Origin of the sequence: Trichocoleus desertorum ATA4-8-CV12 (genome assembly GCA_019358975.1) — a bacterium.
GTDB lineage: Bacteria > Cyanobacteriota > Cyanobacteriia > FACHB-46 > FACHB-46 > Trichocoleus > Trichocoleus desertorum_A.
This window is the reverse complement of record JAHHIL010000013.1, coordinates 57,672-110,636: the sequence shown is the minus strand read 5'-3', so window position 1 is coordinate 110,636 and position 52,965 is coordinate 57,672. Positions and strand designations below refer to the sequence as shown.

The window sequence follows — 52,965 nt, the reverse complement described above, 5'->3', positions numbered from 1 at the left end:
CGCAAAGTAAGCATAACGCTAGGGCTTGACCTTAGCGGAGTGTCTAGAGGCGCTTTGACTTCGCCTTTAAGAGTTCGATTGTGGACTACTTAAGAATCCCCGTCTCTTTAGAGCGGGGAGTGTCAAAGGTTACGAAAGCACTAGCTTTGGCATCTACGAGTACAAAGATAACCAACTCAAACAGGTGTTTTCAGGCGCGGGCTATGGTTGTTAACTTAATCGGGTGGTAGTTCCAAAGCAATGGAGCCGAGGATACCTTTGCGGAAGTCATTTAAGATTTGCCGAGCCGTTCGCTCCACATCATTTTGGTACTTTTGCTCTGCTAGAGCATGGAGATAAGATTCGCCTGTAAATTCCGCTGGGTCTAGCTCGTAGCGCGATCGCAACGGGTTGCCTGAAATGGCTTCGGGGGCAGTGGCTTGCATACCTTTGATCAAATCAATTAGAGCAGAGGTAACCCGCTGGTTATCATAGGCCGCTTCCCCAATATCATCACAGATGGCGAGCTTGAAGGCCGCTTCTTGGTCGTTGAGTTTGGAGGGCAAAACTCCAGGTGCATCCAGTAGTTCAATCTGATCTGAAATTCGCACCCACCGGAGTTGCCGTGTTACCCCAGCCCGACGTGCACTATCCACCACTCGCCGTTTTAGCAGCCGATTAATCAAGGCTGACTTGCCCACATTAGGAAAGCCCAATACCACGGCTCGCACCGGACGAGGTAACATGCCGCGATCGCGCCGTCGTTGGTTCATTTGGACACCTGCATTCTGAGCCGCCTGAGCGATCGCCTCAATCCCTTTGCCATGTTGGGCATCGGTAAATAGGGCTTCTTCCCCTTGCTCACGGAACCATTCAATCCAGCGATCGCGCATTTGCGCTGGAATCATATCCATCCGATTCAAAACCAACACTTTCGCTTTGTTGCCAATCCAGTGCGGCACCTGCGGGTGATGGGTGCTGAGCGGAATCCGGGCATCACGCACTTCTAGCACTACATCGACCAGTTTGAGTTGGCTCAGCAGCGCTCTCTCGGCCTTAGCGATGTGACCGGGATACCACTGGATGGCAGGAGTTGTCATAATTCAGCGAGCCAGATTTATTAACGCAGATTCATTATTATCCTAGCGATCGCCGCTATTACAACCAAATCAATGACTTCAGTAATCCGCCTTCTAGCTCACTCTAGCCAATCATGTCTTTGACTGTCTAAGCTGTAATGAGCAATCGGTCTTCCGTCAACATCAGTATTCATAACTTTTAATTGAGAGCCAGAAGGTACTTTATGAGTCAAATATTGCAAGCAACCTTCGATGGTCAGGTTTTATATCCAGATGAACCCATTCAACTAGTCCCGAACACTCGTGTCCGCATCACGATTGAAACCATTGAAACTCCACAACCTGCGCGCCCTTCATTTTTACAAACGGCTCGGACGTTAAATCTAGAAGGCACCGGTGATTGGTCAGAAAAAATAGACCAGTATCTTTATGAGGAAGGCCATCGGGCAGATGAATAAAGTCTTTCTTGATACAGCTTACGCAATCGCACTCGCAGCTTCCAGCGATCAACATCATCAAAAAGCTGTTTAAGTCGCTATAGAGTTAGAGGCCAATCAGACGAATTTAGTCACAACTAGAGCGATTGTTCTAGAAATTGGTAATGCACTTGCTAAGCGACGTTATCGTCAAGCTGCAACACAGTTGTTGAATGCTCTTGAAATTGATCCGCTAGTTGAAGTTATTCCAGTTTCAGAAGCTTTGTATCAACGGGGTTTCCAACTTTATGCACAAAGAATTGATAAAGATTGGGGAATCATAGATTGCATTTCATTCGTGGTGATGCAAGAGCAAGGCTTAACTGATGCATTGACAACGGATATTCATTTTCAACAAGCAGGTTTTCGGGCACTGCTACGGGAAGAGTAGTCATGATTGAGAGCGATCGCGCCTAGTTAGCGAACTTGCTCAATTACGGTACGAACAGCGGCATAGGGTTGGGCACCACTCAGCCTGATTGATGCTTCTAGCGGCTCACTCGCTTGGTGTATTAACAAAGCTGGAACCCCTGAAATGCCGAGTTTGTGGGCTAGCGCTTGATCGTTAATGACTCGTTCGGTGTACTGTCCAGTTTCTAAAGCAGTGGATAGAGCTTCACGATCTAAACCAATAGAAGTGGCGATCGCGAGCAAAATATCGAGATGATTCAAATCCAACCCATCTTCAAAGAAAGCGCGAAACAGGGCATGATGCATCGCCTCAAAACAGCCGCGATCGCGAGCAAACTCTGCTGCTTCTAGAGCTTTGCGGCTACGAGGTTGCACGGGTGGTAAGTGCAAAGTAACTCCCCGCTCTTTCGCCATTGGATAAACGGCACGCTCCCAAGTGGTGCGGAGATATTCGCCTTGGGGGTCAAGCGTGGGAATTGGGTCAGGCCGTAGTTCAAAGGCACGCCATACCACCTGGACGCTCTCACCATATTCCTGCCGCAGTTGCTCAAGAACTGGTTCTTCCAGATAGCAAAACGGGCAAACGTAATCGCTCCAGACATCAATTTGAACTTGGGCTTCTTCGGGCATGATCGTTCTTAGCGGCAGTTTCTTTTAGGTTAGAGCCCGACGATAAAGGCAGCAGCAGTCTGAGGAGATAGGGCGATCGCTCTTGCAATGCCTTAATTCTTGTGTTCAATAGTTAATAGCAACGAATAATTTCAACTCGTGACCCTCATGGCTTTCAAGGAGCCTTGATATGACACTAGAGCTATATCAGGAGGTTGCTGTAACTCGTGACCTACCAGAATATGAACTTAAGGCAGGAGATGTTGCCACGTTGGTTGATTTCGTGTCTCATCCTGCTAACAGCGAAGAGGGATGTGTCTTGGAAGTTTTTAACGCAGTGGGCGAGTCTTCGGCTGTAATTGCGGTTCCTATCTCTGCTGTAGAAGCTTTGCGTGGTGATGGTTGAGCGGGTGAAGGAGAAAGAGTTCAACGTCGGTTGAGTGCATTGTGGTTGACAAGCCTGAACCCAAGCAAGCTACCGCACCCGCAGGCGCAGGTATGGGCGGTGACTTCGACTACTAATCGCTAGTCATTAATTAATCTCAACCCTCATCTCCTCGGAGGTGGGGGTTTTTGTTAGTTGCGCTGAACTTATTTGACTTTGAGCCATCCCATCACTTGGCCCACTGTTAATTGCAACTCTGCTGCAAATGCGGGTACTGGAAGGTGATTGCTCTCGGCATCAAAAACTTGTGGCTGCTGTTGCGGGGTGTAGACGAGTACCAGTTGTTCGGCAGGGTCAATCAGCCATCCGATCTGGGTTCCGTGATTGAGGCAATGCAGGATGTTGGTGATAACGCGAGTTGCAGATTGGTCGGGGCTGAGAATTTCAATGGTCCAATCAGGATGTGCAGCAAATGTGTTCGCGATCGCGCCGTCTTCATTGGTTGGGATGCGTTCCCAGGCGAATACGGCGATGTCAGGAACGATGGAGCGGCCTGAGAATGTACAGCGTAATTCAGGTAAAGCCAGAGCAATTTGAGCGTCTTCAACAACAGCGTTAATCGTAGCGGTGAGCTTTTGTTGAATGCGGCTATGCTGTCCCTGCGGCATGGGCTTCTGAAAGACTTTTCCCTCAATAAATTCACTCGCTGGCTCGGTTTCTGGCAGTTTCAGAAACTCGTCTAGCGTGATGGGTTTGGGCGGTGTTTGTACCATCAGCAGCCATCCTTCTACAGCCCGATTGCCTTACATTGTAGCGATCGCTTTCACTATTAAATGAGCATCAGATTCTCTTTAATCAACTTGTAAGGAATTTGTTAGCAGCTCAAGCGTTTTCTGATCGCGATCGCCATTAAAAAACTTGTTGAGTAGTTGCTGAAAAACTGATCCTTCAGGTGACACATAAGCAAATAACGTCGCGCAGGATTGCAGCTTCATGTCATCAGGGGAACCGAAAATTTCATGCGCCGATCGCCCCTCTACACTCAAAGCCGCTTCAGCGGACTCTATTAGCCGTGGCCCCAAAATCGGATGATTTAGGTATGCCTTAGTTTCTGCAACGCTCTTGATCGCGTATCGCTTAGAGGTCGCGCTGAACCCTAGCCCGTCGAACTGCGGGAAGATATACCACATCCAATGCGATCGCTTCCGACCCTGCTTGACCTCGGAGAGTGCCCGTTCGTAATCGTGCTCCTGCGCTTTCACAAAGCGGTTCAGGTCATGCGGCTCACCCACGCCACCGAATTTCAGGTCTGTCATCAATTTTCTCCTACGGGATGCAATCAGGATCGGGCTTTATTCGTTCAGCGTTTGAGCGTTCTACTTTCTTATTGTGCTCCGAACGACTGCGCTCCGAACGACTGCGCCCCTCGCGATCGCTCACTTCTCCGAGTCAATTATTACGATCTGTAGCGAGTTCGCGAAAATTACTGCTTAAAGCGATCGCCCTCACAACTACCAATCTCCGAACTGGGTACAATCAACGAGAATCCAGTATTGAGGCAAACTTTTCGGTTCTCTCAAGACTGGTATACAAACTATAAGTAGTCGTACGTGTTCACTGGTGGAATCAGGGGAAGTAGGGAGGGTCACATGGATGTAGATCGCGATCAAGAGCGGTGTTTAGAAAGTTTGACTTGGGCTATAGAACAACTCCAAGGCAAGGTAGACACGGCCAAGCTCAATAAGATCGCGGAACTGATCATTCAAGCCATGACAGGCCCCTGGCGCTACTTCCACACCCCAGAGCATATTTTCGAAGTCGGGGATTCTGGCGACGCGACCGAAGTTTTGGCCGCCCTCTTTCACGATTTGGTTTATGTGCAAGTAGACCAAGGCATCAGCGTCAACATCAGTCGCTTCATTGCTCCCTTCATTAAAGAAACCCCAGGCCACCTCGCCATTCTGGATGCAGAAGACTTACCCAGCGATCGCAGCTTCACCTTGGTCTTAACGGTTTTTGGTTTTGCTCCCAGTCAACGACTTTCCCCAATGGCAGGCCAAAACGAATTTCTCAGCGCCGTGATCGCCGCCAAAAGTTTAGAACCCCTCCTTTCCTACAGCCAGCTAGCTCAGATTGCCGCTTGTATCGAAGCCACCGTTCCCTTTCGACCCAAATCGGCTGAAGGTATCAGTAGCGACGAATCTCTATACCGAAGACTCTTAAGCATCAGTCAGCAGTTCGATTTAGGCTGGACAGAAGCGGAAACTCTAGAAATTACGAAACGGGCCGTACGCCTTGCCAACCGAGATGTAGAGAATTTTGCCTTTCCTAGCTCCGCCCATTTCCTCGACAACACCTGGAACCTCATCCCCGAAACCAACCACGACCTGAAAAACACCAACGCCTACAAGGTGCAAGGCTACCGCTTGTCGATTCAAAAGATGGAAGGCTTCATGAACTTCCTCAAACCAGAAGTTGTGTTTCGGCAGTTCCACAGTGAACCCAATGATGAAACCTATCAACGGCTGATCAACAACACCGCCAAAAACTTAGAAGTGGCCCGATTATATCTGGGGGCAAAATTGGTTTCGATCGCCATTATTGAAGCGTTGGCGTTTCGAATTGGCCGCGATGTTCCGATCTCTACCATGATGGGCGAATTGCCATCTTCGGGCTTTTCAACGGTGCAATTAGAACATTTCTTACCAAAAATTTCTAGCTACATTCCACCAGCCACCCCAATCGAACATGATGCCTTAGAACTCTTAGAAAAAGGCCGTAGCATTGATTCTTTCTACGATGTAAAAAACTCGCCCACTGCAACTTTTGTGGTGAAGTCGATCGGTTTCGCAGCTTTGCGGCAGTTGTTGAAACATGCGAAAGCTTTCTTCCAAGATGAAATTTCTGCCGAAGAGTTTCTTTCCTACTGCGATCCCACCGTGGTAGAGACGGTGACGAAGGGTGTCATCCAACTCTTCGAGAGCCGTAAACTGGCGATGCAACAAGAATCTCTCAATCGTCATTCTGCGATCGCATCTTAAAGAACCTAACCCCCAGCCCCTTCCCTACTAGGGAAGGGGAGCCAGATTCAAAGCCCCTCGCCGCGTAGGAGAGGGGTTTGGGGAGAGGTCTGCTTTAGTCCAGATAAGTGAAAAACTATCTGACTCTCACACTTAGCGTTGCACTCTGTCAGAGTAACCTTGACGGCGCAGCTCATTCTTGTCTAGGTCGCTAGCGCTTCTGTCAGCGGTATCGGGATAGAGGCCACCAAAGTCCTTGACTGCTTCTGTGGACTCCTTGGCAATTCTTTCAATCCGACCCTCGCCATCGGAAGAATTGATCTCACGGGCTTCGCGATTCCACTCACCTGTGGTTTTGGGTCGGTCGGAATCGTTCTGGTGAGCGACGGTGTTGATTCGGTCACTAATCGCTTTGCTGCTACCGCTGTTAGGCTGAGCGTTGGTGGTCAACAAAATAAAACCAACGAGCGCAACAGCCAAAAAACGCTTGACTTGTAGTTGATTAAACAAAGAACTAACTTGAGCGATCGCTCCAGAAATCAAATTTTTCATCAAAGTACTCCACTAATCCATTTTCAAGGCTTTTCATAATTTCGAGAGACCATTGCACTTGTTTCGCGTTGTCTCAGGCAATTAATTCTCTCGACAAAATTAAGACTAACTAGTAAAACAAGATTCTTCCTCTAACAGAAGTCATAAGTCGCGATCGCTGATCGGCTGCTAAAGACTGACGAACACATCTATCAATGGTAGGGGTTGCTTACTAGCCACAGCGATCGCCCTTCGTTGTACCAATAGCTCTGCAACCAGCTCTAGAAGCGGCAGCTCTACAATAGAGGTCATTGAGGTTGGGCGATCGCAATGCACGTGCCAGAAACAAACCCCAAGGCTGTTATTTCTGAACCAAGTCTTTATGAAAGCGACTTCTATGCCTGGACGCAGAAACAAGCTGCTTTACTCCGCCAGCAGCAATGGAGCCAGCTTGACCTGCCAAATTTGATTGAGGAAATGGAATCTTTGGGCAAGCAGCAACGCCAAGAACTCCGCAACCGCTTGAGTTTGCTGATTGGACATTTGCTGAAATGGCAATACCAACCCGAACGTCGTAGTCGCAGCTGGCTAGCCACCATTCGGATTCAACGTCTTGACACTTCAGATTTGCTGGAAGATAACCCTAGCCTCAAGCTTTATGTAGAAGAAGTATTGCAGAAAGCTTATCTAAAAGGTGTGGAATTGGCTGTGAGTGAAACCGATTTACCCAGTCGTACTTTTCCCGCAGTATGTCCTTACGAGTTGGACAAAATTTTGAGCGATCGCTTTTATCCAGGAGAACCGAGTGAGTTAGTTGATGAGTTGGGGGTGAGCAACGCTACAAAACCTTGATTTTCACATGACCGTTTCGAGCGCTCTTGTCGGAAAGTTAGCCCAGCGATCGCAAACAGTTCCCTAAAGTCTGTTTACTTTCTCCATGAACTTTTGCAACTGGCTTCTGCTTCACTTCAACTTTGGCTTGAGAGGAAGCCACCATCAGGGTCACAAAAGCTAAGGCTTGAGCTGTTTCATAGCCGCAGGTTGCTGCTGGGTGCAAGAAATTTCAAAGGGATATCGCGATCGCCCCCTGAGTCAGCTAGTGTTCCTACAGTTATTGTTGCAGCTGCGATGAATTGAGATCTGATCTACGGGCTGGTGCGACTCATGCTTGATGCAATTTCTCCCTGCGGCTTTGGCTGCATACAACGCTTGATCGGCTAACTGCAACAGGCCAGCAGTTGTTTTGCCATGTTGGGGAAATACACTAACGCCCCCGGACACAGTGGACTGGATTTGTTGGCCATTGAACTCCACCCAGGTCTCTTGCCAGGACAGTCGAATTTGCTCCACCCGTCGATAGGCAAAGTCTAATGGCATCTTTGGCATCACTAGCACAAATTCCTCACCGCCATAACGACAGGCAATATCGCTAGAGCGGCTGTGGTAACTCAACAGCTCGCCAAAAGCTTGCAACACGCGATCGCCCCCTAGGTGCCCAAACGTATCGTTAATCTGCTTAAAATGATCAATATCTAGGAGAGCAACTGTAATGGGATAACCTTCACGGGTGGCTCGTGCCAAGTCTCTAGGAAACGTTTCTTCCAGATAACGGCGATTGAACAAGCCTGTGAGTACATCTCGTATCGCTCGCTCTCGCAACTGAGTTTGCAACGTCTTAATCTCTAGTAACTGGCCTTGTAAACAGTGATTGGCCTTTTGCAGTTCTAGCTCTGCTTGGTGGCGTTCGGTCACATCTCTTAAGATAATCAAGCACCCTGTAAGGTGCTGGGCGCGATCGCGGAGTGGGGTTGTGCGTAGCTCTATACAGCGCAGCGGCTTGCCCTCTCTAGCAATTGTTAGCCTATGGTCGCCGCTATCGTAGCAACGCCGAGCTATATCTTGCCATTGCAATAAGCTTTTCGCTACGGGCTGTCCAATACAGGCAACGGTTGCGCCTAGCAGCTCTCGTGCTGCTGGGTTAATATCCACAATGCGATTTTGCCGATCTAAAACCAGCACTCCATCACTCATGCTCTCAACCAACGTATCGCGGGCTACTGGTACTAGATCAAACATCTGAAAGCGAAAGAGACTCGCACAACAAATTAATCCAGTGAACATAAAGCTCATCGGTGTAATGTTCAAACCGGGAGGGGTGAGATCGAACACGTATAGGCTAACCCCGACGAAGGGAATCAAGGCTCCCGCTAGTGCCAACATGGACTGCCGCCGATAAAGCAGGGAGGGACGGAGCGCTGCTTTCAGTAAGAAAATTGCTCCAGCCAAGGTATAAGCATAAACACAAGCTATGATCCAAAAGAATCCGGGGCCATGCTCGTAAATGAGTAGGTTGTTTCTGTCAGAACTCCATAAAAATCCAGTCCAAACCCAATGATGCCAACTGTTTGTCATGACGAGAATGACATTCAAAATTGGCAAAGCCCAGAGCGATGCTAGATTTTTGGGGGTCAGCCACTGTTTTTGTTGGGTGAAGTGGGTTGCGAAAATCAGAAACAGTGTAATCACGCTGCCAGAGCCGACATACTCCAGCTTCGACCACAATATTTTGCTGGATAACGTCGTTGCGGTTGCCTCTAATGCTGCAACAGCGGCATACCCTGCGATCGCCAGCATCATTAAGATAAAGGGCTTGCTAGCCGGAGCTGCGGCTCGTCGCCGCCAAGCTGCATAGGCAACCCCTACAGAGATTAGGGCAGTGAGTCCTAGAAGATAACAGTAAGGATGAAGGTAAGAAATACCAGCATTGTGATGTAGCGTGTTAAGGCCCATCTCTAGCACTATAGCAGTAGGGATAATTCAGTACGTACAATTCAGCATGTACCACTCAGTATGCACAACCCATCGCAGTCCCGCTTCTGCTGAGTTGCTGAAGATTGCTTGTATTCTGCACAAAACTGTAGGTAACGTAAACTGGCTAAAACCAAGCCGCCAAAATAGAACCTAATCGGAATGCGATCGCGCCCACCGATTCAAGAGAGCGATCGCAAACACTTCAATAAATCCTGTTTGCCTACCACATAAACTTTTGCCACTGGGTTCTCTCTAACCTGTACCTTCGCTTGAGAGAAGGCCACAATCGCAGTCACAAAGGTTAAGCCCTTTAACTTTTTCATCGCGACGGCTTGCCTTGTGGCTTGCTGCAGAAAGTCTTTCTCGAAGGGGTATTGCGATCGCCCGTATTGGCGGTACAACTGCTTGCCGTCACTCCGCACCTCACCCCGATGGGATTTGACATCAATTGTGTAGGCTCGGCCTTGCGGGGACAGCAGAAATACGTCTACATCTCCGACCGAGCGATCGCGCACCCCATATTCAATCTGCCAGCCTTCGCTTTGCAGAGGTGTGAGGACTGCCGCGATCGCTTCTTCTCCCGCTGCACCTTGGTCGGCGCGATTGGCTTTGCTCCATAACTTTTGAGCTCGGAAGTAGCTGAAACCTGCTGGCACTAAGCAGCCCAAATAGAGCCAACTGGGTAACGACACAACTGTTGGGAAGAGAAACTGGAGGAGCCACGGTAGCACCCAGGGCAACAACACCCACAACGCGGCGATCGCAAACCCCAACACTGCTTTTGTGCGGCGCTGTCTAGCCATCACCCGCACATTTTGTCCTGCCCGTGGCACTGGTGCTTCTCTAGTTGGTTAGTTTTGCTAGTAATTCAGGCTCTTAGCCTTAGGGCACGATTAACACGGGACAGGGGGAAAGATTGATCACCCGATTGGTGACACTGTCGGCGGCTCCCTCCTCAGTCAGCCCTAGACCTCGGCAGCCCATAATAATTAAGTCAACTTCAATTTCATCCGCAACATCACAGATGGTGAAAGCAGGCTTGCCTTCGCGTTCGATCAGTTCGGTGTCAATTCCTTGATCCGAAAACAGATTTCTAGCGGTTTTCAGCAATTCCGCGATCGCTTCTGGGGAAGCCATTTCCGCACTGGGAGCCTCTTCCCCAGGCTCTGGTGTTTCCACCACAGACAAAATAATTAAGCGACTGTGATGGAACTTCACCAGCTCTGCCACAGTATCGGCAGCTTGACGGGATTCGCGGCTTTGGTCAATGGGAAACAGAACAGTTTTAAACATGAGCGCAACTCCGGGACACAGACCTAGGTAAAATGTGGACGGCGCATAATACGAACCCAACAACAGATTCAGGTTGATCCGTTCAGGCTTTCTCGTTGATTAGGTAGAAATACCTGAAACAGGTCACGGCTTGTTTTAATCTAATTAATAGGTACAAAGGCTCACTCAGGAGATTTTTCTGTGTCCAAAAAAACTGTAGCAAATTTATCGTCGTCCGATTTAGCTGGCAAGCGGGTTCTAGTCCGGGCTGACTTCAACGTACCCCTCGACGACCAAGGCAATATCACAGACGATACTCGCATCCGGGCCGCTCTGCCAACCATCCAAGAGTTGACCTCGAAGGGAGCCAAGGTAATTTTGTGCAGCCACTTTGGACGGCCCAAGGGCGTAGACGACAGCCTGCGTCTGACTCCTGTGGCTAACCGCCTCTCCGAGTTGCTGGGTAAAACCGTGGTCAAGACCGACGACTGCATCGGTGACGAAGCTGCGGCTAAAGTCGGTGCCTTGCAAAACGGTGATGTGCTGTTGCTAGAAAATGTCCGCTTCTACAAAGAAGAAGAAAAGAATGATCCTGAATTTGCCAAAAAGCTAGCTTCTCTGGCCGACCTATACGTGAATGACGCTTTCGGTACTGCTCACCGGGCGCATGCTTCCACCGAAGGTGTGACTCACTACCTCAAGCCTTCTGTCGCTGGCATTCTGATTGAGAAAGAACTCAAGTACCTACAAAACGCGATCGAAAATCCTCAGCGTCCTTTGGCAGCGATCGTTGGTGGCTCCAAAGTTTCAAGCAAAATCGGCGTCATCGAAACCCTGCTCGACAAAGTAGACAAGCTGTTCATCGGCGGCGGCATGATCTTCACCTTCTACAAAGCGCGGGGTCTGAGCGTGGGTAAGTCTCTGGTAGAAGAAGACAAGCTAGACCTCGCTCGCGCCCTAGAAGCGAAAGCCAAAGAAAAAGGAGTTGAGCTGTTGCTGCCTACCGATGTGGTAGTAGCTGACAACTTCGCGGCTGATGCCAACGCCCAAACCGTCAGCATCGAAAACATTCCCGATGGCTGGATGGGTCTGGATATTGGTCCCGACTCAATCAAAGTGTTCCAAGACGCGTTGGGCCAGTGCAAGAGCGTGATCTGGAACGGACCAATGGGTGTGTTCGAGTTTGATAAATTCGCCCAAGGCACCGAAGCGATCGCTCATACTCTGGCAGATCTAACCAAGCAAGGCGTAACCACCATCATCGGCGGCGGCGACTCTGTGGCTGCGGTGGAAAAAGTCGGCGTGGCAGACCAAATGAGCCACATTTCTACCGGGGGTGGGGCCAGCCTGGAACTGCTCGAAGGTAAAGAGCTACCTGGTATTGCCGCTCTAGATGAAGCGTAAAGCGCAATCACTATGACCTTAATGGCAGCTTAATGGCGTTCTTCGTGCAGGGCAGGCTCAGGTCTGCCCTTTATTTTGGGCGATCGCTTTTGCGCCACTAGCGCCCATAAAAAACTGGCAGCTCCAAGGTTGTAGTCAGGAGTGCCAGCCTAGCGTGCATGGATTGATGTGAACTCTCTTTACAGTGTGGCCCACTCACTCAGCAGCAACATCCTCCAGTCAGGTGGTTTGCACCAGCCATCACTTAGCCTCCTGCAAGATTGGTTGAAGTGGGCTGGACGTTATGGCGCTCTTCTTGAAATAATCTGAGCGCGTAAGCAGTGGCTGGCATAGCTTGTAACTCTGCAACTCGCACTGCCATCCCCGGAGGTAACTCCTCAAATTCAGGTAGCGTAACGCCATACTCTTTGGGCATTAAGACAGGAGCTGCAAGAGCTGCAAAGGTTAAATCAGCAGCCGTGAAAGTATTGCCAACCAGATAACGTCGGCCATCCGATAGTCGCTGGCTGACCATTTCAAAAATATGCTTGGTTTCACTAAAAGCTGTGGCTTCTGACTCAGCGGTGACATTTAGCGCTTTAGCAATTAGCTGACGAGTGAGTGGAAATAAAACTGGGGTTAAGCGCCGCTCTAGGGTTGGAGTACCTTCACACCACACTGGCAGGGTTAGATCGCTCCTGGGCAGCAAGTGGAAGTAGACCCAGCATCGCAAAGCCACTCCCAAGCGAGCATCGAACAATTCTTCTAGCTCCTCAACCTCTCGTCGCAAATCTGGGTCGCTAGGATATAGCTTGTGTTCGAGGGCGAAAACCTGATCTACGTACTGCAAAATTTGGGTTGAGTCAGCCACAACTTCTGTCTGCGTGACTAAGACTGGAACCTTGGCCCCAGCTCCTAACTGCCAGGTAGCAAGGCGACTAAACAAGGGAGCATGACGTTCTTCCACGTAATCTACCTGAAGCCGATCTAGAGCCCACCGAGCTTTCTCGCAATAATGGCTCACTGGAATCGTAATCAGACGGAGGGCAGGGCTTTCAATGGGTGGTTGCATGTGATTGATACCTAATGCCAACGTCAGCCGCCTATAACCTAGCTGGTTTCAGCCATAATTGCCAGACTTAGGTCATGATTTGATCCAGAGGCGATCGCGGCGAAAACAGTACCGCCCCATCTAAAACTATGCGAGTTGTCGTTCAACGGGTTAAATCTTCTCAAGTCACGGTTGATGACCAAGTAATTGGCAAAATTAGCCGAGGCTTGAATCTGCTGGTGGGCATTTCCAGCACCGACACAGAAGCCGAACTCGATTGGATGGCCCGGAAATGTTTGGAGCTGCGACTATTTCCTGACTCAGACAATGGCAGTGGCCGCTTTGACCAATCGGTGCAAGAAATCGGGGGTGAGCTGTTGGTGGTCAGCCAGTTTACCCTCTACGGAGATTGTCGCAAAGGTCGCCGTCCCTCTTTTGATCAAGCCGCTGCTCCTGCGATCGCGGAACAACTCTATGAACAATTTGTGGCTAAACTTCGCCAAAGTGGTCTCAAGGTAGAAACTGGGAAATTCGGAGCCGTGATGGAAGTCGCGATCGAGAATGATGGCCCGGTGACGATGTGGTTGGAGCGCAAGGCTACTTGACGTGAGTGGGTGGTGCGTTTCAACGCACCCTACAGGATTGCACCTGCTACCATTCCTACGAGCAAGATAAAGCCTAACCAGACATTTTGGCGGAACATTTGGCCGTAGGTGGCTGGAGGGAGATGGTTTTGGCGGAGGCGGATCGATTGCCAAGCCCAACCTGCAACTGCGATCGCCCAAGTGAGCCAAAAGCTGAAGTGAAGCTGCATCTCTAAGCCCAGCCAAGCCAACAATAGGGCGGTGCCGATGTAGAACAAACCAATCGCAGAGGCAGTTCTAGGGCCAAAGAATAAAGCACTGGAGTTCACCCCAATTCGGCGATCGTCTTCGCGATCGGGCATGGCGTAAACGGTATCAAAACCTAGCGTCCACAGGACGGTGGCTCCCCACAACAACCAGGTGGGAAATTCTAAGCGTCCTGTGACGGCGCTCCAGCTAATCAGCACTGCAAAACCCCAGGCGATCGAGAGGACCAGTTGGGGGACAGGAAACACTCGCTTGGCTGAGGGATATAACAGGATGACTGGAACGGCTGCAACGCAGAGCCAAAAACTTAATGCGTTGAGATACAAGGCTAAGCCCCAAGCACAGAGCAATGAAACTAGCAGCACCACAAACCCCGTTTTGACGGAAAGGGCACGAGAGGCGAGGGGGCGATCGCGGGTGCGCTGCACTTTGGGGTCAATGTTGCGGTCCCACAAGTCATTCACCACACAGCCAGCGGCACTGGTCGCCAGACTGCCTAAGACGATCACGCCGACTAAAAGAAGTGGTGGTGTGCCTCGTGCCGCCAGAAATACCGCCCAGAGCGCTGGCAACATTAAGATCAAGCGTCCTTCTGGTTTGTCCCACCTCAGAAGCCGAATCACGGTTAGCCAAGTGGGTTCAGGTTGTTGCTCAGGCTGGGTCAGCATGGGTTAGGCGGGAGAAAACTGTTACAATTCCTAATCTTTTAGAATATCGCTGTTCTCGGTGCAGAAATTCGCTTTTGTTAGCGAAAAACTGACGCGATCGCCTGTTCCAGCTCTTCAACCAAGGAAAAGCATCAGAGGACGACACGCCGCGATAAGATCAGGGCGATCGCAGATTCAGCGCAAAAGGCAGAGGCAGTCCGGTGAGCGTTCCCATCTCGGCTGAGCAAGATCGCATTCTTGCCGCCATTGACATTGGCACTAATTCCATTCACATGGTCGTGGTACGGGTTCAGCCCACCTTGCCCGCCTTTAGCATCATGGCCCGCGAGAAAGATACCGCTCGGCTGGGCGATCGCGACCCCGAAACCGGAGATCTCACCCCTGCGGCAATGAAACGGGCGATCGCGGCGTTGAAGCGCTGTAAAGATATTGCGGCCACGCTCAATGCCGAGCAAATTATTGCAGTGGCTACCAGTGCAGTACGGGAAGCGCCCAACGGCAAAGACTTTGTCAAACAAGTGGAAGCGGAAGTTGGCATCATCGTCAACTTAATCTCTGGGCAAGAAGAAGCCCGCCGCATCTACTTAGGCGTACTTTCTGGGATGGAGTTCGATAACCAACCCCACGTGATCATCGACATTGGTGGTGGTTCTACCGAGCTGATTCTAGGCGATGGGCATGAACCGCGTACGCTCAGCAGCACCAAGGTTGGAGCGGTTCGCCTCACTGCTGAATATGTCAGCACAGACCCGATTAGCAACGCGGAATTTCAATATCTGCAAGCTTATATCCGAGGCATGGTCGAGCGTCCAGTCGAGGAGTTACGGGCTCATCTCAAACCCGGAGAAGTGCCGCGTTTAGTCGGAACCTCTGGCACTGCCGAAACGGTTGCCATGCTTCATGCCCGTGAAATGCTAGGCATCATTCCGGACCCCTTGAACGGGTATCGGGTGTCGCTGGCAGACCTCAGAGAAATTGTGGCACGTCTGCGAAAACTCAGCTTTGCTGAGCGGCTGGCTCTACCGGGAATATCAGAGCGTCGTGCCGAAATCATTCTGGCAGGAGCCTTGATTCTGCAAGAGACAATGGCTTTCTTGGAAATTGATGCCTTCACCATCTGCGAGCGGGCTTTGCGCGAAGGCGTGGTGGTGGATTGGATGCTGACCCACGGACTGATCGAAGATAAGTTGCGCTACCAAAGTTCTGTGCGGCAGCGGAGTGTGAAGCGGGTGGTTCGCAAGTATCAGGTGAATCTGGAATATAGCCAACGGGTAGCAGAATTTGCCACCAGCTTATTTGACCAAACTCAGGGTTGGTTACACTTCTGGGGTGAGGAAGAAAAAGAACTGCTGTGGGCTGCTGGCATGCTTCATAACTGCGGGCACCATGTGAACCATGCCTCCCACCATAAGCACTCTTATTACTTAATCCGCAACGGTGATTTACTCGGCTATACCGAAATTGAAATTGAAACTATTGCAAACTTAGCTCGCTACCACCGCAAAAGCAGTCCCAAAAAGAAACACGAAACCTACCGCAATCTCACCAGCAAAAAGCATCGACGTGTGGTCGAACAGTTGAGTGCTTTGTTGCGCTTAGCGGTCGCCCTCGATCGCCGTCAGATTGGAGCGGTACAGCAGGTTCGCTGTGAGTATCGAGCTGAGACGAGGGAATTGTATCTCTGGCTCCAACCGACGCAGCCCAAGGATGATTGTGCTTTAGAGTTGTGGAGTGTGGATTACAAGAAGGGTGCCTTCGAGACGGAATTTAACCTCAAGCTGATCGCCAAGTTGGCAGCAGAAGCAGCTCCAGTCCCAATTCCTTAGCGATCGCGTAGCTTTTTGCGCAACTATACTGAGTCAAAAATTTTACTAAATCTATTTTAATATACTCAGTAATCCTGGTTTGGCTGGGGCATGCTAATAGATAGCCATTCGGACCCAGCAGAATTTGTATGCAAGGCCCCAATCAGCCGCTAGATCAGAGTTGCTGTTGCTCCACCCATTGCTGTAGAAGCGATTCCAGGGGCCAAGGGGACCCGCAAGCGATCGCTGGTACAAAACAAGCTCAACAACAGTCACCGCAGGATCAGCGGGAGCTAGAAGCCAAAGTGGCCGAGCGCACGGCTGAGCTGACTCGCATGAACCAGCAATTACAGCAGGAAATCTTACAACATCAAACGACTGTCACAGCGTTACAGGAAAGCCATTCACTTCTGAGAAATGTGATTGATCACATTCCCGATCATGTGTTTGCCAAAGATGTGGCAGGCCGCTTTGTTTTGGTCAATGCCACACTTGCCAACTCCTTAGCTCAACCACCGGAGGCGCTCCTAGGCAAGCAGAGCGATGAAATTTTTGCTGCTGAAGTTGCCACGCGATTTCGCGCCAAAGATCTACACGTTATCAGCACAGGAGTATCTGAAACCTTTGAAGAATTGTTCAGCTCTCCCACGGGTCTATTAACAACGAGGCTCACTACCAAACTGCCTTGGCGGAATGCAAACGATGAAATTATTGGCATTATTGGCATCGCGCGGGATATCAGCAGTCGCATTCATACAGAAACAGCCTTACGAGAAAGTGAGGAACGGTATCGCCAACTGGTAGAGCTTTGTCCGGACGCTATTTTTATTCAGCGTGACGGCAAGTTTGTGTTTCTCAATCCAGCAGCTGTCGAGTTGTATGGCGGCACCTGCACCGAAGATTTGATCGGCACCTCTGTTTTAGAGCGGGTTCATCCGGACTACCAAGCGTTAGTTCAAGCTCGTATGCAGCAGCTCCAGCAAAGTAAGACTCCTGCGCCTCTGATGGAGCAAAAACTTTGCCGCTTAGATGGCACGATGGTCGATGCAGAGGTGACGGCTATTCCCCTAACCTACCAAGGAGAACCTGCAATTCAAGTGGTACTGCGGGATATCACAGAACGCCAAAGAGTAGAAGCTGTACTCAGAGACAGCGAAGCTCAGCTCAAACTGGACATCATTGAGGGGCAACAGGCAGAAGAGTTGCTGCGCCAGCAAAGCCAACGCGATCGCTTGATTGCAGATGTTGTTCAGCAGATTCGTCAGTCTCTGCATCTCGATACCATTCTCAGCACCACAGTCAAAAATATTCGTCAATGTTTAGAGAGCGATCGCGTCACGCTCTACCGTCTAGATGGCAACAGTCGGGGACGATTTATTGCTGAGTCTGTAGCACCGGAGTGGCCTTCATTGCTACGCACTACCATGCGCCAATCGTGGTTGAAACACTATCTAGACCACTATCATCAAGGCTTGGTTTCCGTCTTCGTGGATGTGCAACAGGCATTCTCGCCAGGAATGGAGCGGTTTTTGCAGCGCTACCAAGTGCAAGCGGGTTTAGCAGTGCCTATTCTACAGGGACAAAAGCTATGGGGACTGTTGATGGTTCACCAGTGCTCTACCTCCCGTGACTGGCAAGTTTACGAAATAGATCTGCTCCAGCAATTAGCCGCCCAAGTCGCGATCGCCATTCAACAATCAGAACTGTTTCGGCAGGTGCAACAGTTAAATACCGTTTTGGAAGATCAAGTCCAAGAACGCACCGCTCAACTGGCGCAAGCTCTGGACTTTGAGGCGCGGTTGAAGCGAATTACCGACAAAGTGCGCGACAGCCTAGATGAAGATCACATCCTCACTACAGCAGTACAGGAATTGGCTTTGGGTTTGGAGGTGCGGTGTTGTGATACTGGAATCTACAATGCTGCGCACACGACTTCTACGATTACTCATGAATATAGTGATAGCTTGTCAGCTATTGGTCGAACTATCGCAATGGCCGATAGACCAGAGATCTACCAGCAGCTTTTACAAGGCCAGTACTTACAATTTTGTATTAGTGATAGTTTAACCATCCGTTCTGCCCAAGGGTCATCCACCATGTTGGCTTGCCCAATTCTGGATGACCAAGGAGTGCTAGGAGATCTCTCGCTCTTTCGTCCCGATCACTCAATCTTTAATGAGCTAGAAATTCGTCTAGTGCAGCAAGTTGCTAATCAGTGTGCGATCGCGATTCGGCAAGCTCGTCTGTATCAAGCGGCGCAAGCCCAAGTCGCCGAACTCGAAAAGTTGAATCGGCTCAAAGATGATTTTCTTAGCACCATTTCTCATGAGCTGCGTACGCCGATGGCGAGTATCAAAATGGCAGCTCAAATGCTAGAAATGACTCTGATGCAGGAAGAGAAACTCGCTCCTAGCTCCTCTGATCGCGCTTCGCAGTACTTCCAAGTCTTACATGACGAATGCGATCGCGAGATTAAACTGATTAACGATCTGCTCGACTTAACTCGCCTAGACGCAGAAACAGAGCCACTCCTCTTCACTGCCATCAACCCCTATTGTTGGATTCCGAGCGTAGTTGAACCGTTTTTAGAACAGGCGCGAATGCAAGAGCAAGAGTTGCAAGTGCATTTGCCCCCTGGCTTACCCACGCTGCACACCGATTTGAGCATTTTAGAGCGCATCTTAACCGAATTGCTCCGCAATGCCTGTAAGTACACACCGACCCAAGCCGCGATCGCGGTGACAGCTCAGGCCAACTCAGAATTTTTCCGGCTCACAGTGCATAACTCCGGCGTGGAGATTGCAGCCGTAGAACTAGAGCATGTCTTTGATAAGTTTTACCGCATCCCCAACCATGACCCCTGGAAGCATGGCGGCACAGGCTTGGGGCTCGCCCTAGTGAGAAAATTGGTAGAACACTTAAGCGGCACTATCCAAGCAACGAGTGAGGCGAACCAGGTCAGCTTTACTGTGCAGATCCCGATCGCACCTCCCGCTTTAACTTGAGTGCCGAGCGATTACTCTGTCTTGCCCAAACGCCGTTGCAGTTGCCTGAAAGCTTGATACATTTCTGGTAACCGTTTGTAAATGGCTGAAGCTTTCAAATAGATTTTGTTATCTACGGCTGGGCTACCCGACACGATCGCCCCTGGTGCCACATCGCCGTGAATTCCTGTTTGTGCCGTCGCGATCGCCCCATCTCCAACTATTGCTTGGTTAGCGACCCCTACTTGTCCCGCCAAAATCACCCGATTGCCAATTTTGACTCCGCCTGCCATCCCCACCTGAGCCGCCATTGCACAAGCTTCCCCGATCTGGCAACCATGAGCGATATGCACCATATTGTCGAGTTTGGTGTTGCGGCCAATCCGAGTTTCCCCCACCGCAGGGCGATCGACGGTAGAGTTGCAGCCAATTTCCACCCCATCCTCCAGCACCGTATAACCCGACTGCTCCATCTTGTACCAACCTGCTTGGGTCGGGACAAAGCCAAAACCTTCAGAACCGATCGCCGCTCCAGAGTGAATCACACAATCATTGCCAATGCGGGTGCGCTCATGAATTACACAATTGGCATGGAGGGTGGTGCGATCGCCAATCTGCACCTCTGGGTAAACCACCACATTGGGATGAATGCAAACCTCATCCCCAATCTTCGCGTTTGCCTGAATGACCACATGCGGCCCGATATATACTCTCTGACCCACTTGTGCCGTGGGGTGAATCACTGCGGTTGGGTGAATATCAGGAGTGGGACGGAAGGGTTTGTAGAATAGGGCGATCGCTTGAGCAAATACCAATCGTGGCTGGGAGGTGGCAATCCAGGCAATGCCTCTTTCTGTCGCCTGCGCTTGCAAAGTTTCGTTGGGGGGCAAAATTAAAGCACTCGCCGCTGTTTTGCCCACTTCCGCCGCAAACTTGTCGCCCTCAATGTAACTAAGCTGCCCTGAGACCGCTTCATCGATCGCTGCAACACCTTGTAGATCTGGGTCGCAGCTAGGGTGACTGGTCAAGCTACTACCAGTCGCAACAGTACTGAGGGGTTGAATAATTTGACTAAACTTCATCGCAAACAGGCAACAAGAGGTGGCGTAACGCATGGTAAGCCGTAATTGAGGCGATCGGCAACTTTTGCAACAAGACTCATACAGACCAAAACACCTAAAACCCCTCTAGCTGCAGTCTAGAAGGGGCTTTAGGTGTTTAACCTAGGTTATTCGCGATTTGATTTAAAGCAACCTGATCTTATTTTGATTGTTTCTGAGAAAAGACAACGACATCTCCACCACTCAGCACATCAATCGCCACCACATCGGTGAGGGCGACGTTGTTGTTGTTCAATACGTTCTTGATAATCTCGTTGTCGTTCAAGACGTTCTGTAGATTCAGGATCTCTACGTTATTGCGGTTTAATGCATTATTAAGCGCATTAACATTGTTGCCGTTAAGCACATCTTCAACATTCACAACCCGCACATGTTCAACGGTCAGGTTGTTCAACGCTTTTAAATTGGTAATTTCAACTGCAATATTGTTCAGAGCTGCAATGAGATTACCAGCAGTTGCTTGTTTGACAATCTGAGCGCTTGCAGGCTCTTGCATTAGAGTAACCGCTGGAATGCCGAGCATGAGAATGCCAGCACCCAACATAGAAGCCAATCGTACTTGTTTGTTCTGCATGTGAACCTCCTAAGGTTTTCGGCCTGAACTTCGAATATAAACAGCTATCCGTTATGAAGAATACAAACAGAGTTGAGCTATATTGCTAAACTCTTTTGCAGAGCGTCTTGTCGGAATGAATTGCTGATATCTCCAAAGTACAAATCTGTTGCTCTGGTTGCCCCTGTCAAAAGGGTTACATTTCCCTACTGGTAAGGATCACACTAGAGTTGGAGGGCGGAACTGTTCCCGGAATTTTATAAAGAGTTCATTAAGAAATTCTATCGCTTCCCGAAATTCCATAAAAAATTCATGAAGCAATCATATCGCTGCACCAGCGTTTAACTGCATTGAGCCAGATTTAGCTAACCCCTCCTGGCGATGGCCGTAGTAGCCTTCACACAGATTGGAACGCAGATGGATAAATGACTTTGCTTTGATATCCCTGTAGTTCCGGTTGCAAGAGCTTCACCATAAAAAATCCCGCTGGAACTGGAAAAGGAGACTCAATGCCATAGTTCACAGATGGCTCAAAGCCAAAGCGGTTATAGAACGGAGGATGTCCTAAAATAATGACTATTACATCTCCTCGCTCTTCTGCTTTTGCCAAACCTATTTGAACGAGAGCACTGCCCATTCCCTGGCGTTGATATTGAGGATGTACCGCCAAAGGAGCCAAACCTAGAACAGGCAGCGTTTCTTCGCCCACCAAGTCGATGTAGCTAAAAAGGATATGTCCGACAACTACGCCTGCCTTTTCTGCCACTAAAGTTAGCTCAGGGATATAGCGATCGGACAATCGGATCTGTTCTACTAGATGGGCTTCATCTCCCTGCTTAAATGCTGCAAATAAGAGATCAGCGATCGCCGGATAATCGGCGGGGGTTTCAACTCGGATTTGCATCGGTAGCCATTAAACTTGCCGTTCTAGAAAGGCTACACATTCCACATGAGCAGTTTGCGGAAAGAAATCGACGGGTTGAGCTTTGACCAACCGATAGTTGCCTTCCTGACAGAGAATCTTCAGGTCACGCGCTTGAGTCGCGGGTTTGCAGCTAACATACACAATCCGCTGAGGCTGGATTTGCAGCAACGTCTCCAACACAGCGCGATCGCAACCTTTGCGGGGTGGATCGAGCAGCACAATATCTGGTTGCACAGCTAGTGTGCGTAACACCTGCTCTACTGCTCCTGCCTGAAACGTCACATTCTTAATGCCGTTTAGCTCTGCGTTTAGTTGGGCTTGCGCGATCGCTTCCGGTTGCAGTTCTAGCCCGATCGCCTGCTTCACCCGTTTCGCCAAGGGCAATGTGAACGTTCCCACCCCACAGTAAGCATCGATCAGCGTCTCATGGCCTTGCAGATTTAATTGGCTCATGATTTTCCGCAACAGCGCTTCTGCCTGCTCGGTATAGACCTGAAAGAAAGTAGTGGCATGAATTTGGAACTGCAAGCCACCAAACTTTTCATTCAAATAAGACTGGCCCGCAATACAGCGAGTTTCATCGCCAAAAATTGCATTAGTTTTGTGTGGGTTGATATTGAGAGAGACACCGACTAGCTCAGGGTAGCGATTCAACCATTCCTGCGCTTGATCTTCTAAGCCCGACAAGTTGGCATCTTTTGCCACCAAAACCAGCAGAATTTCTCCGGTGCGCCGACCAATCCGGAATCCTAAGTGGCGAACCTTGCCCCGATGTTGCTTTTCGTCATAAACGCCCCAACCCCGCTGATAAATATCTTGCTTGACCTCCGCTAGCAAAGGATTCAAGCGAGCATCTTGGATTGGGCATTGATTCAAGTTCACCAGATGATGGCTACCTTTTTGGTAGTAGCCTGCCTGCAATTGACCCGACTGCGATCGCCCCAAGGGATAGGTCGCTTTGTTGCGGTAGGCCAAATCTGCTTCTGCGCCTAAAATCGGCTCTACAGGTGGCTCACTAAACCCACCAATCCGCTCTAAGGCTTGAATTACCTGGTTGCGCTTGGCTTTGAGCTGATAGGCATAGTCAATATGCTGCCACTGGCAACCGCCACATTTATCCGCCACAATGCAGCGAGGCCGAATCCGATTGGGGGATGCTTCGACGATCTGCATCAACTTGCCCTGAGCATATTGCGGCTTCACTTGCACCAACCGCACCGACACGCGATCGCCAGGAACGGTATCGGGTACAAATACCACTCGCTGACTAAAGCGACCCACGCCTTCCCCACCATCGGTCAGGTCATGAATTTCAATTTCTACCAACTCCCCTTGCCGCCATTGTTCGGTCGTAGGATCAGTGGACTGGTTTGCAGGCGTGGTTCGGGGAGTAGACACAATACTTTCCTTAATGAATCAAATCACTGCGATCGCAGTAACCTTTCTATTTTGACTTGTAGAAACCCCGTTGCGTGCAACCCACTTGAATTGTAAAAATGCAGGATCGCGATCGCGACTATTTTTGCACTTCCGCCAGAAACCAAGCTCCCACCTGGCTATTATCCATCTGACGACTCCGCTGTAGGGCTTCGTCTAGGAGGGCGATCGCAAGTCCTGGCAATACTTGAGATTGAGCAATCCGTTGGCTTCCCTGATCAGGCAGAATTCTAAAAGCCGTGATGTGCGCTTGCTGAACATCCACTACCCAATATTCCGCTACCCCTACGTCTTCGTATAGCAGCCGTTTAACCCCTAAATCATCCGCCAAAGATGTATCAGCAATCTCGATCGCTAAGTCTGGAGCGGGTGTGCTGTCCAAATCCACTACTGAGCTTCCTTGCGGCGATAGTGAGACGCGATCGCCAACGTAGTAAGACAAATCAGGCTGACACTCTCGCACGTCTCTCTTCCGGTAGGAACAGTTAGAGAGCGATCGCATCGGTACGCCTTTGGCAATCCCAAACAAGTTAACTAAAAGTGCGGCAACGCCACTGCAACCTGCATGATTTGGCCCTACAGGTGCCATTTCTATCCTCATTTGTCCATTGTGATAGTAGCCCTTGGCATTGGTATAAACAGGACTCGCGATCGCCTGCTCATACTCCTCCCAAGTAGCTGACACCCAAACATCTGTTGGTAATGTTGTCTGCATGCTAATCATCAGCTTGGCTCACAACAATTTGTAATTGGTCGCGATCGCTATCTAACCACCCTGGGAAAACTCATATCAATTCTTTAGGGCAAATGTATTCCCACCGATGCCGCAGCTCCCTTTAAAACTTCTTTGACCACCTCAGCTACAACTGCTTTTCCAGCAGCCTCTTGTACCCACTTTGTTAGTTTTTCTCTAATAGTCGGATTACTTTTTGCTTGTGTCGCAAGATCATCAGCTACTTGCTGTTTAGCTACATCGACAGTAACTCCTGATTTTTGCCGTTGCTCCACAAGGTCTTGAATTTGAGCCTCTACCTGAGTTAAGTCCTGGCTCATGTTGACGTAGTCGCCTTGAATGTAATCACCACCTCCAGTATTAATAGATTCGTAGTAGCTTCCACCGCCAGTGTAAATATTGCGATCGCCGCTCATCAAGTTAGTTTCTCCTATCTGAAAGTTGAGTGTAGTAATGTGACCGACTTGAACTTTTGGTGCTTCTAAAACTCGCACGAGCTTTTCGAATGCAAAATCTTTAGCTTTTACTTCCCCTTCAAGAGTCGCTACTTTAAGCTCAAGTTCGTAAGTTCTTTGCTCAAGAAAAGTTCTGATTTCAACTCCGTCTGCATTTGGTGGATAACCCACTTTGAGAGTTACTAATCCATCTCCTAAAACTTTGTACTCTTGTAAGAAAAGCTCACCACCATATTCATCAAGCACTTGTATATTTGATTCATTAAAAGCATAGGCAAAAGCTTTCCAGGGTACACCATCACGGAAAGCTAGTTCAATAACATTTTGAGCAACTTGAAACCGTTTAGTAAACTCTCCTGGAGCAAAGTTTTCACTGCTTGGATAGCGTTCTTCTAACTGATCTGCTACACCAAGCCTACGGTAAACATAGTCGCAGAGCACACTACTTAAGTTTGTACTTTCGTTAATTGACCAATCTTGAATACAAACACCAGTAAGTATTGCTCTCTCAAAATTTGTATAGACTGCCCTAGCCAATAGCAAAATTGATTCGCTTAGATCAGCCTTTGTAAAATTAGCCTTAGTGAGATCTGCCTTAGTGAGATTAGCTGTATGTAATCTAGCTCCATAGAGACAAGCGTCACTTAAATTGGCTTGTAAGAGATCAGCACCACTCAAATCCGCTTCATATAAATTGGCTGGTCCCAATATAGCTTCGCTGAGAAAAGCCCCACGCAGATCAGCTCTAGTTAAATCAACCCCAAAAAGGTAAGCTCTTTGAAGAAAAGCTCTAGTAAGTATGGCTTCCCTAAGTGAGGAACCACTAAAATTAGAATTCCAAAGAATTGTATTGTGGAAATCAAAACCATCAAGATTAATTCCACTAAAGCTCACGCCACCAAGATCGGGATTCACATTAGGATTTTCTTCTCTCCACCTATTCCAAACTTCTACACCTTGCCTTAGCAGAGATAAATACTTCTCCTTCTCACTCCAGGGATTTTCTTTTGATTGAAAATGCTGAGGCTGATTAATCTGAAAAAATAAGTTTTTAAGTTCTTCAGCAATTGCTTGAGGCGGTTCTCCTGTTAGAGCAGTCATGATTAAACGCTCTGCAACTTGGAATTCTCCACAATCGATCGCGAGAGCAGCCGCACTACGATGTAAAACCGAACGAGTTGGTTCAGCATTTAGATCATTTGCAATCAGTGCAGCTGCTTGAGCCTCTTTTTCAAACGCTTGTCGTAGCAGTTGATTCGATTGCGCCAGATCACCCCTCAGCTTTGCAGTCAAGGCACTCTCAGCTAAGTCCATTGCTTCTTGGTGTAACGCTTGGATTTGGCTCATTTTTGTACCATCACCGATCGCGGCTGACTAAACTCGACCACAACGCTACGGCGGGGTAATAGCAGGTAATCCTTCCCCCAGTTTAGTCAATACAATTGCTTGAGTCTCGCTCATACTTTACTCAGTAGACCGAAGCCCATATTATCGGCCCTTGCAACTTCAGGATAGCGATCGCAATTCCTTGTGAGTACTATAGGCATTACTCATTCGGCAAAAACTTATCGTTTAGAGCCTGCTCCAATGGATAAGGACAGTCTTCAGGAAAGGTTTCGTAGGGTAAATTAGTTTCTCGAACTGCCAAGTCTAAGCCATCTTCAAAACCTTCTTGCAGAGCTTCTTCTAGATAGGAAGACAGACTGGGATTTTGCTCAATTAACCTCTTAATCTTGCGGCGTTGTTCTCGAATCGTAGCCTGCCAGCTACTTCCTTGAAGTTCGGGCTGGTACTGCCACTTCAGTAGATGTCCTAGCAGAACAGCTAGACGATTAACCAGCTCTCGCCGTTCTTGCCTCCCCAAAGACTCGATCTCCTCAATCAAATTCGCTACATCAACCAAATTCCACTGCTGCGCTCTTAGCAATTTGGCTTGCTCTTGTGTCCAGGCGTAGAAATCGGCATCATAGAGGGCTTTCATAGATTGATTTAGGGTTGTGATCTCTTTCATATAGGAAAAAATTTAGAATTTAAGACTTGCTCTAGAGCATAAGGACAAGCTTCTGGAAAGGTTTCGTAGGGGAAATTGGTTTCTCGAACTGCTAGATCTACCCCTGATTGGTAGGCTAACTGCACAGCTTCATCTAGATAAGACTTGAGGCTGGGATTTTCTTCAAGTAGGGTTTCGACTTCGCGACGCTGTTCTCGAATGGTGGCTAGCCAACTATTGCTTCGCTTTTCAGGCTGGAACTGCCATTTCAATAGATGTCCTAGTAACACTGTTAAACGGTTTCTGAGTTCGCGTCGCTCCTGCCTGCCCAACGTTTCAATTTCCTCAATCACATTCGCCACATCAACCAGATCCCACTGTTTCGCCCTGAGCAGTTTGGCTTGCTCCTGAGTCCAAGCATAGAAGTCGGCTTCGTAGAGACTGTTCATATTTTTTGGGTTGGCCTCTAACACTCGTTTGTTACTCCTACACCAACGCTCGTACTACAGGTGGCATATTTATTCAGTGTAGCGATCGCCCCTCTACCAGTCTGATTACAGATATAACTGACTTGGCGCTGAGCCACTTTTAGGTATAGCGAAGGGTTAAATTTTACAAAACTTTTTACTTTCTCATAAAGCTACAAGTTAGGCTCTTCAATGGCAGAGGCATCCTGAACATTGGGAGACTCCTTGCTTTATTTGCGTCCCCAATAGTCGCTAAACTACGAAGTGATACCTAAGTACCGCAATAATTATGAGTGTAGTTAGCCAAGTCATTCTCCAAGCAGACGACGAACTCCGCTACCCCAGTTCTGGTGAACTCAGAGACATCAGCGAATTTCTAAAGACTGGCGCCCAGCGGATGCGGATTGCTACCGCTCTAGCTGAGAATGAGAAAAAAATTGTGCAAGAAGCCAGCAAGCAACTGTGGCAGAAGCGCCCCGACTTTATCTCTCCAGGTGGTAATGCTTACGGCGATCGCCAGCGGGCGTTGTGCCTGCGTGACTTTGGGTGGTACCTGCGCCTCATCACCTATGGTGTGCTAAACGGCGACAAAGAACCCATCGAAAAAATTGGCTTGATCGGCGTCCGGGAAATGTACAACTCCCTAGGTGTTCCCGTTCCTGGCATGGTGGAATCCATCCGGTGCTTAAAGCGGGCAGCTCTCGCGCTGCTCAGTGAAGAAGACGCTGTAGAAGCGACTCCTTACTTCGACTATCTGATTCAAGCCATGTCCTGAGCATTGAACTCAGTTTTCAATATCAGCACAGTTGTGAATCTGACGTTTTTTGTGAATTTTAGTACGCGCTTAGTTTGATTCTCAGTTGGCAAATTGCTTCCCCGCAGTTGGTGAAGGTTTCTGGCTCATGAAGTCAGAGATTTCCACGGATTGTGGGGAAATTTTCATTTTCATAACGGTCTCGCAGAAGGGGAGAGTCTAGATGCAACTCGGCAAAGTGGTCAAATCCAATTCCCATTGCGACTATGTGGTGCAGCTCAACGACGAAATGGGCGTCCAAGCACCACCGAGGCCTGAAGATTATGGCTTTGGTTGCTTTGTCAAACTCGAAACTGAGAAACGGCACTGGGCTGTAGGGCTAATCTATAACTCGCAACTCTTTAACCCCAACTTCCTTAACTCAGGGCCACGGCTTTCGAGCGAACCCGACCCTATTTTTACCCCTGATCTAATCAATGAAACGCGCGTTCTCCTAGGCACTGTCTTGATCGGCACGATGGAGCGGCAAGACGACGGGCTTTATGGACAGCATGGTATCCCTAGCATTGTGGTTCCGGTCAATACTCCTGTCTATAAAATGACTGAGAGTGAAATTCACTGCTTTCACCTCAGACAAGATGGCCGTCCCCAATTTTGCTACTACAGCCATCTGTTGCGAGCAGGAGGTGCCTTCGCTTCGCAACTGACTCATCAAGTTTTAGAAGCTTTAATCAAAAGCGATTTCTTTCCAGGACCAGATCAACGGGCGCTGCAAATCCTGTGTAAGGAGCTGTCGTGGAAAAACACGATGGGTGCCATTCGCTGACTCTGCATCAGCCCTAAAGCAACAAAAAACCGACAGCTTCCAATGGATTCTGTCGGCCAGTCGTGTGTTCCCTGTTGATGACTCGGCTAGAGTTGAGTCACTCATAAGTATGGGTGTTGTTGGTTCAATCAAGCGCGATCGCGATCATCTAAACTTGTGATCTTCCTCACAGATTAATTGCCCTCAAGTAGGCTTGACAATTTTTTTACTGAGTTGAATTCAAAACTTTCTGCTTTTAGGTCGGGATTGGGCGCAAACGCAGTCCTAAATCTTCTGGAATGCTTGCTCCAATTACCTTAGCTACACCTATTTGTACTTGTAGAGGTAGGACTGATTGCTTTGGCTTGACCAAATTTGGTTTACCTGAGGACCGTAGTTAGTATTTATTATTAATGTGTTAATTGCTACATTTATTTGTTGAATTGAGCACGCATAGATAATAAAGCCACATATCAGAGTTAGTATGCAACTCCTCTACAGTGGTTAGTTTTAAGCCAGTTTTCCAGGAATAAACTTTAACGTCGCTAAAGTTGGTTTCTAGTTGCTTAAGCTGTGCTTCGGGTCTAATGTAATAGGTCTTTAATCGAAAATTATGGGACTCATCCCTCACAATTGCATGGGTAGTAATCTTTAGCTGAGCAAGCGTAAACGAACGATTGATGAAGCGCAGGATGCCGAACATGACCAGATTGACATAGGTCGTAATCGGGTTAAGACTCAGGTGTTTTCTGAAATCAAATTCTCGCTCTAGTCCCTGAAGATTATGGCTGGAGAAAAAGAAATATCCTCCAGGTTTCCCCACTCTACGAATCTCTTGGAAAACCTTTAAGCGATCGCTATGGGAAACAAAGTCAATCCCATTGAAACTAAACAGAATGAAGTCGAAGGAGTTGTCTGGAAATCGGCTCAGATCTCTGGCATCACCCACTTCAACTCTGGGCGCTGGAGAAGTAGTTGCAAATCGTTTTTGGCAAGCGGCGACCATTTCAGCCGAATAATCAATGCCGACATAGTCTGCGACTCGTGGAGCAAAGTGCTGAGTGGTGCGCCCGCCACCCACGCCAATATCTAGCATTTTCATATTCGACCAGCGATCGCGGAACAGCTCCAGAATCGCCTCTTCAGCAGGTTGTAGCAGCTTTAACTGGGCATAATGTTGCACCACACTAAAGGCTGCGTAGGTCTTCTGATTAATGCCGTCCATCTTGTCTAATTTGCAATACCGTGCGATCGCGGCATTTAAGGTAAAAAAGCCTTCACTAGAATATCGGGATTTGTGTTGAATTTGGAGACAGTAACGAAGTGCTAGCCCTCATCCACTGTCAGCCAGTACTCATGGCACAATCAGCATTTGCATCCTTGCTTGCTCGTCTGCGTCGTTGAAGTGAAACACAAGGATCTGATCAGCAACGTAACTCCATAATTCTCGCTATGCCGACCAACCGCCGTAGCGACCTAGCAAGTACATGGCTTCCGTGAAACATGACCACGTTGTAACCAAAGGTGCGGCAAGAGCGGATAAAGCATTAACGCAACGAGTATGATTGATGTCACTCTGGTTGATCAAAGCAATCAAGGGAGACGCATCGCAAAGAGTCACTGCTCCGATCCTGGTAGCCTGTACTTCTCAACCAAAAGTTCCGTGAATGCTTCTTTGGTGCGTGTGGAAAGATTTGCAGGCTGAAATTGAACTCGACCTACCCTACCTTTCAAGACTTGATCCAGGGTAGTGCCGTTCTGGGGTTTTGAACTCTCATTGGATAGCACTGTCAACCTGACACGCTGCCCAACCAGTTCGGGTGCGTAACGAAGAATTTCTTCCCAGGTTCCTTCAAAAGAACGCTGCTCCATGAGACAACCTCTAAGCCATATTTTGAATTATGGCAGGATTTCTACTTCCAGATCACTTATATCAGACAGACTAAAGTGAAGATGCCAAAAGTAAGCCTGTAAGTACCGTTGGCCCAAGAGAATAGAGGGCTAACATCATCAACACAAGCGATCGCCCTACTTTACCCGTCAAGTAATCGGAGTGGAGGTAGATAATAAGCTGCCCATTCTGGCGTAGAGCGGTTGGGTTGGGGCAATCCACACCTTGCCAGTGCCTCGAAAAGTTTGGAGGAGACCTTCACCACTGGTGATAGCACCCAAAAAAGAAGTAGAAGCTTTCTCCACACTGAAATGCACCTCAGCAGTGCGGAGCAGCGCAAAGGAACCGTCTACCTGGAGCGTTTCGTTATTCAAGGTCATCTCTAAGATTTCGCTGCGAGGCACCGGAATCCGAAAAACCACAACTCCTGTACCGCTGACCTTGGTTTGGTAGCGTCCTTCGCCACCCGCTACCCGCGCCGAAAAGCTCTCAACCTTGTGGGCATCGACTTTGACCGCATCTTCGCAGCAACAGAATAAACCTTGGTCGGCAAACAGAGTTTGGCCCTTCAACTGCATCAGCCAGTAGTGTCCAAAACTCGGCTCTAAGTAAAGTTCGCCCGTTCCTCGATACAGCGGCTTAAAGATGGTTTCTCCGGTGCGGGCGGCGGCGATCGCTCCTTTCATAAACCCACCCACACCCGATCCTGCTCCAGTGGAGCTTTCCATCTCAATGTTGCCCTTGAGAAACTGCAACACCCCTGGCTCGGTTCGCACCGCATCATTCTGGAGACGCACCCGGAGTTGACGGAGATGCACTCCCGCTCGATTCAGCGAATAAACTTGTTCCGCGATCGCCAGAGAATCACTGCCAGCAAGGGGTTTATACTCCAGGAGTTCAAAGACAGTACCACCACGAGTCACGCTCTCCGTTACCTGAAAAGGGAGATGGTTTTCGGGAGTGTTCATAACCTTTCAAACCCCTAAAGAGCTACTGCTGGCAGCTTAACACGCAGTTTTGGAGAGGCATTTAACTATGAACAAACGTGTCACTCCGGGTCTACTTTGGCAAAGAGTTCTAGCAAGCCCACCGTGCCAACAAAAAAAGTATAGGTGCCGTATTGCAGCGGCAATTTGTTTCTAGAAGGTGCAAGGACAGCCGCGATCGCTCCCTCGATCAGATGTGCGGTAACGGCAAAGCGCTCTACCCAAAACACCGGGGTTAGACTGCTAGGGATAGAGAGATGAGTCAAGCTTGCATAGAGATTCCAAAATTCTAGAGCGATCGCCCCCGTAATCAGAACGGTCGAGATAACCTTGATCCAGGCAAAAAGATATTTCTTGGCATCCTGTAAAGTCATGCAATTCGCTCAGAGTTTGGGGCAGTTTTTATTAAAACCGATTCTTAGCACCTTTATCGGAGCCGAGAAACTGCAATGGTTTGAGAGTGTTGATTGGCAACAGGAGAGCGATCGCTTTCGGCAAGCCCACCTCACCTATCCTCACTACTACAGCAGCCAAGACTTTCATGGCATTACAGATGGTTATCTCAACGCGATCGCCGCTATTACTTACGATGCCGTTACCGCCTTTGCCTCTCCACCTAGCGAAGTTTGGATTCGACAGCAATTGATCCAGGCGATCGCAGGTCAACCTACCATAATTCTAGATTTAGGCTGCGGTACAGGCTCAACCACGGTAATGCTCAAACAAGCATTTCCCCAAGCAGAGGTAATTGGGTTAGATCTATCTCCCTACATGCTGGTGATGGCAGACTCTAAAGCGAAACAGGCAAAGTTAGACATTACCTGGCAGCATGGCTTGGCAGAAGAGACGGGTTTGGCGACAAACACTTTTGACTTAATCACCGCTGCCTTTCTATTCCATGAAATGCCACCCCAGGTTTCGCAACTGGTTCTGCAAGAATGCTGGCGTTTGCTGCAACCAGGCGGACAACTGCTGTTTCTCGACGGTGATCAACCCAAGCTGCGTCGCGCTAACTGGCTGATCACCCTCTTTCAAGAACCTTACTCCAAAGTTTATGCGGCAGAAAGTGTGGATGATTGGCTGTATGCAGTTCAGTTTGAGGCGATCGCTACCCAATCTGTGGGATGGATTAGCCAATTGACCAGCGCTAGAAAACCAACGGCATAATAGCAGGGGCATGAAAGCGATCGCCCAACTCACCTCAAAGAACTAGGCCAAAGGTACTAGTGGTAAGGCGTAACTCATGGTAGTGACTACGGCTTGATAGAATAGGTTGATGCAATCAGACGATCCTTTTTTGGGGAGTAAACACCCTTTCAGGAAGAACACATCATGGCGCAGTTGACCGAGCAGACCCCGACTGAACTAAATATTCCTAGCCTCGACACAGAGCTTTCGACTCAAAGCCCACAAAAAATTCTTGAACGCGCCTTGAGCTTATACGACAACATTGCCATTTCTTTTAGTGGCGCAGAAGATGTTGTCCTGATCGACATGGCGCACAGAATCAAGAAAGACATCAAAGTTTTTAGCCTGGATACAGGTCGTCTGCACTCTGAAACCTACCAGTTTATCGATCGCGTCAGAAAGCATTACGGCATCACCATTGAGATGATGTATCCCGACACTGCCAAAGTAGAAGCTTTAGTCACAGAAAAAGGTCTCTTCAGCTTCTATGAAGATGGTCACAAAGAATGCTGTGGTATTCGCAAGGTTGAGCCTCTGCGTCGGAAACTGGGTACCTTGGATGCCTGGATCACCGGACAGCGTAAAGACCAAAACCCCTCCACTCGCGCCACTGTGCCCGTGATTCAAGTGGATACCGCTTTCTCCAGCCCAGAGCGCCAGTTGATTAAATTCAACCCCTTGGCAAACTGGTCATCGGCAGAGGTCTGGATGTACATCCGGGCCTTTGAGATCCCCTACAATCCTCTGCATGAGCGCGGCTTTATCAGCATCGGTTGTGAGCCTTGCACTCGCGCCGTTCTACCTAACCAGCATGAGCGGGAAGGCCGTTGGTGGTGGGAAGATGCAACGAAGAAAGAGTGCGGACTACATGCCGTCAACCCCACCCAAGGTTGATCGCTCTCTAGTGAAAAACTAACGCATCCGGAGCAACCAGCTTAGAGCAGTATTCATTGGTATAGGGTGCCTCTATTGTCAGGGCAAAGAACTATCCCCTCTATATTTGCCACTCATTCAATAAAGAGGCACCCTATGAGCTGGTTGCTACCATTTAGAAGCACATTTCAAACAACAGAATGAGGATCGAAGATTCGTTAGTACTCTAAAGAATCAGGGTGTAAAACCCAAATTGATCTCTTAGATAATCCTAATTAAAATACCTATTTTTGAGCTATTTTCTGTTTATCTTTTATTGGCAATAACCAACAAAGGAGTTGTTTTAATGAAAAATGAAAGCACTTTTTGTTTTTGCACTCTAGCATTAGGCGAAAAATATCATAAATTTGTCTCACTGCTTATCCAGGATTTAAATCAAAATGCGCCTAAAATTCCTATAGTCATCCTGACAGATAATCCCAAAAAATTTGAATCCCATAGCAACGTTATTTCCTGTTTTCATACTCAAAAAAGCGTGGGAGCCTACCACGACAAGCGATGGGCGATCGCAAAGGCATTAGAATTTTTTGATTCGTGCATATTTTTAGATTCAGACGTGAGAATTCTTCAGCCGATTCCAGACCATCTTGATTGGATTGACGCTCCAGGAATACAAGCAAAATCTTGTTTCAAAATGCCGAATCATTACTCAAAAATTTTTTCTGGAAAGGCGAATCAAGGAATTATCAAAGAGTTTGATACTGTCGTACGAGCCTCAAGAAAAATTAGTTTAGATTTTCTCAACGAAGATATTTACTTCGTCAAAGAATGGCTTTTCTCAGTCACGAAGGATTCTGGTAAAGAGCAAGAATTCTTGCTGTGGTGGGAGAAACTTGAAAAATATTTTGAACTTCGAGGAATTTGCGGTAGTGAAGGTGCCGCCATAGGTTTAGCCGCTGCGAAAGCAGGGTTCAGAGTCAACTCTTGTCCAATGGATGGTTTATCGTTTTTCAAACATCATGTAACCCAGTGGAGAATCCAAAAGGGGCAAGTGGATTTGAGAGATGTAGCTGATTATTTTGAACAATACAAATCGATCAAATATCCTGAGCGTTCTGTCTTTAACCGGGGAGTCAATAAGATTTTTCAGATTTCCAATTATTCTTATCGACGTATGACTTTACAATTTTCTGCTTTGTCCGATATTGATTTTTATTATCTTTGATCTCCTAAGCGTGAGATTTTTCTAGCCCTTGGCATTTCTCAGGAGCAACTGACAGCCACAAGAAAAAGGGTTTGGGCTTTCAATGCGATCGTCTGCCAAAACCTCGATCGCTAGATTGCTGTGGTAAATCAATTGGTCGTAGTCCATCAAGGCGTTCCACTTAACCTTGCCTGTTGGGAAACCCACTTGAGAACTGGTATCAGCAATTAACTCCTGCCATTTCTGTACTTCTGGATCGCGTGACTTGCAGTAATCCACAATCGCAATCAGAGCCCCAGGCTTCGTGACTCGTAGAATCTCCTGCAATGCTCGGACTGGATCGGCGACAACGCAAAGAGTAAATCCAGAGGCAACCGCATCAAAGTTATCTTCAGGAAATTCCAGGTCTTGCAGGTTCATCACTTTCAAGGTGATGTCCGCCTTGACCGACTTTTGCCGAGCTTGCTCTATCATCTGCTCGGACAAATCTACACCAACCACCTGGATTCCCGCTGGATAAGCTGAGAGATTGAGCCCGGTGCCAACTGCGGCATCGAGTACTTTCTGGCCTGGACTCAACTGCAAGGAAGCAATGAGCGGTTCGCGATCGACATGCCAGTAGCGCTGCATAATCGCATCATAATCAGCCGCGCTTTGGTTGTAGGTTTCGATTACCTGGTCTGTTTGCATACAGTTCCTACCGAGTAGAACTCTCTGTTTGACTGTTGGGCTAAATCTTTAGCCAAGATAATCGCCAACTCTTTTGTTTACTACTAACAGAGAAATAAATTCACATTGTTAGTGGTAGCTGACATTGCTAGAAACTCCAATTCACTTGAGCTGAGATCACATCTACATCACTTTCAATACCACCTCTGAGTGTGCCCGCACCTGGCACTGTTTGGTTAATCTCGCGATCGCCAAAGAACAGATGAGCATAGCTAAGATCCAGCCGTACAGAATCTGAGGCTTGGTAGCTCACTCCTGCTGCAACCCAGGTGCGATCGGCATCGGGAATACGAGCGGTCACTTGATCCTCAGGCACGGGGCTGGGGTCGTAAGCCACACCTGCCCGTAAAGTGAGATCCTCATTTGGTTTATAGTTCACCCCCAAACCCTACGCGCACCGTATCCTTCCACTCTGCGGGTTGAACCGAAGCAGGTTGAACTGGATTAGCAAATTCAATTTGCAGCCCTTCATAGCGGCTCCAATTTGTCCAAGTCACATCACTCATGACCGCCCATTGAGGGCTAAGTTCGTGGTAAACCCCCAGTGATAGAGAATCTGGCAACTTCACCTCAGCCGCCGCCTTTGTATCCGTGAACTGTCCCCGTGCGGTTAGGGCTTGAGCCGCAGTTGGTACCTCAAAATCAGCATCTCCTTCTAGGTCATGAGTCACAGCAGAACGATAAGCTAGGCCCACTCGCGTCTGGGCTGAGGGTTCATACATCGCTCCGATCGTGTAACCCACGCTGATGTCATCCCCAGAGATCTCCACGCGACCATCGAGTTGCTGCGGTACCGTGTTGAGCCCAGCCGATCGCCCAATCAAGCCAAAGTCGATCGCGTTGGACAGCTCAGCGGAGGCATACTGCACATTGACACTTGCCCCAATCGAAACCTGATCTGTGACCTTGGCAGCGATCGTGGGGCTGAAGTTGAGCGTAATCAGTTCCGATCGCAACGCTTGATATCGGCCCACCCAATCTTCGTTGTATTCTGTCGCTAAACCAAAGGGTGGTGCAATGCCCAGTCCTAGCTTCAGGCGATCGCTCAAGCTCCAAGACGTATACAAGTTAGGCAAAAACTTATTCACCCCTGCATCGCCGCCTTCTCCACCGAGCAATGGCGTCCCAAGCACTGAGTTTGAGCCTTGGTTTTGAAATCGCACCGTCGGAAAAACTGCATACCCCGCCCCGACGACAGAGTTACCTGGCAGACGAGTTAACCCAGCGGGGTTGAAGAAAAGCACACTAGCATCTTCAGCTCCTACAGTTCCACTTGCTCCTGCATTGCCTAGATTAGGAACGCTTTGTTCGGTTAAGGCGAATCCCGAAGCTAAAACCGAGCAACAGACTCGACGACCGTTGCCATCAATCCGTAGGGTCACAATGGCTTGTAGCTTGATTTGCCCCCTAAAGCTGAGGTTTTAGCAAAACAAGTTCTTTATCTATGAGTTACGCACCTTGGTTGTGCGTTTCATTGTTTGTATGAACCAAGCCTAAAGGAACCCGCATGAGCGAGAAAAATGTTGAACAACAAGCTGCGGAGATTAACCAAGAGGTGCAAGACTTTCTGGACAAAACTGACGAGTGTGCAACTCAAATGGATATGGATGAAATCTCATAGCAGGAAGGAAAACGGCTCAAGAAGTTACAACAGCCTACTGAGGACTAATGGATTAACTACTTGCCGCTAACTCTATGAATCCTCTTAACGGGAATTAACCTTCTTTGTCTGATTGCTCTGATTGCTCTGGCTCTAGCTGTTCTGATTGCTCCTGCTCTCTTTCGGCTTCTATTTCTTTCAAAGCCTTATAAATCCAAAGCTTAGACAACTCCAGGGTGCTGATGCAATCGGGGATAGCTGACATGCTCAAAGACTCTGTAAGGTTAATACTTTAAGCATAGCGAGAGTGGGGCATTCGTTCCTGAAGATATATACCTAAAGTTGTAGGAAAATTTGAACTTTGATTACAGAGGCGATCGCGTCCCTATAATTGCGTTCCTATCGTGTACCCATGAAAATGATGGAAGCTGGCTTGCCTGCGTCTGGGTGTATAGCAGTACTGATAAAGGTTAAGACGGGGTGCAGGGGTTTCACCCCTGGCTGGGGGCGAAGCCCCCACACCCCCTTTGCCCTAAACTTGATGCGTAGCACTATAGCGGTTCTCGCAACTCTACCAACCTCAAGCCACTGTCTACAAACAGCCGAGTCCAAGACTCAAGGGTGCGGAAATACCACGGTGCAGGGTCTACAAAGTCAGGACTGAAGCCATCCCATGAGCCTGATCGCCACCCATCTTGATACTGCTGCTCTCCACAGCCCACCACAGAATGAATGGTTTGCACGACGTTATGTTTCCCCGCTTTCTGCCCTCTACTGTGCGATTGTTGCAAGACCCCACCGCGATCGCCTTAGCTCAGCAAATCCAACAACAAGCAATTCCTACGCCTTTAACTGTTTCGCCTATTGCAACTGCTTATGTTCAGCAAGGTACTGAGAAGACTCCTATTCTGTTGCTGCACGGCTTTGATAGCTCAGTATTAGAGTTTCGATCGCTCATGCCCTACTTAGCTTGCCAGCAAGAGACATGGGCAGTTGATCTATTGGGTTCAGGCTTTACCGAGCGAGTGGTAAATATCCCGCTTAATCCCAGCACGATTAGAACTCACCTCTACAGTTTTTGGCAGACTCTGATTCAGCGGCCTGTAATTTTAGTTGGGGCTTCTTTAGGTGGAGCAGCGGCGATCGACTTTACTCTGGCCTATCCCCAATGCGTTGAGAAGTTGGTGCTGATCGATAGTGTGGGCTTTAGCGGCTCTTTTCCGCTGGGTCAGTTTTTATTTTCTCCTTTCGATCTGTTTGCAGTCGAGTTTTGGCGACAACGTAAACTCCTACCGCTGAGTTTCGGCACTACCTTTGGCGGTTTCACTGCCGCAGATTTAGAGGCGATCCGTTGTGCAGGGGTGCATTTAGAAATGCCAGGATGGGCGGAAGCGATCGCCAGTTTCACTAAAAGCGGTGGCTACAATTTGTCGGCCCAGCAAATTTCCCAAATCCATCAACCGACACTGATTCTCTGGGGCGATCGTGATGGCATGCTAGGAACGGCTGATGCGGAGAAATTTAGAGGGGCGATCGCGAACAGCGAACTAGTTTGGATACGTGATTGCGGTCATGTGCCTCATCTAGAAAAGCCAGTCATCACTGCTGAAGAGATTTTGAGATTTAGTCAGTAAGAGCGATCGCCTTTAAATGTAATGAACTTCTCGCTGGACTATGAGAGGGAGTCCACTACCATTCAATTGAGAAGACAGATCGAGGTCTTGACATGAGCAGCAGTTCAGTAACGTCTGAGCAACGGGTTGTATTAGACAAAATTAGCTGGCAAAAATTTGAGAATATATTAGCGGAGCTAGGCGCAGACCGTACCACTCGCTTTGCTTACCATCGGGGACGCATGGAAATGATGAACCCGCACGAGGAACATGAGCGCTACCGCAAACTGATTGAATCATTGCTGTTGGTTCTAGCCGATGAGACTTATCTAAAACTCGTGGGATTTAGTTCAGCTTTGTTGCAGCAACCTGAAGTGCAATGCGCGATCGAACCGAATGCTTGTTTCTATATTTCTCATGCGCCTCAGATGCTAGGCAAAACTAATCTGGACTTGTCCCATGATCCTGTTCCCGATTTGGTTTTAGATATTACCTTTACCAGTAGCACACTCGACAAACTACCTATTTATGCGGCTTTAGGCATTCCTGAAGTTTGGTGCTACACCAGCAACAGTGACCCAGTACCAGAGCAGCAACTCACAATTTATCAATTGCAAAATCAACAGTATTTCGTCAGTGAAACCAGCCTAGCTTTTAATTTTTTACCTGCGGCGAGAGTGTTGGAGTTTATCGAGCAAAGTGATTCTCTAGGCTTGGTTCAGTCCTTGCAATTGTTGCGGGCTTGGGTGCAAGAAAGAATTTAAGACCGGCAATTTGGACACGGGAAACGCGAAAAATATCGATAAAATTGAAACCTGTCCAGATTCGCGCAAGGCTTCTATGTCCGCCATTTCCTCGGCTCCGTTTTCTCCGGAAGAAATTGCTTCAGAAGGTATCAAACCAGAAGAATACGAAGAAATTGTCGATCGCTTGGGTCGGCATCCTAACAAAGCCGAGCTGGGCATGTTCGGGGTGATGTGGTCCGAGCACTGCTGTTACAAAAACTCTCGGCCTCTGCTCAAGCAATTTCCCACGGAAGGCGATCGCATCTTGGTGGGCCCTGGAGAAAACGCTGGAGTCGTGGATTTGGGCGATGGCCTCCAGTTGGCCTTCAAGATCGAATCTCACAACCACCCGTCAGCCGTGGAGCCGTTCCAAGGGGCCGCAACTGGGGTCGGCGGGATTCTGCGCGACATCTTTACAATGGGGGCTCGTCCGATCGCAATTCTCAACTCCTTACGCTTCGGCTCCCTCGATGATGCTAAAACTCGGCGCTTGTTTAACGGCGTGGTATCAGGCATTTCCCACTACGGCAATTGTGTCGGTGTACCCACTGTAGGCGGTGAGGTTTACTTTGACCCTGCCTATTCTGGCAATCCTTTGGTCAACGCGATGGCCTTGGGGTTAATGGAAACCTCAGACATCGTTAAATCAGGAGCTAACGGCATTGGCAACCCTGTGTTGTATGTTGGTTCCACCACAGGGCGCGATGGCATGGGTGGAGCCAGCTTTGCCAGTGCCGAACTCAGCGACGAGTCAATGGACGATCGCCCAGCGGTGCAAGTGGGTGATCCGTTCTTAGAGAAATCCTTGATTGAAGCTTGCCTCGAAGCCTTCAAAACTGGGGCGGTGGTCGCGGCTCAGGATATGGGCGCGGCAGGGATTACCTGCTCCACCTCCGAGATGGCGGCTAAGGGTGGTGTAGGGATTGAGCTGAACTTGGATCTGATTCCGGTGCGCGAGACTGGCATGGTGCCCTACGAGTATCTGCTCTCTGAGTCGCAGGAGCGGATGCTGTTTGTGGCCCACAAAGGCCGTGAGCAAGAATTAATTGATATCTTTGAGCGTTGGGGATTGCACGCGGTGGTCGCAGGCACCGTGATTCAAGAGCCGATTGTGCGGATTCTCTTCCAAGGAGAAGTTGCTGCGGAGATTCCTGCCACTGCTCTGGCCGACAACACCCCCATCTATCACCGGGAACTGATGGCCGAGCCACCAGAGTACGCCCGCAAAGCTTGGGAATGGACGAGCGATCGCTTGCCGCCTTGCTCTGCCGCTGGCATTGAACTAGCAGGCAACAACAAAACCTGGAATGAGGTGCTGTTCCAACTGCTAGAAACTCCCACGATCGCCTCGAAGCGTTGGGTGTATCGCCAGTACGACCACCAAGTACAAAACAACACCGTCCTCATGCCCGGCGGCGCAGATGCAGCAGTAGTGCGGGTGCGTCCCATCAACAGTTCTCCCGCTCAAGCCAACACTGGAGTCGCCGCTACTGTAGATTGCAACCCCCGTTACGTGTACTTACATCCCTACGAAGGTGCCAAAGCCGCTGTCGCCGAAGCCGCCCGTAACCTCAGCTGCGTGGGAGCCGAACCCCTTGCTGTGACTGACAACCTCAACTTTGGTAGCCCCGAAAAACCCATCGGTTACTGGCAGCTAGCGGAAGCTTGCCGAGGTCTGGCCGAAGCCTGCGCTGAGTTCAAAACCCCCGTCACAGGCGGCAACGTCTCGCTCTACAATGAAACTCTAGACTCCGAAGGCAAACCCCAACCGATTTATCCTACCCCTGTCGTCGGGATGGTGGGCTTAGTTCCAGATCTCAACCGGATTTGTGGGCAAGGTTGGCAAGCCGCAGGCGATCGCATCTATTTATTAGGACTCCGCCTGGATAACCCTGATTCAGAAGCCATTACTCTCGGCGCATCAGAATATCTCGCCGCCATCCACAACACCGTGGCAGGCAAACCACCTGTAGTTGATTTCAACCTAGAACGTCAAGTCCAAGCCGTATGTCGCGAAGGCATTCGCCAAGGTTGGGTACGCTCCGCTCATGACTGTGCCGAAGGGGGTATCGCGATCGCCCTCGCCGAATCTTGCATCAGCGGCCAGAAAGGAGCCGAAATCACCCTAGATATTTCTGCCTCCGAACCTGCCTCCCTGCGCTGGGATCAGCTCCTATTCGGAGAAGGTGGCGCTAGAATTCTGGTCTCTGTAGCTCCAGACCAAGCCGCAAATTGGGAAACCTATTTACAAGAACACTTAGGAGAACACTGGCAAAATCTCGGTCAGGTGGGTAATCCGAACGCTGGTTTACGGATTTCCACCAGACCCTCTGTTCCGGTTATCGACGTTAGCATTGCAGATATGAGCGATCGCTGGCTCAATGCCATTGAGCGTCGTTTAGCAGTCTAGATAGTGGCGCGGCAACCGTAGTTGTAGCACAAGATACGAATTCCTTGAGTTAAGGCCAGGGAGTTGTTCCGTTTAAGGTTTTTGGTGGGATTATTAAAGAAACGTTAAGTCAATTGCTGGCTGTTTAAAGTTTCAATCTCAATCCCACCCCTCCGATTCAACCTACTAGGAGCTGATCCGCAGCATGATTCCCACCCATTCTGATCTTGCGTTCCCTGACGATTCCTTGCCTCTGACTAGCGATAGCCAGGGAGAAGGCAGCGGCGACGCTCGACCCGACAAGCCAGAGGAAGCCTGTGGAGTTTTTGGCGTTTATGCCCCCGAACAAGCTGTTGCGAAGCTAACCTATTTTGGTCTATATGCTTTACAGCATCGGGGCCAAGAATCGGCTGGGATCGCCACCTTTGAAGGTGACAAAGTCCATCTGCATAAGGGCATGGGGCTGGTTTCCCATGTATTCAACGAGTCGATGCTGGGTACAATGCCTGGACATATAGCAGTCGGCCACACCCGCTACTCCACCACAGGTTCTAGCCGCGTCGTCAATGCTCAACCTGCTGTGGTGGAAACCCGCTTGGGTTCCTTAGCCCTGGCTCACAACGGCAACTTGGTCAACACCGAGACTCTGCGCCAAGAGCTGTTACAAAACAACTTTAACCTCGTCACCACCACTGACTCAGAATTAGCTGCTTTCGCGATCGCCGAAGCCATCAATAGCGGCAAAGATTGGTTAGAAGGCACTATTAGCGCCTTGCACCGCTGCCAAGGAGCCTTCAGTTTCGTCATCGGTACCCCCAACGGCATGATTGGCGTACGCGATCCCAACGGTATCCGTCCCCTCGTGATCGGAGTGATTCCCAGTCCCGACGGCAACACGCCAGAGCGCTATGTGCTCTCCTCCGAAACCTGCGGCCTCGACATTATTGGTGCTGAATTCCTCCGAGACGTAGAACCCGGAGAACTGGTTTGGATTTCTGAAGAAGGTTTAGCTTCATTCCAGTGGGCGCAACAGCCTCAACGAAAGCTCTGCATCTTTGAAATGATCTACTTCGCCCGTCCCGATAGCGTCATGAGCCACGAAAGCTTATACAGCTATCGGATGCGGATTGGTCGCCAACTCGCACAAGAATCCCCGATTGATGCGGATATTGTCATTGCCGTCCCCGACTCTGGAATTCCTGCCGCGATCGGATTCTCCCAAGGTTCTGGCATCCCCTACGCCGAAGGCTTAATCAAAAACCGCTACGTCGGTCGCACCTTCATTCAACCGACCCAGAGCATGCGAGAAGCTGGGATTCGGATGAAACTCAACCCCCTCCGAGACGTGCTAGAAGGCAAGCGCGTGATCATCGTAGATGACTCGATCGTCCGGGGCACCACCAGTCGCAAGATTGTCAAGGCTTTACGAGATGCTGGAGCGACCGAAGTGCACATGCGGATTTCCTCGCCACCTGTCACCCATCCTTGCTTCTACGGCATCGACACCGACAATCAAGATCAACTGATTGCAGCGACCAAATCTGTCGCAGAAATTGCTGAACAGATTGAGGTAGATTCCCTGGCTTATCTCAGCTGGGAAGGCATGCTCACCGCCACCCGCGAAGATCCCAACAGTTTCTGCTCCGCTTGCTTCACAGGCGACTACCCCATCTCCATCCCCGAACCCGTCAAGCGCTCCAAACTGCGCCTAGAAAAAGAGAAAGTCGGCACCGCTTCATAACACATAACAGTCTATTGCTCTCGCTCTAGCCCCCTTGGCCCCCAATCCTGGGGGAACCTGCTATATGTAATCCCCATCCTCCCAATTCTGGGAAAAGGGAGCAGAGCAACCAACGAAACAACCTACTTTTGGAGGGGGTCTGGGGGACGCAACCGTCCCTCAGTGGGGGTTTGGGGGCGAGTGCCCCCAAGCTCTTGGTTTTAGCCGAGTTAATCCAACTTCATAGAACCCAAATACCGCTGCAAATAAGGCGAAAATACCTCATAAATCAGCGTCAGCGGTTGCCCATGATGCCAGAACAGATAGTGCCGCCCCCAAAACGGTCCCGTCTGCTCAAACGCCGCCTCTAGCACCGCCGAATGACCGTAATAAATCCCCTGTACATCCCGATATAGCTCAGTCCGCAAACGCGCGAGACTCGCCCAAATCGGCAGCGATCGATTTTGCAAATATTCATCTACATGACTTGCTTCCCACCAAGACGTGGCGTAGGCAAGCCGTTGTCCAGAAGCAGTGCGCAACCACACCTGCCGCCTTAAACGAGGGCCTGGAATCAATTGGATTTGAGTTGGTGCCCCATCTCCGTCCAAGCCGATCGCAGACATATCAATTACGTCTACTTCAGTCGGCTCACCCGTGAGCAGCTGTAGATGTCGCGTCGGCGAGCCATCTCCCAACAAAAGCATCTGCCAAGCAGGCGCTAACTGAGCGTGAGGCAGTCCTTGTTGAATACTAACCCCTTCATCTTGCCAAAGTGGAGTCAGGGCATACCAGGGAGCTGGTACCGTAATGCTCTTATTAGGTTTAAAGGTGGAAGTCAAAGCTCTTTACAAATCTTTTCATTCTTCCTCTGATCATAAACAGGAAATGCTCAGGAGGCAAAGAATCTAAAGATGGAGAGCCTTAACTCAAGTCTTAGGGTTATAAGTAATGCGGATGGCGAGACTCGAACTCGCAAGGCGTGAGCCACACGCCCCTCAAGCGTGCGTGTCTACCAATTCCACCACATCCGCGTGGTTTTAGAGGCTGTCAGGGGTTGAATGCCCGTGATTTCCTCCGGTTATCTAGAATAGCTCATAAACTTGCTTTTAGATCAGGATTTTCCGGAAAATCTCAAATATTTTCTGAAAAGGCGATCGCAACCCGTCGCAACCCGCCGCAGCCCTAGAAAATGCCCCGCTATCTTTAAGTTCTAGGCGCACTTTCCTCTAGTAAGCCACCTCAGCGTGATACGATCAGTTTCCGATCTGAGGTTTTCGTGTAAGTTCCTGGGTTTGGTTCCGCCGTCAAGGTGTCTTCCAGAGCACCTCAGAAAGCTTTATTTTACTCATTATTGACCTTAAAGCTGGAAGATGCTTTTTTCAAAAATTCTGATTGCAAATCGAGGGGAGATCGCCCTCCGCATTCTCCGAACTTGTGAAGAAATGGGGATTGTGACAGTTGCGGTTCACTCTACGGTCGATCGTCATGCGCTCCATGTGCAGTTGGCAGATGAAGCCGTTTGCATTGGCGAACCACCGAGTGGCAAAAGTTACCTTAACATTCCTAATATTATTGCGGCAGCTTTAACCCGTAATGCCACAGCTATTCACCCAGGCTACGGTTTTTTAGCAGAAAACGCCCGCTTTGCTGAGATCTGCGCCGATCACCAAATCTCCTTCATTGGCCCATCTCCGGAATCGATTCGTTTGATGGGTGACAAATCCACAGCCAAGGAGACCGCGCAACGAGCGGGTGTGCCCACCGTTCCAGGTAGTGATGGCTTGGTGACTGATGAGCAAAATGCCTTAGTGTTAGCCCGCAAAATAGGCTATCCCGTGATGATCAAAGCCACTGCGGGTGGTGGCGGTCGGGGAATGCGCTTAGTTCATGAAGAAGTTGATTTGATCAAGCTATTTCTCGCTGCTCAGGGGGAAGCTGAAGCTGCCTTTGGCAATTCGGGAGTCTATCTAGAAAAATTCATCGAGCGACCCCGCCACATTGAATTCCAAATTTTGGCTGACAGCTACGGCAATGTCGTTCACCTAGGGGAGCGAGACTGCTCCATTCAACGTCGTCACCAAAAGTTGCTGGAGGAAGCTCCTAGTCCTGCCCTGAGTCAGGAACTCCGCGAGAAAATGGGATCGGCAGCAGTGCGCGTGGCTCAATCGATCAACTATGTGGGCGCAGGAACGGTGGAGTTTCTGCTGGATCAGTCGGGCAGTTTCTATTTTATGGAAATGAATACCCGGATTCAGGTCGAGCACCCGGTGACAGAAATGATTACGGGCCTAGACTTGATTGCAGAGCAAATTCGCATTGCTCAAGGCGAAAGACTGCAATTTACTCAAGATCAGATTGTGCTCAAAGGCCATGCGATCGAGTGTCGAGTCAACGCAGAAGACCCAGACTACAACTTCCGTCCTAGCCCGGGTCGGATCAGTGGCTACTTGCCGCCAGGTGGACCTGGGGTGCGGATGGATTCTCACGTCTACACGGATTACGAGATTCCACCCTATTACGACTCCTTGATTGGCAAACTGATTGTTTGGGCTCCCGATCGCGACTCTGCCATCCGGCGTATGAAGCGGGCCTTGCGAGAGTGTGCTGTCACAGGCTTACCCACGACTATTGGCTTTCACCAAAGAATTTTGGAAACGCCTGAGTTTAACCAGGGCGATGTCTACACCAATTTTGTTATGGACGTAATGCAAAACTCGAAGTAATGGACACACCACCGCTCCATACACTTAATCCCTTAAGCCGTTTCTCGGACAGGGCGGTTGACTATGCTAAGTATCGACCGAGCTATCCCGAAGCAGCGATCGCCCTACTTTTACAAGGGCTGGGAGAGCCGTCCCAACTACTAGCAGCCGATATGGGAGCAGGCACAGGGATTTCTGCCCGCTTGTTAGCAGAGCAGGGGGTGCATGTATTCGCCATTGAACCCAATGTTGATATGCAAAAGGCTGCGACTCCGCATGTTTTAGTCGAGTTTCGGACGGCTACGGCTGAACAAACCAACTTACCTAGCGCTACGGTGGATCTCGTCACCTGCTTCCAATCCTTCCATTGGTTGCAACCGGAGCAGAGCTTGGCGGAGTTCCACCGGATTCTCAAATCTTCAGGATGCCTGGCTTTGGTGTGGAATGAGCGCGATCGCTCAGATGAATTTACGGCAGCATACAGCCGTTTGATGCGGGAAGCCTCCAATCACCATCCAGCAGAAGCCAAATTGGGAGCCGTTGAGCCGCTGCTGACCAGTCCATACTTCACCCACATCCAGCAACACACCTTGCCCTATCAACAAATTTTGAACTTAGCAGGATTGCTGGGTCGGGCGCAAAGTGTATCCTATACTCCTAGCTCCGGGGAGGCAAAAGAGCGATTACTTGCTAACTTGCAACAGCTACATGAACGCTGGGCTGATGCTCGTGGGCTGGTCGAATTGGCGTACCAAACCAAGGTTTATCTGGCGAAACCAAAGCTCTAGAAACCTACCTAGTGCAACATCATCGTGACGAGTCCTTGCTGGCCCAGCAGGATTTCGCGCAGTAGGCTGACAATCCCTACCCAAATAATCGGGGTAATGTCTACTCCCCCGATCGGTGGCACAATCTTTCGCAATGGCACCAAGAAAGGTTCAGTGGGCCAAGCCACAACATTGAAGGGAAATTGATTCAGATTCACTTGAGGGTACCAAGTGAGCACAATCCGAAAGATAAACAGAAAAATCATTAACCCCAGCAGAGGGCCAAGCGTCCAGGTGACAATTGCAGCAGAAGTCATAAATGTAGGGTTACGTGAGCGGATGGCGAGTGAGCGCCTTTGCAGACTTTTAAGCTTTGTAACTAAATTCGTTCTTTAATTTTAACTTGAGGATAGGTACTGTTTGAGGCGCGATCGCTGCTATCTGCAAGCCTTGGACCACGAACCTAGAATCCCCTGTGCTTTATGCCGTGGGAGTATGTCAAAATTATGAGAACTGACTCATGGTTGTAATTTAAGGACGAGGACTCTCTATGACTCCTTCACTCGCTAATTTCTTGTGGAGCCTATTTTGGGGTGGTTTGATTGTGGTCGTTCCCGCTACTGTAGGACTGATCTTCATCAGCCAGAAAGATAAAATTCAGCGCTCTTAGTCGCTCTCTTAAGTTTGTAAAGCTAGGGTTTTCAAGCACTTTTTGAAATTTTTCATCACGCTGCGTCAGCAGTTCAAGCTAGCCTACCCCAACCTCAGTTTAGTCAGAGGCAACTTCAAGTTGTCTGATGCTGACAGACTGAGGTTTTTTATGCTCAGGTATAGATTACCTTAGAGATACAAGTTCGCTACCCTACGAGTGTTAGCCCGCAGCGATCGCTGGCAAGCTAAAATCAGTTTACCTAGCATAGGGTAAAGGTTCTTAGCAAGACTCGCTAACATAGGACTGACTTAGGAGTAAAGGCAATGGTAAACGTCGGACTTAGCTGGAGCAGTATGGTGGGCATTGCTCTTGCTATCGCTGGAGCAGCGCTTTATTTTCTGCGCTCAGTGCGTCCAGGTCTAGCCCGCGATCACGATCTCTTCTTTGCGGCAGTGGGGCTCCTCTGCGGCGGTATTCTCTTTTTCCAGGGCTGGCGACAAGACCCAATTTTACAATTTGGTCAGTTTCTGTTGGCTGGAACCACTATTTTCTTTGCAGTAGAAAGCATTCGATTACGGGGCGTCGCTACCGAGCAAGCAAAGCGCAGTACGCCGATTGTGGATGATGAGCGGCCTGTGAGTCGGGTATATCAGGCTGAGTTGGATGATGTGACTCAGTTTGATGAAGAGTGGGCCAGTCGGCGTCGCATTCGCGGTTCTAGGGACAACTATGCCACTCGCGATGATGAATACGAAGATGATGTGCCTCGGCGTCAACCGATTCGGCCTAGTAGAGATGAACGGTTAGGTCCTGGCGATCGCGCTCGTAGACCCCGTCCTCGCTCTGAGGGTTGGCCAGTTGACGATAGCGACATTGCAGATGTATCAGCAGACTTTGACGATCGCCCCGCTAGGAGGCCAGCACGTCCTAGCAGCAACGGCTCCTCCCGTCCCGCGAATCGCGATTCTAGTTCGGGGCCTAAAACTCGCAGACCTCGTCCTCCGCAAAGTCCTGCTTCCTCAAGACGCTCGAATCTAGATGCAGAACCGAGCGATTATGTGGATTATCAGCCGATTAATTTCCCAGAGGATGAGGGAGATAACTCATCTAACTTCGATTAGGCTGTACCTTTTGGCTTGAGGCACTATGAGGCTCTAATTAGCCTAACTACTCAGCGCTGCCACTGCGAACCTAATCTAAATTCAAACTAATTCTAAAGCGGGAGCCGTTGTTATACTGCTCCCGCTTTACGTTGTGTGGGTTGCTCTAGTTTGATTCGCCCATCTAATCGGTTTGTCTCTGGTTCCGCAGGGGCCATAGATGGCTTCACAGCTTCAAACCAATCACTAGGGCTGAGCTAGCTCATCTGGGTGCTGGTGTTAAGTGGGAATCGGAACCAACCAATCGGCTATAGCAGTACTGATAAAGGTTAAGACGGGGTGTAGGGGTGAAACCCCTGGCGGGGCGAAGCCCCCACACCCCCTTTGCCCTAAACTTGATGAGTAGCACTATATCATCGCAGGCCTAGCCAGGTCCAAAAATCTTGACGAGTAAAGAATTCTAATATCAGCAGAGCCACAAAGCCGAGCATGGCAAACCGCCCGTTGATTTGTTCCGCATAGAACGTCCAGCCAAAGGCAGGCTCAAAGCGGCTATCAGCTTCTGGAGTGGGCTGGGGGGAGTTTGCCTGGGGGGGAGTAGAGGTTGTTTCGTTCATAGCAAGAAGTGATGGATCAGCAGATTAGGGCTGAGAATTAGCCTGCTTTGACTCTACCGCTAAATTTTGTACTGACTCAATCAGCGATCGCACTTGGGGAGCCCCAGGAGACGCATGGAACGTAAAGGGGAATTTGCCTCGTTGCACCATCCGTAAACCCAGTTTCCCCATGGTGACTAAGCCTTGGAGATCGCGGAAGGAATTTGTCACCACCCGCAGACCAAATTGGCGCTCATCCACCCAGCCCCCTTGCTTGACCAAATCAACCAAGGTGCGACGGTGCCGAATCGGACGGCTATCCTCAACAGCGGGATTTGCTAAAATTTCTCGCTTGATATTACCAATCTGATCCATAGGAGCCACGTCCATCGGGCAGACCGAGTTGCAGAAAAAGCAGCGAGTACAGCCCCATACCCCTTGCGTGCCTTGATTGTATTGGTCAAGGCGCTGGGCGGTCTGATCGTCGCGAGAATCTGCCAGGGTGCGGTAAGCCTTCGCTAGGGCATGGGGGCCGACAAAATCAGGATTGACGGTGCGGGCATTACATTCCGAATAACAAGCGCCACAGAGAATGCAGTTGCCCGTTTGGTCAAGGCGCGATCGCTCAGCGGGTGTCTGCAAAAACTCTCGCTCTGGGACATGTCGGGCTGCGGTGCTGACGTAGGGATCAACGGCTTTTAGATTGCTCCAAAAGCTTTGCATATCAACTACTAAATCTTTCACCACAGGCATATTGCCCATCGGCGCGATCGTAATTTCTGGCAAGGTTTCAGCAGGCTTTGGAGTTAGTTCTGCTGTTCCTGCAATTTGTTGCAATCGCGCTAATTCATGACCCACATTTTCTTTGCAAGCCAATGCCGAACGACCATTAATTCGCATTGAGCAACTGCCACAAATTGTATTACGACAATTTTTCCGAAAAGCTAAACTACCGTCTTGCTCCCATTTGATGCGATTTAAGCAATCGAGAATGGTCATGCCAGGATCAACATCAAGAGTGTATGTCTGTACCCAAGCGGGAGCATTTTGGCCCTGTCGGGCTACTTTAAAAAGAACTTGCATGCTTAAAACCGATGCCTTGAAACTTGCAGGGTAAAGTGAAGAATTACTGAAATTTAGAGTCTGAGCAAGAAGATTTCCCAACTGCTTCGTCACTCGCAGTTCACTACTTTCTTGCAGTTCACTACTTCGTTGACTGGTCGCTTTCCTGCCCCTGTCTCTAGTTTAATCCCGAACTTCTCTAACCTAGGCGACCCCAACAGTGCTTTGCCAGCATAACAATTCCGTAGAGTACCCTGGTCTGTGCAATTTTCGCTCTGGGCGATGTACATCCGACACTGCAAAGATGAAATTTTTCTAAGCAAAATAGTTTAAAAGTTTGCGACGAACTGTCCTTTACTGCTAATTAGAGCCATCAGTGAGCACTCATCCGGAGATGCGGGAGTCGGGATCATAACTTGCATAAACACTCGTCAGGTTGACAGCCCATTGAAATCGTGCATCCACTTATGGAATCTTCTAAAATACTCGCCATCAGAAATTTTGGCTGAGCAAAGGTTAAGCATTGACACAAAAATCCGTAAAGTGAACCTACAAATATTAGTGATAAAACTAATTAGTAAAAGTCTTGTCAAAACATATAGATTAAAGGATATATTTTTTATAAAGCCACACACTGGCATTTCTTGTTTACCCTCCTAGAGAGCAAAGGATATTTTGCAAAGTGATGACTGAAACTGAAACGCCAACAGCCCCATTGACGGGCAAAGCGCTACTGCAAAAAGTAAAAGAACTTTCTCACTTACCTCGGAGAGAAACTGCGAAGCGCTGCGGTTACTACACGGTCACAAAAAATGACCAAACTCGTGTCAATTTAACTGATTTTTATGATGCACTGCTTGCGGCTAGAGGCATTCCTTTAAGCCCTGAGGGTTCTAAGGATGGACGTGGTAGAGAACCGACCTACCGCGTTAGTGTTCATAAAAACGGCCAAATTGTCATTGGTGCAACTTACACTCAGGCAATGGGATTAAAGCCTGGTGATGAGTTTGAAATCAAACTTGGTTACAAGCATATTCATCTGATTCAGGTAGATGCTGACAGGAGTGGTGCTAGGGCAACCGATGATGATGACCTGGATGAGGAATAGTTACTTCTTCCAGCTTGCTTCATTTACGCAGAGAATCAATAGAGCGATCGCGGGAGTTGACAGGTAAATTTCTGCTTAACCCTGTCTGAGGTGTCAATCAATCGATGACATGAAGCCACTCAGACTTAGGGTTGCGGATAAAGGAAACGTAAAGATTGGGAGTAAATAAGCAATCAAATTCGGAATTGCTGCCAATCTGTATAGCTTCATGAACTTAAGAAATGCATCTTTTTGATGATGGATTGAAACATTTACCTGTTACAGTCTTGCTCCTCACTGACGCTGAACTCCCAAGTTCTATTGTTTCTCTTCGTTATGCCTCCTGCGTATGTTCAATCAAGCAACTCACCTGATGATTTCGTCTTTTACAGAAGCATCAGCAATCGTTAAGGTAGTTGCTTTTTTGGGCATTTGGGTTTTTGTTTGGTTGCCCTTGGGAATCCCACTTGCGATCGCGCTCAAGTGGCAACCGACTCAACCCATTACACCCTCACAAAAATTACCTTTAGTTGCTTCCCTCTATTTGCTTGCTCCTCTGATTCTTTGGGGGTTGGCGCGTATTCAGGAAGCCCCTTTTTCAGCGTATGGGTTAGCCGCGACGATGCCCTTTTTCAGTGCTTTAGCATTAGGGCTGATTTTGGGCGTTTTGGGCTTGGCTGTGTTGTTTGGGCTGCAAGTGTCCCTGGGCTGGATTCAGTGGCCTCCTGGGCCTCAAATTTCGCCTCAGAACCCTGTTTCCGCCACTCATAAAACCAGTTGGCTCAGTTGGCGCATCTTGCTGCCTACCCTCCTATTAGGGCTTTGGGTCAGTGTGACGGAAGAGTTGATTTTTCGGGGATTTCTGCTCAATCAATTGCAGCAGGAGTACTCGCTTTGGCTGGCAGGGGCGATCGCGAGCGTCATCTTTGCAGTGCTACACCTAGTCTGGGAAGGGCGGCAGAATCTGCCTCAACTCCCCGGACTTTGGCTGATGGGGATGGTGCTCGTGCTAGCGCGCCAAGTAGATGGCGGTAGTTTGGGGTTGGCTTGTGGGTTGCATGCAGGCTGGATTTGGGGCATTGCGAGCTTAGATACGGCTCAGGCGATCGCCTATACGGGCAAAGGGCCATCCTGGATGACGGGGTTAGGTGAGCAACCTTTAGCAGGTGGGATGGGTTTATTGTTTCTGCTGGGCACTGGGGCAGGAATTTGGTGGCTCGGTTCTGGTAGGCTACTGCTGCCTTAAACCTCGGCCACCCTTGCCCTCCGAAGCGTGCCTAAAGCGTGCCTAAACCTAAAGCGTATAAGTAAAGCCTTCTGTCAACATTCCTGGCACCCAGCAACCTCCTAGCTGGCGACCTCCATAGGTGCCAACCTCAGGAATAAACTCCTGAAAATTAGTGAAGTCAATCAGACTTTTGCCCCAAAAGCGATACAAACTCTCGTCAAAGCGCAAATTCTCG

Annotated in this window: 57 protein-coding genes, 1 tRNA gene and 1 pseudogene (1 of these 59 cut by a window edge); 24 read left to right on the top strand and 35 right to left on the bottom strand. The window is 49.2% G+C overall.

Annotated elements, in window-relative coordinates:
• Positions 1–215 precede the first annotated feature (215 nt).
• Positions 216–1,079 carry a ribosome biogenesis GTPase YlqF gene (gene ylqF / locus KME12_12500; GenBank protein ID MBW4488600.1) on the bottom strand — a complete coding sequence of 288 codons (864 nt, stop codon included), beginning with the start codon at positions 1,077–1,079 and terminating at the stop codon, positions 216–218.
• A 203-nt stretch (positions 1,080–1,282) separates the two neighbouring features.
• Here ylqF and KME12_12495 point away from each other — a divergent pair, with 203 nt between their 5' ends.
• Together KME12_12495 and KME12_12490 are read left to right on the top strand one after the other, a co-directional pair.
• Positions 1,283–1,516, top strand: coding sequence for a hypothetical protein (locus tag KME12_12495; GenBank protein ID MBW4488599.1), 234 nt, complete (start codon positions 1,283–1,285; stop codon positions 1,514–1,516).
• A pseudogene (locus KME12_12490) lies at positions 1,488–1,925 on the top strand (type II toxin-antitoxin system VapC family toxin). Before KME12_12495 ends, KME12_12490 begins: the two are co-directional and overlap by 29 nt.
• Before the next feature lie 26 nt (positions 1,926–1,951).
• Here the strand turns inward: KME12_12490 and KME12_12485 are convergent.
• Positions 1,952–2,575 (bottom strand): DsbA family oxidoreductase, encoded by a 624-nt coding sequence (locus KME12_12485; GenBank protein MBW4488598.1) that lies wholly within the window; start codon positions 2,573–2,575, stop codon positions 1,952–1,954.
• A 169-nt stretch (positions 2,576–2,744) separates the two neighbouring features.
• Between KME12_12485 and KME12_12480 the strand changes: the two genes are divergently transcribed.
• Positions 2,745–2,960, top strand: a complete 216-nt coding sequence (locus KME12_12480) for a DUF4926 domain-containing protein (protein MBW4488597.1) — start codon at positions 2,745–2,747, stop codon at positions 2,958–2,960.
• A 185-nt stretch (positions 2,961–3,145) separates the two neighbouring features.
• On the opposite strand, the gene KME12_12475 is transcribed toward KME12_12480, so the two are convergent.
• Both KME12_12475 and KME12_12470 read right to left on the bottom strand, forming a co-directional pair.
• Positions 3,146–3,712 carry a Uma2 family endonuclease gene (locus KME12_12475; protein ID MBW4488596.1) on the bottom strand — a complete coding sequence of 189 codons (567 nt, stop codon included), beginning with the start codon at positions 3,710–3,712 and terminating at the stop codon, positions 3,146–3,148.
• 78 nt (positions 3,713–3,790) lie between these two features.
• Positions 3,791–4,255 carry a DUF1810 domain-containing protein gene (locus tag KME12_12470; GenBank protein MBW4488595.1) on the bottom strand — a complete coding sequence of 155 codons (465 nt, stop codon included), beginning with the start codon at positions 4,253–4,255 and terminating at the stop codon, positions 3,791–3,793.
• 333 nt (positions 4,256–4,588) lie between these two features.
• Here KME12_12470 and KME12_12465 point away from each other — a divergent pair, with 333 nt between their 5' ends.
• A complete protein-coding gene (locus KME12_12465) occupies positions 4,589–5,980 on the top strand; it encodes a hypothetical protein (protein MBW4488594.1) in 1,392 nt (463 codons plus the stop codon).
• Positions 5,981–6,112: 132 nt separating this feature from the next.
• Here the strand turns inward: KME12_12465 and KME12_12460 are convergent, their stop codons facing one another.
• Positions 6,113–6,511 carry a hypothetical protein gene (locus KME12_12460; GenBank protein MBW4488593.1) on the bottom strand — a complete coding sequence of 133 codons (399 nt, stop codon included), beginning with the start codon at positions 6,509–6,511 and terminating at the stop codon, positions 6,113–6,115.
• A gap of 309 nt (positions 6,512–6,820) precedes the next feature.
• Here KME12_12460 and KME12_12455 point away from each other — a divergent pair, with 309 nt between their 5' ends.
• Positions 6,821–7,342, top strand: a complete 522-nt coding sequence (locus tag KME12_12455) for a DUF29 domain-containing protein (protein MBW4488592.1) — start codon at positions 6,821–6,823, stop codon at positions 7,340–7,342.
• A 37-nt stretch (positions 7,343–7,379) separates the two neighbouring features.
• Here KME12_12455 and KME12_12450 read toward each other — a convergent pair whose 3' ends face one another.
• The 4 genes from KME12_12450 to KME12_12435 all read right to left on the bottom strand — a co-directional run bounded on the left by KME12_12450 (position 7,380) and on the right by KME12_12435 (position 10,594).
• Positions 7,380–7,547 (bottom strand): hypothetical protein, encoded by a 168-nt coding sequence (locus KME12_12450; protein MBW4488591.1) that lies wholly within the window; start codon positions 7,545–7,547, stop codon positions 7,380–7,382.
• Positions 7,548–7,582: 35 nt separating this feature from the next.
• A complete protein-coding gene (locus KME12_12445) occupies positions 7,583–9,280 on the bottom strand; it encodes a diguanylate cyclase (GenBank protein ID MBW4488590.1) in 1,698 nt (565 codons plus the stop codon).
• Positions 9,281–9,480: 200 nt separating this feature from the next.
• Complete coding sequence (locus KME12_12440) at positions 9,481–10,134, bottom strand: NERD domain-containing protein (GenBank protein MBW4488589.1); 654 nt, start codon at positions 10,132–10,134, stop codon at positions 9,481–9,483.
• 49 nt (positions 10,135–10,183) lie between these two features.
• A complete protein-coding gene (locus KME12_12435; GenBank protein ID MBW4488588.1) occupies positions 10,184–10,594 on the bottom strand; it encodes a universal stress protein in 411 nt (136 codons plus the stop codon).
• 180 nt (positions 10,595–10,774) lie between these two features.
• Here KME12_12435 and KME12_12430 point away from each other — a divergent pair, with 180 nt between their 5' ends.
• Complete coding sequence (locus tag KME12_12430) at positions 10,775–11,977, top strand: phosphoglycerate kinase (GenBank protein MBW4488587.1); 1,203 nt, start codon at positions 10,775–10,777, stop codon at positions 11,975–11,977.
• A gap of 244 nt (positions 11,978–12,221) precedes the next feature.
• Here the strand turns inward: KME12_12430 and KME12_12425 are convergent, their stop codons facing one another.
• Positions 12,222–13,028 (bottom strand): glutathione S-transferase, encoded by an 807-nt coding sequence (locus tag KME12_12425; protein MBW4488586.1) that lies wholly within the window; start codon positions 13,026–13,028, stop codon positions 12,222–12,224.
• A gap of 128 nt (positions 13,029–13,156) precedes the next feature.
• Between KME12_12425 and dtd the strand changes: the two genes are divergently transcribed.
• On the top strand, positions 13,157–13,612 hold the full coding sequence (dtd, locus tag KME12_12420) for a D-tyrosyl-tRNA(Tyr) deacylase (protein MBW4488585.1): 456 nt from the start codon (positions 13,157–13,159) through the stop codon (positions 13,610–13,612).
• A 29-nt stretch (positions 13,613–13,641) separates the two neighbouring features.
• On the opposite strand, the gene KME12_12415 is transcribed toward dtd, so the two are convergent.
• Positions 13,642–14,526: a 4-hydroxybenzoate solanesyltransferase gene (locus KME12_12415; protein MBW4488584.1), complete on the bottom strand. Its 885-nt coding sequence runs from the start codon at positions 14,524–14,526 to the stop codon at positions 13,642–13,644.
• A gap of 272 nt (positions 14,527–14,798) precedes the next feature.
• Here KME12_12415 and KME12_12410 point away from each other — a divergent pair, with 272 nt between their 5' ends.
• Together KME12_12410 and KME12_12405 are read left to right on the top strand one after the other, a co-directional pair.
• Positions 14,799–16,352 carry a Ppx/GppA family phosphatase gene (locus KME12_12410; protein ID MBW4488583.1) on the top strand — a complete coding sequence of 518 codons (1,554 nt, stop codon included), beginning with the start codon at positions 14,799–14,801 and terminating at the stop codon, positions 16,350–16,352.
• Between the two features lie 128 nt (positions 16,353–16,480).
• Complete coding sequence (locus KME12_12405; protein MBW4488582.1) at positions 16,481–19,336, top strand: PAS domain S-box protein; 2,856 nt, start codon at positions 16,481–16,483, stop codon at positions 19,334–19,336.
• A gap of 11 nt (positions 19,337–19,347) precedes the next feature.
• On the opposite strand, the gene lpxD is transcribed toward KME12_12405, so the two are convergent.
• The 8 genes from lpxD to KME12_12365 form a co-directional block, all read right to left on the bottom strand.
• Positions 19,348–20,397 (bottom strand): UDP-3-O-(3-hydroxymyristoyl)glucosamine N-acyltransferase, encoded by a 1,050-nt coding sequence (lpxD, locus tag KME12_12400; protein MBW4488581.1) that lies wholly within the window; start codon positions 20,395–20,397, stop codon positions 19,348–19,350.
• Positions 20,398–20,575: 178 nt separating this feature from the next.
• Positions 20,576–21,010, bottom strand: a complete 435-nt coding sequence (locus KME12_12395) for a hypothetical protein (protein MBW4488580.1) — start codon at positions 21,008–21,010, stop codon at positions 20,576–20,578.
• A gap of 376 nt (positions 21,011–21,386) precedes the next feature.
• A complete protein-coding gene (locus KME12_12390; protein ID MBW4488579.1) occupies positions 21,387–21,893 on the bottom strand; it encodes an N-acetyltransferase in 507 nt (168 codons plus the stop codon).
• A 9-nt stretch (positions 21,894–21,902) separates the two neighbouring features.
• The gene (gene rlmD / locus KME12_12385) at positions 21,903–23,312 is read right to left on the bottom strand and encodes a 23S rRNA (uracil(1939)-C(5))-methyltransferase RlmD (GenBank protein MBW4488578.1); all 1,410 of its coding nucleotides are present in this window, start codon (positions 23,310–23,312) and stop codon (positions 21,903–21,905) included.
• Positions 23,313–23,430: 118 nt separating this feature from the next.
• Positions 23,431–24,075 carry a Uma2 family endonuclease gene (locus tag KME12_12380; protein MBW4488577.1) on the bottom strand — a complete coding sequence of 215 codons (645 nt, stop codon included), beginning with the start codon at positions 24,073–24,075 and terminating at the stop codon, positions 23,431–23,433.
• Between the two features lie 74 nt (positions 24,076–24,149).
• The gene (locus tag KME12_12375) at positions 24,150–25,886 is read right to left on the bottom strand and encodes a pentapeptide repeat-containing protein (GenBank protein MBW4488576.1); all 1,737 of its coding nucleotides are present in this window, start codon (positions 25,884–25,886) and stop codon (positions 24,150–24,152) included.
• Positions 25,887–26,085: 199 nt separating this feature from the next.
• The gene (locus tag KME12_12370) at positions 26,086–26,520 is read right to left on the bottom strand and encodes a DUF29 domain-containing protein (protein MBW4488575.1); all 435 of its coding nucleotides are present in this window, start codon (positions 26,518–26,520) and stop codon (positions 26,086–26,088) included.
• Positions 26,521–26,546: 26 nt separating this feature from the next.
• Positions 26,547–26,978, bottom strand: a complete 432-nt coding sequence (locus KME12_12365) for a DUF29 domain-containing protein (GenBank protein MBW4488574.1) — start codon at positions 26,976–26,978, stop codon at positions 26,547–26,549.
• Between the two features lie 307 nt (positions 26,979–27,285).
• Here KME12_12365 and KME12_12360 point away from each other — a divergent pair, with 307 nt between their 5' ends.
• Together KME12_12360 and KME12_12355 are read left to right on the top strand one after the other, a co-directional pair.
• Entirely contained in the window at positions 27,286–27,771 is a 486-nt protein-coding gene (locus tag KME12_12360; GenBank protein MBW4488573.1) for an allophycocyanin, read from the top strand.
• A gap of 202 nt (positions 27,772–27,973) precedes the next feature.
• On the top strand, positions 27,974–28,576 hold the full coding sequence (locus KME12_12355; protein ID MBW4488572.1) for a hypothetical protein: 603 nt from the start codon (positions 27,974–27,976) through the stop codon (positions 28,574–28,576).
• A 397-nt stretch (positions 28,577–28,973) separates the two neighbouring features.
• On the opposite strand, the gene KME12_12350 is transcribed toward KME12_12355, so the two are convergent.
• The 5 genes from KME12_12350 to KME12_12330 form a co-directional block, all read right to left on the bottom strand.
• Positions 28,974–29,780 (bottom strand): class I SAM-dependent methyltransferase, encoded by an 807-nt coding sequence (locus KME12_12350; protein MBW4488571.1) that lies wholly within the window; start codon positions 29,778–29,780, stop codon positions 28,974–28,976.
• A gap of 225 nt (positions 29,781–30,005) precedes the next feature.
• A complete protein-coding gene (locus KME12_12345) occupies positions 30,006–30,176 on the bottom strand; it encodes a hypothetical protein (GenBank protein ID MBW4488570.1) in 171 nt (56 codons plus the stop codon).
• A complete protein-coding gene (locus KME12_12340) occupies positions 30,173–30,427 on the bottom strand; it encodes a hypothetical protein (GenBank protein MBW4488569.1) in 255 nt (84 codons plus the stop codon). The genes KME12_12345 and KME12_12340 overlap by 4 nt, the downstream gene beginning before the upstream one ends.
• 168 nt (positions 30,428–30,595) lie before the next feature.
• Positions 30,596–31,414: an AIM24 family protein gene (locus KME12_12335; protein ID MBW4488568.1), complete on the bottom strand. Its 819-nt coding sequence runs from the start codon at positions 31,412–31,414 to the stop codon at positions 30,596–30,598.
• 80 nt (positions 31,415–31,494) lie between these two features.
• Positions 31,495–31,806 carry a hypothetical protein gene (locus tag KME12_12330; protein ID MBW4488567.1) on the bottom strand — a complete coding sequence of 104 codons (312 nt, stop codon included), beginning with the start codon at positions 31,804–31,806 and terminating at the stop codon, positions 31,495–31,497.
• Between KME12_12330 and KME12_12325 the strand changes: the two genes are divergently transcribed.
• The 3 genes from KME12_12325 (at position 31,805) to KME12_12315 (ending at position 34,718) form a co-directional block, all read left to right on the top strand.
• Positions 31,805–32,599, top strand: a complete 795-nt coding sequence (locus KME12_12325; GenBank protein MBW4488566.1) for a class I SAM-dependent methyltransferase — start codon at positions 31,805–31,807, stop codon at positions 32,597–32,599. The two genes, KME12_12330 and KME12_12325, sit on opposite strands and share 2 nt — an antisense overlap.
• Before the next feature lie 165 nt (positions 32,600–32,764).
• A complete protein-coding gene (locus KME12_12320) occupies positions 32,765–33,514 on the top strand; it encodes a phosphoadenylyl-sulfate reductase (GenBank protein ID MBW4488565.1) in 750 nt (249 codons plus the stop codon).
• Positions 33,515–33,839: 325 nt separating this feature from the next.
• On the top strand, positions 33,840–34,718 hold the full coding sequence (locus KME12_12315) for a hypothetical protein (protein MBW4488564.1): 879 nt from the start codon (positions 33,840–33,842) through the stop codon (positions 34,716–34,718).
• Positions 34,719–34,739: 21 nt separating this feature from the next.
• Here KME12_12315 and KME12_12310 read toward each other — a convergent pair whose 3' ends face one another.
• The 5 genes from KME12_12310 to KME12_12290 all read right to left on the bottom strand — a co-directional run bounded on the left by KME12_12310 (position 34,740) and on the right by KME12_12290 (position 37,769).
• Positions 34,740–35,387 carry a class I SAM-dependent methyltransferase gene (locus KME12_12310; protein MBW4488563.1) on the bottom strand — a complete coding sequence of 216 codons (648 nt, stop codon included), beginning with the start codon at positions 35,385–35,387 and terminating at the stop codon, positions 34,740–34,742.
• A gap of 127 nt (positions 35,388–35,514) precedes the next feature.
• Entirely contained in the window at positions 35,515–35,805 is a 291-nt protein-coding gene (locus KME12_12305; GenBank protein ID MBW4488562.1) for an outer membrane protein transport protein, read from the bottom strand.
• Positions 35,795–36,808 carry an outer membrane protein transport protein gene (locus tag KME12_12300; protein MBW4488561.1) on the bottom strand — a complete coding sequence of 338 codons (1,014 nt, stop codon included), beginning with the start codon at positions 36,806–36,808 and terminating at the stop codon, positions 35,795–35,797. The genes KME12_12305 and KME12_12300 overlap by 11 nt, the downstream gene beginning before the upstream one ends.
• Before the next feature lie 333 nt (positions 36,809–37,141).
• Positions 37,142–37,291 (bottom strand): hypothetical protein, encoded by a 150-nt coding sequence (locus KME12_12295; GenBank protein MBW4488560.1) that lies wholly within the window; start codon positions 37,289–37,291, stop codon positions 37,142–37,144.
• A gap of 286 nt (positions 37,292–37,577) precedes the next feature.
• Positions 37,578–37,769: a hypothetical protein gene (locus KME12_12290; GenBank protein MBW4488559.1), complete on the bottom strand. Its 192-nt coding sequence runs from the start codon at positions 37,767–37,769 to the stop codon at positions 37,578–37,580.
• 6 nt (positions 37,770–37,775) lie between these two features.
• Here KME12_12290 and KME12_12285 point away from each other — a divergent pair, with 6 nt between their 5' ends.
• The 4 genes from KME12_12285 (at position 37,776) to KME12_12270 (ending at position 43,554) form a co-directional block, all read left to right on the top strand.
• Positions 37,776–38,660 (top strand): alpha/beta hydrolase, encoded by an 885-nt coding sequence (locus KME12_12285; protein ID MBW4488558.1) that lies wholly within the window; start codon positions 37,776–37,778, stop codon positions 38,658–38,660.
• A gap of 92 nt (positions 38,661–38,752) precedes the next feature.
• Positions 38,753–39,403, top strand: coding sequence for a Uma2 family endonuclease (locus tag KME12_12280; protein MBW4488557.1), 651 nt, complete (start codon positions 38,753–38,755; stop codon positions 39,401–39,403).
• Positions 39,404–39,479: 76 nt separating this feature from the next.
• Positions 39,480–41,834, top strand: a complete 2,355-nt coding sequence (purL, locus tag KME12_12275; protein ID MBW4488556.1) for a phosphoribosylformylglycinamidine synthase subunit PurL — start codon at positions 39,480–39,482, stop codon at positions 41,832–41,834.
• A 184-nt stretch (positions 41,835–42,018) separates the two neighbouring features.
• On the top strand, positions 42,019–43,554 hold the full coding sequence (locus KME12_12270; GenBank protein MBW4488555.1) for an amidophosphoribosyltransferase: 1,536 nt from the start codon (positions 42,019–42,021) through the stop codon (positions 43,552–43,554).
• Positions 43,555–43,763: 209 nt separating this feature from the next.
• On the opposite strand, the gene KME12_12265 is transcribed toward KME12_12270, so the two are convergent.
• Together KME12_12265 and KME12_12260 are read right to left on the bottom strand one after the other, a co-directional pair.
• Positions 43,764–44,375: a chorismate lyase gene (locus tag KME12_12265; GenBank protein MBW4488554.1), complete on the bottom strand. Its 612-nt coding sequence runs from the start codon at positions 44,373–44,375 to the stop codon at positions 43,764–43,766.
• A gap of 110 nt (positions 44,376–44,485) precedes the next feature.
• A tRNA-Leu gene (locus KME12_12260) sits at positions 44,486–44,567 on the bottom strand.
• A gap of 339 nt (positions 44,568–44,906) precedes the next feature.
• Between KME12_12260 and accC the strand changes: the two genes are divergently transcribed.
• Together accC and KME12_12250 are read left to right on the top strand one after the other, a co-directional pair.
• Positions 44,907–46,259 carry an acetyl-CoA carboxylase biotin carboxylase subunit gene (accC, locus tag KME12_12255; GenBank protein MBW4488553.1) on the top strand — a complete coding sequence of 451 codons (1,353 nt, stop codon included), beginning with the start codon at positions 44,907–44,909 and terminating at the stop codon, positions 46,257–46,259.
• On the top strand, positions 46,259–47,026 hold the full coding sequence (locus KME12_12250) for a class I SAM-dependent methyltransferase (GenBank protein ID MBW4488552.1): 768 nt from the start codon (positions 46,259–46,261) through the stop codon (positions 47,024–47,026). Before accC ends, KME12_12250 begins: the two co-directional genes overlap by 1 nt.
• An 8-nt stretch (positions 47,027–47,034) precedes the next feature.
• On the opposite strand, the gene KME12_12245 is transcribed toward KME12_12250, so the two are convergent.
• Complete coding sequence (locus KME12_12245; protein ID MBW4488551.1) at positions 47,035–47,322, bottom strand: YggT family protein; 288 nt, start codon at positions 47,320–47,322, stop codon at positions 47,035–47,037.
• Between the two features lie 233 nt (positions 47,323–47,555).
• Between KME12_12245 and KME12_12240 the strand changes: the two genes are divergently transcribed.
• On the top strand, positions 47,556–47,675 hold the full coding sequence (locus KME12_12240; protein MBW4488550.1) for a photosystem II reaction center X protein: 120 nt from the start codon (positions 47,556–47,558) through the stop codon (positions 47,673–47,675).
• Positions 47,676–47,980: 305 nt separating this feature from the next.
• Complete coding sequence (locus KME12_12235; GenBank protein ID MBW4488549.1) at positions 47,981–48,778, top strand: hypothetical protein; 798 nt, start codon at positions 47,981–47,983, stop codon at positions 48,776–48,778.
• 392 nt (positions 48,779–49,170) lie between these two features.
• On the opposite strand, the gene KME12_12230 is transcribed toward KME12_12235, so the two are convergent.
• Both KME12_12230 and KME12_12225 read right to left on the bottom strand, forming a co-directional pair.
• Positions 49,171–49,374 (bottom strand): chlorophyll A-B-binding protein, encoded by a 204-nt coding sequence (locus tag KME12_12230; GenBank protein MBW4488548.1) that lies wholly within the window; start codon positions 49,372–49,374, stop codon positions 49,171–49,173.
• A 24-nt stretch (positions 49,375–49,398) separates the two neighbouring features.
• Positions 49,399–50,436, bottom strand: a complete 1,038-nt coding sequence (locus tag KME12_12225; GenBank protein ID MBW4488547.1) for a succinate dehydrogenase/fumarate reductase iron-sulfur subunit — start codon at positions 50,434–50,436, stop codon at positions 49,399–49,401.
• Between the two features lie 664 nt (positions 50,437–51,100).
• On the opposite strand from KME12_12225, the gene KME12_12220 reads away from it, so the two are divergent.
• Both KME12_12220 and KME12_12215 read left to right on the top strand, forming a co-directional pair.
• Positions 51,101–51,523, top strand: a complete 423-nt coding sequence (locus tag KME12_12220) for an AbrB family transcriptional regulator (GenBank protein ID MBW4488546.1) — start codon at positions 51,101–51,103, stop codon at positions 51,521–51,523.
• Positions 51,524–51,851: 328 nt separating this feature from the next.
• Positions 51,852–52,748, top strand: a complete 897-nt coding sequence (locus tag KME12_12215; protein ID MBW4488545.1) for a CPBP family intramembrane metalloprotease — start codon at positions 51,852–51,854, stop codon at positions 52,746–52,748.
• A gap of 48 nt (positions 52,749–52,796) precedes the next feature.
• Here KME12_12215 and KME12_12210 read toward each other — a convergent pair whose 3' ends face one another.
• Positions 52,797–52,965 carry the final stretch of a TldD/PmbA family protein gene (locus tag KME12_12210; GenBank protein ID MBW4488544.1) on the bottom strand. It continues 1,202 nt past the right edge of the window, so only the last 169 of its 1,371 coding nucleotides appear in the window; its start codon lies beyond the right edge, outside the window; it ends in the stop codon at positions 52,797–52,799.

What these genes read in the sequence shown, in the direction of transcription:
- KME12_12330 (MBW4488567.1), bottom strand. Translation starts at nt 31,806, where the DNA reads ATGACTTTACAGGATGCCAAGAAATATCTTTTTGCCTGGATCAAGGTT.
- KME12_12475 (MBW4488596.1), bottom strand. Translation starts at nt 3,712, where the DNA reads ATGGTACAAACACCGCCCAAACCCATCACGCTAGACGAGTTTCTGAAA.
- KME12_12220 (MBW4488546.1), top strand. Translation starts at nt 51,101, where the DNA reads ATGACTGAAACTGAAACGCCAACAGCCCCATTGACGGGCAAAGCGCTA.
- KME12_12250 (MBW4488552.1), top strand. Translation starts at nt 46,259, where the DNA reads ATGGACACACCACCGCTCCATACACTTAATCCCTTAAGCCGTTTCTCG.
- KME12_12325 (MBW4488566.1), top strand. Translation starts at nt 31,805, where the DNA reads ATGCAATTCGCTCAGAGTTTGGGGCAGTTTTTATTAAAACCGATTCTT.
- KME12_12455 (MBW4488592.1), top strand. Translation starts at nt 6,821, where the DNA reads ATGCACGTGCCAGAAACAAACCCCAAGGCTGTTATTTCTGAACCAAGT.
- KME12_12465 (MBW4488594.1), top strand. Translation starts at nt 4,589, where the DNA reads ATGGATGTAGATCGCGATCAAGAGCGGTGTTTAGAAAGTTTGACTTGG.
- KME12_12480 (MBW4488597.1), top strand. Translation starts at nt 2,745, where the DNA reads ATGACACTAGAGCTATATCAGGAGGTTGCTGTAACTCGTGACCTACCA.
- KME12_12215 (MBW4488545.1), top strand. Translation starts at nt 51,852, where the DNA reads ATGTTCAATCAAGCAACTCACCTGATGATTTCGTCTTTTACAGAAGCA.
- KME12_12395 (MBW4488580.1), bottom strand. Translation starts at nt 21,010, where the DNA reads ATGCAGAACAAACAAGTACGATTGGCTTCTATGTTGGGTGCTGGCATT.
- KME12_12280 (MBW4488557.1), top strand. Translation starts at nt 38,753, where the DNA reads ATGAGCAGCAGTTCAGTAACGTCTGAGCAACGGGTTGTATTAGACAAA.
- KME12_12225 (MBW4488547.1), bottom strand. Translation starts at nt 50,436, where the DNA reads ATGCAAGTTCTTTTTAAAGTAGCCCGACAGGGCCAAAATGCTCCCGCT.
- KME12_12390 (MBW4488579.1), bottom strand. Translation starts at nt 21,893, where the DNA reads ATGCAAATCCGAGTTGAAACCCCCGCCGATTATCCGGCGATCGCTGAT.
- KME12_12445 (MBW4488590.1), bottom strand. Translation starts at nt 9,280, where the DNA reads ATGGGCCTTAACACGCTACATCACAATGCTGGTATTTCTTACCTTCAT.
- KME12_12460 (MBW4488593.1), bottom strand. Translation starts at nt 6,511, where the DNA reads ATGAAAAATTTGATTTCTGGAGCGATCGCTCAAGTTAGTTCTTTGTTT.
- purL (MBW4488556.1), top strand. Translation starts at nt 39,480, where the DNA reads ATGTCCGCCATTTCCTCGGCTCCGTTTTCTCCGGAAGAAATTGCTTCA.
- KME12_12415 (MBW4488584.1), bottom strand. Translation starts at nt 14,526, where the DNA reads ATGCTGACCCAGCCTGAGCAACAACCTGAACCCACTTGGCTAACCGTG.
- KME12_12295 (MBW4488560.1), bottom strand. Translation starts at nt 37,291, where the DNA reads ATGTCAGCTATCCCCGATTGCATCAGCACCCTGGAGTTGTCTAAGCTT.
- dtd (MBW4488585.1), top strand. Translation starts at nt 13,157, where the DNA reads ATGCGAGTTGTCGTTCAACGGGTTAAATCTTCTCAAGTCACGGTTGAT.
- KME12_12435 (MBW4488588.1), bottom strand. Translation starts at nt 10,594, where the DNA reads ATGTTTAAAACTGTTCTGTTTCCCATTGACCAAAGCCGCGAATCCCGT.
- ylqF (MBW4488600.1), bottom strand. Translation starts at nt 1,079, where the DNA reads ATGACAACTCCTGCCATCCAGTGGTATCCCGGTCACATCGCTAAGGCC.
- KME12_12320 (MBW4488565.1), top strand. Translation starts at nt 32,765, where the DNA reads ATGGCGCAGTTGACCGAGCAGACCCCGACTGAACTAAATATTCCTAGC.
- KME12_12230 (MBW4488548.1), bottom strand. Translation starts at nt 49,374, where the DNA reads ATGAACGAAACAACCTCTACTCCCCCCCAGGCAAACTCCCCCCAGCCC.
- KME12_12425 (MBW4488586.1), bottom strand. Translation starts at nt 13,028, where the DNA reads ATGCAACCACCCATTGAAAGCCCTGCCCTCCGTCTGATTACGATTCCA.
- KME12_12410 (MBW4488583.1), top strand. Translation starts at nt 14,799, where the DNA reads ATGGTCGTGGTACGGGTTCAGCCCACCTTGCCCGCCTTTAGCATCATG.
- KME12_12335 (MBW4488568.1), bottom strand. Translation starts at nt 31,414, where the DNA reads ATGAACACTCCCGAAAACCATCTCCCTTTTCAGGTAACGGAGAGCGTG.
- KME12_12380 (MBW4488577.1), bottom strand. Translation starts at nt 24,075, where the DNA reads ATGATTAGCATGCAGACAACATTACCAACAGATGTTTGGGTGTCAGCT.
- accC (MBW4488553.1), top strand. Translation starts at nt 44,907, where the DNA reads ATGCTTTTTTCAAAAATTCTGATTGCAAATCGAGGGGAGATCGCCCTC.
- KME12_12340 (MBW4488569.1), bottom strand. Translation starts at nt 30,427, where the DNA reads ATGGAGCAGCGTTCTTTTGAAGGAACCTGGGAAGAAATTCTTCGTTAC.
- KME12_12405 (MBW4488582.1), top strand. Translation starts at nt 16,481, where the DNA reads ATGCAAGGCCCCAATCAGCCGCTAGATCAGAGTTGCTGTTGCTCCACC.
- KME12_12235 (MBW4488549.1), top strand. Translation starts at nt 47,981, where the DNA reads ATGGTAAACGTCGGACTTAGCTGGAGCAGTATGGTGGGCATTGCTCTT.
- KME12_12310 (MBW4488563.1), bottom strand. Translation starts at nt 35,387, where the DNA reads ATGCAAACAGACCAGGTAATCGAAACCTACAACCAAAGCGCGGCTGAT.
- KME12_12315 (MBW4488564.1), top strand. Translation starts at nt 33,840, where the DNA reads ATGAAAAATGAAAGCACTTTTTGTTTTTGCACTCTAGCATTAGGCGAA.
- KME12_12240 (MBW4488550.1), top strand. Translation starts at nt 47,556, where the DNA reads ATGACTCCTTCACTCGCTAATTTCTTGTGGAGCCTATTTTGGGGTGGT.
- KME12_12375 (MBW4488576.1), bottom strand. Translation starts at nt 25,886, where the DNA reads ATGAGCCAAATCCAAGCGTTACACCAAGAAGCAATGGACTTAGCTGAG.
- KME12_12360 (MBW4488573.1), top strand. Translation starts at nt 27,286, where the DNA reads ATGAGTGTAGTTAGCCAAGTCATTCTCCAAGCAGACGACGAACTCCGC.
- KME12_12365 (MBW4488574.1), bottom strand. Translation starts at nt 26,978, where the DNA reads ATGAACAGTCTCTACGAAGCCGACTTCTATGCTTGGACTCAGGAGCAA.
- KME12_12370 (MBW4488575.1), bottom strand. Translation starts at nt 26,520, where the DNA reads ATGAAAGCCCTCTATGATGCCGATTTCTACGCCTGGACACAAGAGCAA.
- lpxD (MBW4488581.1), bottom strand. Translation starts at nt 20,397, where the DNA reads ATGAAGTTTAGTCAAATTATTCAACCCCTCAGTACTGTTGCGACTGGT.
- KME12_12470 (MBW4488595.1), bottom strand. Translation starts at nt 4,255, where the DNA reads ATGACAGACCTGAAATTCGGTGGCGTGGGTGAGCCGCATGACCTGAAC.
- KME12_12285 (MBW4488558.1), top strand. Translation starts at nt 37,776, where the DNA reads ATGTTTCCCCGCTTTCTGCCCTCTACTGTGCGATTGTTGCAAGACCCC.
- KME12_12270 (MBW4488555.1), top strand. Translation starts at nt 42,019, where the DNA reads ATGATTCCCACCCATTCTGATCTTGCGTTCCCTGACGATTCCTTGCCT.
- KME12_12495 (MBW4488599.1), top strand. Translation starts at nt 1,283, where the DNA reads ATGAGTCAAATATTGCAAGCAACCTTCGATGGTCAGGTTTTATATCCA.
- KME12_12350 (MBW4488571.1), bottom strand. Translation starts at nt 29,780, where the DNA reads ATGGACGGCATTAATCAGAAGACCTACGCAGCCTTTAGTGTGGTGCAA.
- KME12_12355 (MBW4488572.1), top strand. Translation starts at nt 27,974, where the DNA reads ATGCAACTCGGCAAAGTGGTCAAATCCAATTCCCATTGCGACTATGTG.
- KME12_12245 (MBW4488551.1), bottom strand. Translation starts at nt 47,322, where the DNA reads ATGACTTCTGCTGCAATTGTCACCTGGACGCTTGGCCCTCTGCTGGGG.
- KME12_12485 (MBW4488598.1), bottom strand. Translation starts at nt 2,575, where the DNA reads ATGCCCGAAGAAGCCCAAGTTCAAATTGATGTCTGGAGCGATTACGTT.